This is a genomic window from Desulfosporosinus sp. FKB (assembly GCF_002196705.1).
In the GTDB taxonomy this organism is placed as follows: Bacteria; Bacillota; Desulfitobacteriia; order Desulfitobacteriales; family Desulfitobacteriaceae; genus Desulfosporosinus.
This window is the reverse complement of sequence record NZ_NADJ01000038.1, coordinates 1-57671: the sequence shown is the minus strand read 5'-3', so window position 1 is coordinate 57671 and position 57671 is coordinate 1. Positions and strand designations below refer to the sequence as shown.

The following is a 57671-nucleotide window of genomic DNA, read 5'->3' as shown; positions in this document are numbered from 1 at the left end:
GGATAGGTGTTTCACTCGTTTTATATACCAGGGACACGGGACAGATTGCCAAGGGTATTGCCTTAGAAATTCCCTTAGGACAATTATCATTTGCAGACGCCAAGTTCAAGTTGGAACAACAGAGAACGAAACTATACGAACGTCCTCTTCAGCTCACAGCCGGCGAGAAAACCTTTTCATTGACGATGAAAGAACTTGGTTTCACATATTCCTATGAAGAGCCACTGCAGCAGGCCTATCTCATCGGACGAGAAGGGAATATCTTTAATAAAGCTGCAGCCAAATTAAGAGCAAGTTGGGGTATAGCTTTTACACCAGACTATAAATGGAATAATCAAACTCTGTCGGGCATCCTAACTCAACATCTCTCGAGTTTGAACAGTCCCGCAGAGAATGCGCACTTTATCTTTAATCCTGATAACTCAATGCAGATAGTCGCCGAAAAGGCTGAGAAACAAGTTGATGTCGAGAGCCTAATAACAAGCATAAAAAGGGTTCCTTTCGAAGATATAGCACAAATCCCTATCCCATTTAAAAGCATAAAGCCAGGTATAACCCAAAAGGACCTGGAGAAAGTAAAAAGCTACGGTCTTATTAGTGAATACTCAACCATCTTCGATTTAAATCAAAAAGAACGAACAATTAATCTCAAGCTAGCAGCCAAAGCTATTGATGGTTTGGTTCTGAAACCGGGAGAGACGTTTTCGTTTAACCAAACTGTAGGACCTAGAACTGTTAAAGCTGGGTATCAAGAAGCAATGATTATTGAAGGGAATTCCTTCGTGCCGGGTTTAGGCGGCGGAGTCTGTCAAGTCTCCAGCACGTTATACAATGCCGTTCATTTAGCAGCCTCATCCGTAACTGTAGTTGAGCGTTCGCGTCATAGCCTGCCTGTTACTTATGTTCCTCCAGGGCAGGATGCAACGGTTGCATACCCTGATCTGGATTTCAAGTTCAGAAATGACTCGGGGGATTTCATTCTTATTCGAAGTGATATAAATGGTCATTCTCTATCCTTTAAGCTATATGGAAAAGCCAAGAAGAAACAATAAGCTAAGCTATTATTTCCGAACTGGTTTAGCCCTCTAATGGGGCAAATGGTACGGGCTTTTTCCTTGACTGACGAAAATGAAATTAACTGCTTTATATATGTTCATACGGTAATAAAATTCGGAGAGTTATAACCTTTTGTCAGCTCTTTCTTTCTGCTAAAATCAGAAGGAGAGAGCGAAAAAAATAGTATTTTGCAAAATTGCTTAGGGATTTTGAGCACAGGGCAGTTTGTTTTGCCTGTGCTTTTTGCCTCTTCGTTGAAAAAGCAGTCTCTAAGCAAAGGAATAAGGAGGATATTCTGCAATGGCAGAAATTTTAGTTATCTCGCCGATGGAAGAACTGGCTCGTTTATTTCGAGAAGTAATAGAAGAGGATGACTTTCCGAAGATAGATATTAAAGTGGCTCGAGTCGAAGAAGGCGTTCAACTTGCCCAGGAGGCAGAGAACCAGGGATATCATGTCATCATAAGTCGCGGTGTCACCGCCTGGATGATGCATAAAGCGGCAGTCTCTTTACCGGTCGTTGAGGTCCTAATAGGAGGATTTGATATATTAAAAGCCTATCTGCAGGCCAAGAAACTTGGCAAGCGGATTGGTATCGTTGATATAGAAGAGATTATTCAAAGTGTACACGAGTTCGAGAAACTCGTCGGCGAAGAATTCGTTAAATATACTCTAACTGATCAAGATCAAGATATTTTTCAGGGAATTAGAGTCTTAAAGGAAGCCGACGTTGAGGTTGTCATCGGTAAGATTGCAATGGCCAAAAAAGCAGAGGAGTTCGGCATGAAATCCGTTGTGATCGGCTCAGGGCGAGAGGCTGTGCGTCGGGCTCTGGCCGAGGCAATTCGCGTGCAAGAGGTTAGAAAGCAGGAACAGCGCCGAACAGGACAGCTTAAGGCAATTCTCGATTTTATTTATGATGGTGTCATTGCCCTTGATGACCAAGGCTGTATTAGTGTATTTAATCCTGTTTTAGAAAAACTTACCGGTTGGACAGCTGAAAAAGCAATTGGGCGATTTGTGACAGACGTTATTCCCAAAGCAGGCTGTCGTGAGGTTTTAATGGGCGGGAAAGCTGATTTGGGGCAAATTATTGAAATCGGACGCTCGAAAGTTGTAGCCAATCGTGTCCCCATAATTGTTGATGAGAAGGTCGAGGGAGTCGTGACAACGTTTCAAACGGTTGCCCGATTGCAAAGTCTTGAACATAAAATCAGGCGTACTTTGGCCGAACGCGGGCATGTGGCCAAGCATCGTTTTGAAGATATTCTCGGACAAAGTAATCCCCTAAAAGAGGTTGTAGGGCTGGCTAAGGAATATGCGTTAGTGAATTCAACGGTTTTACTCTTAGGCAAAACGGGATCCGGCAAAGAGATGTTTGCGCAGGCCATTCATAATGCCAGTCCGCGTCATAATGGACCGTTCGTCGCAATTAACTGTGCAGCTTTGCCGGAGAACTTATTAGAAAGTGAGCTCTTTGGCTATGTTGAGGGAGCTTTCACCGGGGCGCGCAAAGGAGGTAAAGCGGGTGTCTTTGAAATGGCCCATGGAGGCACATTGTTCTTAGATGAAGTTGGAGAAATGGCCCCTTCCTTGCAAGCGAGACTTTTACGAGTTCTTGAAGAGGGTGAAGTGATGCGCCTTGGAGACAGCAGTATTTTACCGATCGATGTCCGTTTAATTACGGCAACCCATCGAAACCTGCGAGAAATGGTTGATGAAGGCAGTTTCCGTGAAGACTTATTTTATCGGTTAAATGTTTTGTCGATTATCATTCCGCAGCTTGCAGATCGTGGAAACGATATTCTTCTTATTGCCAAGCATTTTCTCGAACTATTTTGTCATAAAATGAATCGCCCGATCGGCAAATTCTCTTCTGAGGCCGAGAAACTATTATTAGATTATTCGTGGCCTGGAAATATACGAGAACTTCGCAATGCCATGGAACGTTTAGTTATGCAAAGGTGGGAGAAGGAAATTACAGTCGAAAATATTATTCATGCTTTACTCATCGAACGCCAAAGCGCTGAAGCCCATTCGTTTTCCGGGGGGACAAAGCTCGACGACAGAGATATTGGGGAAGAATCCATGCGAAAAGGACTCGAAAATGTCGAACAAAACTTGATTCGAAGAACATTGCAAGAATGCAGAGGCAATAAAACGGAGGCAGCTCGGCGGTTGGGAATTAGCCGAACAACGCTTTGGCGTAAACTGCATGGAGTTAAGGGATAATTGGCTCCATTTGCAGTAAATTAGAAAGATAAGAGCAAGAGTAGTATTGTTTCAAAATGTTTCATAGTTTAATCACGGTTGTTTCAAAAGCGTTTCATGTCTGAAACGCTTTTGTGTTGTTTCGCTTTTTTAACTTGAAGTATTCATAATACACAATTTAGCAGCTTGAAAAATAATAGTCGCAAAGGCTTAAGAATTAAGAGATTACCTAGAAGAGTAAAGGCTATTCTACTAAATTCCGACTAGTTTTTGTACAAACGTTCATATTGGCACAGAATTTGCAATTATTCTTAGACACACTTGAAGGAGGCGAAAGTACTGTGGCTAAAAATCTTCCCATTGTCCCAACGGCTAAACCTGGTAGTATGGCAGAAACCCCCGCAGGAAGTACATGGCGCGAAAAACGCCCTGTGTTAATGAATTGTACTTGTCTGGAAGTTACTTTATATTGCCCGGACGGTGCCTTATCCATCGTAGAAGGCAAAGTGAGTCTTGATTTAAACTTATGCAAAGGCTGTGGAATCTGCGCTAATGAGTGCAAAGATGGCGGGATTCAAATGGTTCCAGAGTATACTGGAGCTCAAGGCGTTTTTCCAGTAAAGGGGGAGGAATAATGAGTACAACATTGCTGACAGGTTCTGAAGCTGCGGCATACGGAGCTAAACTGGCAAAGATAGAAGTTATCGCATACTATCCAATTACTCCGGCTTTCCCGGCTATGGAGCGAGTAAGCAAATTTATTCAGGATGGCGAACTTAAAGCAAACTTTGTTCGTGTCGAATCAGATCATAGTGCCTTGGCAGCGACTCTCGGTGCTTCCCTTGCAGGAGCCAGAGCCTTTACGGTTACAAACTCTCAAGGTCTGTTATACATGACAGAAGTTTGTTATCACACGGCAGGTCTTAGACAGCCTGTTGTTATGGCTTGTGCCAATCGTGCTTTGTCAGCGCCGCATAGTCGTTTTCCCGAGCAAGGTGACGCCGTTTCTCAGGGTGCCAATGGCTGGATACAACTGTTCTGTGAAAATAACCAGGAAGTTCTCGATAATACAATCCAGGCATTTAAAATCGCTGAAACCGTTAAACTTCCTGTGTTGGTTAATTATGAAGGATATGTCCAATCCCACACTCTTGAAGAAGTCGTTATTCCAGACCAAGAGAAAGTTAATGCCTTTTTGCCTTTAGTTCGCTTCAAAACCTTGGACGTAGAAAATCCTCAAGGTGTTAATACAGTCACAAGCCCAGATTTCTATATGGACTACAAGTTCCGTCAAAATGAAGCAATGAATGAGGCAGTAAAAGTCATTGGGGAAGTTGCAGAAACCTATGGTCAAGAATTTGGCCGCAATTGGTCAGGTCTGATTGAAACTTACAAAATGGATGGGGCAGAGCATGCTCTGGTCTGCATGGGTTCCATGGTTAGTGAAGCTCGTCTTGCTGTTGATGAATTAAGAAGCCAAGGAAAAAAAGTGGGGCTAGTTAAAGTACGGGCTTGGAGGCCCTTCCCCGTGGAAGCACTTCGAGCATCCCTTAAAAAGGTTAATAAGGTTACCGTTTTCGATAAAAATATTGTATATGGTATGGGCGGTGCACTGGGAACGGAAGTACGCGGCGCACTTTATGGACAAGCTTCCCTAAATGTAAATAGTTACATCGTCGGTTTAGGTGGTCGTAAGTTTGGTTTGAACGAGATTAAACAAGTCATCGAGCTTTCGGAAAAGACTGTAAAACAAGACGTCATTTCTGAATGGTTTGGCCTATAAGGAGGGAAGAAAAGTGACACTAAGAATAGAAGATCTACCGAAGGAAGAATTATTCGGACAAGGTAATGGGGGATGTAAAGCTTGTGGAGCAGCAATTGCCGGTCGTCAAGCTATGAAAGTTCTTGGAGAAAGAACGATCATTACCATTCCGGCCTCATGTATGGCAACTCTGGGCGGAAATAATCAAAAAACAGCCTGGAAGATCCCTTTTTATCATACGCTTTTTGAAATGGCCCCGGCAGTATCATCGGGAATCCGTGCAGCCTTAGAGATACAAGGCGTGAACGATGTCAATGTGGTATCTTGGGGTGGAGATGCCGGCAGTGCGGACATCGGATTCCAAGCTCTAACGGGAGCGGCTGAACGGAATGAACACATGATTCATGTTTGTTATGATAATGAAATGTATATGAATACAGGCGGACAACAAAGCAGCCAGACACCTCTTTACGCCTTAACGTCCAATGATCACATCGGCAAACCCGTAAAAAAGAAAAACATGCTGGCTATAATGGAAGCCCATGGTCTTGACTATGTTGCAAGTGCCTCTATTGCCTACCCTTTTGATCTGATGGAAAAATTCCAAAATGCTCTTGCCAATCCCGGATTTTCTTATATTCATATTTTGGCCCCTTGCTACAGGGGATGGCAGATCCCCGGAGAAAAGACCATCGAATTTGCCAGGCTTGCTGTGGAATCCGGCCTTTGGGAACTTTTCGAGGTTAAAAAGGGTGTCAGAACTCGAACTCATGAACCTTCTCTTATACCGGTTGCTGATTATCTCTTGCCCCAAGGTCGTTTTAAGAATATCTCTAAAAAGGCAGTTGAAGAGATCCAAACATCAATTACTAAGTACTATGGGAGAGGAGATAAATAAGGTCATGATTGAAATTTGCTTTCATGGGCGATATGGCCAAGCTGTACAAAAACTCGCCCGGAGCATTGGGAACTTTGCTCTCAATAACGAAAAAAAAGTGCAAGTCTTTGATTCCTTCTCAGCTGTGCGGCCGGGTGCTCCCATGTATTCAATTGTCAGAGTTGCCGATGAGATTATTCGTGAACGCTCTGCCAATAATCCTCAGCCCGATGTTGTCATTGTTTTAGACAACAGCTTGGTTAATGTTGTTGACGTTCTTAAGGGTTTAAAGTCAGGGGGAACAGTTATGGCTTTGAACATGGAGCAGGAAGTCTTGGGTGGGAAAGCGGAAAGTATCAATTTTGTTGCTCTCAATCCTTACTTCGCAGACAATGGCAGTGAGATCGAGAAAAATCTTCTGTTAGCTTTGACGAACCAAGGTATTCTCTAAATTCAAATAAAGTAATTTCCAATGTTATCGTCTCAATTAGCACAGCTGTATGAGTTCTGGACCTGCACTGTGCTAGTTGAGAACATTAATGTGAGCATATATGGCATTTGTGAGAGGAGGTTAAATAAGCGTTTTTCACTAACGAACAGTGGGTTAAATTCAGAGTAATATTAGAGAGGAGAATTTAAGTGGGTTTAGCTGTTCTATCCTTAATTGCCATCATAGTTGCCATTGCCATTGGATTTTGGAGAAACATTAATACAGGAATTGTCTCGATTGCTTTTGCTCTGATACTTGGGCAGTATATGGGACACCTAAAAGTTAATGCCATAATCAACTTCTGGCCCACTAACTTGTTTTTTATTCTTTTAGGTGTAACGCTGCTCTTTAGTCTTGCCAAAGTTAATGGGACCTTAGAGCTCATAGCTAAAAAGGCTGTCTATCTTTCTCGTGGCAATAAGCCTCTCATTCCCTTCATTTTTTACTTTTTAGCGTTAATCTTGGCGTCAATCGGCCCTGGAAATATTTCCGTAGCAGCCCTGCTCGCCCCTATCGCCATGACCGTTGCCAGTCAGACAAAAATTAAGCCGATCTTAATGGGCGAACTCCTTATTCTAGGAGCTGTTGGCGGCGGTGTATCACCGATTGCACCGACTGGAATTATTGGCGTAAATCTATCAGATAAACTCAATATCGGATACATGGGTAATTACATTTGGATGAATCAATTGATTACCACGTTTCTATTTGCTTTGGTTGTTTATTTTGTCCTGGGCGGATATAAACGAGGAGATGGCAAGATTACTCTTGAAAAGCCCGCGTCCTTTAATAAGAATCAATGGATTACGATTGTCGGTATTTTGGTTTTAGTGTTCGCTGTTATTTTCATCAATGCCAACATCGGATTGGCAGCCTTCTTTATTGCAGCAGCGCTCCTTCTCCTAGGGGTCGGTGATGAAAAGAAGTCCCTTGCTGGTGTTCCTTGGGGGACATTAATTTTAGTAAGCGGAACGGGTATTCTCATTAGTGTTGCTGATAAATTAGGCGGAGTTAAATTTCTCTCAAGTGTTTTGGCATCGATGATGGGTCCTAAATCGGCTACGGCAATTATGACCTTAACTTCTGGGATAATGTCCTTTTTCTCCTCAGCTTCAGGAGTTGTTATGCCGACGTTGATTCCTACTGTTACGGCACTATCAGCCAAAATGCATGGAGCTGTAACGCAGCAAGCATTAGTTGCAGCCGTTGTAATTGGCGCACACCTGGTAACCCCCAGCCCTATTTCAACCATGGGTGCATTGACTTATGCCGGTGCGACGGAAGATATGGACAAAAAGAAACTCTTTAGAGATTTTTTCATTTGGGCAATCGTTGGCACATTGTTTGCTGCGCTTTTGGCTTTTGTCGGTATTGTGTGTATGAAATAGGATCAAAAGGAAGGTAAGGATTATATCTTTTTAGCTCGATAATTTTCCCAATACTCAAATGCTTTAGGCAAGAAAAAACCTTAAGATATTGGGCAATTCGTTAACTTTTTAGCGATTGCCCAATTAAGTCTCTATAATTCCTCATGTTTAATTTATTGGATTGAGCTGTAAATAGTCGCTGATGAACGACAGTGTCGCTATTTTAGCGACTATAAGTTATATATGCCGTTACTAAAGGGAAAAATGAGTAAAGATCAATCTCGCTGTTTCTCAATCAGGACACAACTGAGTCATTAATTATTGTTCTTGTTTATGAAATTTTTTTAACGGTTATTCCCGAGTGCCTTAAAAAGGCACTTTTTTTATTGCCTCAAAATAAATGACAGAAGATATAAACAATTGGCAACATTCTTGCTAATTGTTTATATCAATCGCAATTATCCAAATCGTTTCTCTCATTACCAAATTGGCCTGCAATTTTAAGGAGGACTGAAGTGTATGAAAGTACTGGTTATTAACTGTGGAAGTTCATCGCTCAAATATCAATTGCTTGACATGAAAGACCAAAGTGTCCTTGCCCAAGGGCTTGTTGAACGGATAGGTTTATGCGGTTCCCAGCTTACTCATAGGCAAGGAAAGCTGGAAAAGGTTGCTTTCCAGGATATGTCCAGTCATGCCGAAGCGATCTCGCTGACCTTGGATATGCTTATGAATTCCGAGTTCGGCGTCGTGAGCAATCTTCAGGAAATCAGCGCGGTTGGGCATAGAGTAGTGCATGGGGGAGAAAAGTTTTCCTCCTCAGTCTTAATTGATGAGGCAGTAATTAAGACAATTAACAAATATATCGAGTTAGCTCCTCTGCATACTCCAAAAATCGTTACCGGAATTGCGACTTGCAGAAAATTGCTGCCTGGGATACCGCAAGTTGCAGTTTTTGATACTGCATTTCATCAGACTATGCCGCCCAAAGCCTTTTTATATGGTTTGCCTTATGAATTGTATGAAAAGTATAAAATTCGTAAATATGGTTTCCATGGAAGCTCTCATAAATACGTCAGCATGAAAGCTGCCGAGATGTTGGGAAAACCACTGGCAGAGACGAAACTCATCACATGTCATTTAGGCAATGGCTCTTCCGTAGCAGCTGTGAAGGGCGGCAAATCTGTTGAAACGTCCATGGGATTTACTCCCTTGGAGGGATTATTAATGGGAACCAGATCCGGCAACCTGGACCCTGCTGTCGTTACTTTCATTATGGAGAAAGAAAATTTAAATCCTGAGGAAGTAAATGATTTCCTCAATCAGAAAAGTGGTGTTTTAGGAATCTCTGGCGTGAGCAGTGATTTCCGAGATATCGAAGATGCTGCCTCGAAGGGCAATACTAGAGCACAGCTGGCCCTTGATATGTTTGCCTACGTTGTAAAGCATTATATTGGGGCCTATGCTACGGTTTTAAATGGGGCGGATGCCATTGTCTTTACAGCAGGTCTTGGAGAAAATTCAGTCTCCATGCGCAAAGAAATTATGCGTGACTTAGATTATCTTGGAGCTGAAATCGATCCCCTTAAAAACAATGTCCGAGGGAAAGAAAGGGAGATATCCAGGGACGGAGCGTCTTGCCGGGTTTTCGTTATCCCCACGAATGAAGAATTAATGATTGCCCAAGAAACAGCCGAAGTTGTATGCCATTGCAGCAGACCTCTTAAAGGGAGGAATGTTTATGCTTCTTAGCAGAAAATACTGCAATATATTGGTTGGCGATATCGTGGTAACTTACAACAATCGTTTGGGAAGGGTAATACGATTAGGACAAGATAATGATGGAGATTATGTTATCGTGAAACTCGATATCCTTAAATGGGAATTTGTCTATGATCCTTGGGATCTGGAGAAGGTATTTCGGTAAAGGAGATAGTTCCTCTTAGGAACCACTGTTTGCGGAGGTTCCTAAGAGACTTTATCTTTTTAGGCTCTCTAAAAGGATTTCGAGTAACTATGTGGAATGATTGGGTAAAAGCCTCAATGGGCAGTCGGGAGGTGATCTCTTGGGTGATACAATGTGGCAGGGTGAATTGACGGAAATTTTTCGTAAGGTCCTTGAATCCGTGCATAATGGTGTAATCGTTATTGACATAGAGGGCAATATTATGTTTCTTAACCCGGCGGCAGAACGAATTTTCAACTGCCAAGCCGAAAAATTCCTGGGTAAACACATTTATACTTTAGTGCCTGATTCTGCTTTGTTCGCTGTAGCCAAAAGCGGTGCAGCCCTTCTTTCGGATAAAGAGGTCCACGGAGATAAGATATTAATCAGTAACCGAACACCGATAGTCTGGCGGCAAAAGATTATCGGGGCAGTGTCAGTGTTTCAGGACATTACTGATCTGGAGAATGTCTGTGAGGAACTGAATAATACGCAAAAACTTAAAGCGACACTTGAAGCTGTCGTTGAAAATCCTCATGAAGGACTCGTTGTCGTTGATGAACATTGCCGTATTGTTATGATGAATCAGTTCTATCTCAATGTTGTGGGACGAAACTTAAAAGACGTAATAGGCAAACATATTTTAGAAATAACTCCGGGTTCCCAGCTGCCTGAAACCGTAAGGACGGGTAATCCGCAGTTTGCGGAGCTCTGGAAAGTCCAGGATCGGGAATTTATTATGATGCGTGTTCCCATAAAGAATAATGGAAAAATTATTGGTGCTATTGGCAAGACACTATTTAAAGATATGGTCATAGCGAGGGTTTTCGCCAAAAAACTAATTAAAGTTGAAAATGACTTAGAATATTACAAGGAAGAGTTAAGAAAAATCCATAGTTCAGAGTATTCCTTCGACGATATTATTGGTGTAAGCGCTTCGTTGACAGGAGCCAAAGATTTAGCGGCTCGGGCGGCACATTCTTCGTCAACAGTATTGCTAACAGGAGAAAGTGGTACCGGAAAGGAAATATTCGCCAATGCAATTCATAATTCCGGGCCGCGTTGCGAGGGCCCTTTTATAAAAATTAACTGTGCTGCAGTTCCTGAACAGCTGCTTGAGAGTGAGCTCTTCGGTTATAGTGAGGGCGCCTTCACAGGGGCTCGAAAGGGTGGAAAGCCTGGTAAATTTGAATTGGCTAATAAAGGCACAATTTTCCTTGATGAAGTCGGCGATATGACTCTCAGTATGCAGGCGAAGTTATTAAGAGTCATACAAGACAGGGAGATTGAGCGTATCGGCGGAACGCAGCCTATCCGAGTCGATGTCCGAATCATTGCTGCCACTAACCGAAACCTGCAGCAATTAGTTAAGGAAGGTAAGTTTAGACTTGATTTGTTTTATCGCATTAATGTTATTTCCTTGGAATTGCCGCCGTTAAGAGAGCGATCTGATGATATTGAGCCTTTAGCTAACCATCTAATTGTTAAATTAAACAAAGACTTAGGGACCCATGTTAAGGGTATTACACGGCAGGCCCTTAAAGTTCTAAAGTCTTATAATTGGCCGGGAAATGTTCGAGAGTTAGGCAATATTTTAGAACGAATTATCAATTTTTGCCCGGATGACTATATTGATTTGGAACATCTTCCTGCCCAATTAAGGTTGGAGACAGGGCTTCGAAGCTATGGGGATGGCCCCTATACCTTAAGACAAGGTTTAATTGAGGCGGAAAAGAACATCATTCTTAATGCACTGCATACTGCTAAGGGCAACAAGATGCAGGCTGCAAGAATTTTGGGTATTCATCGTTCTGTTTTGTATCGCAAGATAGCCCAATATAGCCTTAGCCACTATGACTCAATTTGATAGTATTGGTAAAATTATTTGATTGACAATTCAGCAAAAACTCAGTATATTGATTACGGACTATATGAAAACGGTTTCATATTTTAGACTGACAAGTTTTTAAACGACTTGGCCTTTTGATTTCCAGATTCTTTGCGCTGCAGAAAATAAACGGACATCTGGAAACTTAATTTGTCTATTTTTAATAATAGGCGAAGCAAAGTATGCCCGGAATAGGGCTATTTTGAAGGGCCATGGCAGAAAAATGAAAATGATAAAGAATCCTTTGCTGTAAAAAATAAGACTATTCTGTACTTAAACAGGGGATGATTGAGGACATTGTGGTAGCGGTACCACATGATTTGCAAGAATAAGCGGAGTTGAAAGGTTATATTATGGCTACTATAAGGGATGTTGCAAGATTAGCTGGGGTCTCGATTTCAACGGTCTCCAGAGTTTTAAATAAGAGCGGTTATGTTAACAGCGAGACGGAGAGAGAAGTCAATAAAGCTATTCAAATGTTGAAATATGAGCCGAGTGATGTTGCCAGAGGATTAACGAATAAGAAGACCAGAACGATTGCCCTAATTCTGCCGGATATTGTGAATCCCTTTTTTCCTGAGTTAAGCAGAGCTGTGGAAGATGTGGCGCGGACATCAGGATATACAGTAATCTTCGGCAACTCTGACGGTCAAGCAAATAAAGAGAAGGCTTACATTAATATTCTCAAACAAAAGTATATCAGTGGGATTATTTTCGCTTCCCATAACCTTAACCGTGATGATGTCGAGTATTTGCAGAAGATCGATATACCTTTTGTTGTTTTAGACCGAGCCCCTTCCCAAGAAGGGTGTACTGTCGTCCGTTCCAATAATTTTGAGGGCGCCAAACTCGCTGTTCAACATTTGCTTGACGTGGGCTGCAAGAAAATTGCCCATATTTATGGGCCTCAGGAAATAAATACCGCTAAAGACCGTTTAAGCGGATATGAGGAATCTGTTAAGAATTTCAAATGGTATAGCCCGACGTTAATGGTGCCTGGGAATTTCAAGCTGGACGGGGGTATGAATGCCGCCCACGTGTTGATGGAACGTCATCCCGATGTCGACGGGATTTTTGTGGGCAATGATTTGATGGCGGTGGGGGCGCTAAAAACTCTCCTGCGTCTGGGCATAAAAGTTCCGAATCAGATAGCTATTTGCGGGTTTGATGGAATTCATCTGGCAGAGGCTGTTGAGCCGGAATTAACGACAATAGCTCAGCCTATTTACGAAATGGGAGCCTTGGCTGCTGATTTATTAATTAAGAAAATAGAAGGGGCCGTGGTCGATAACCGCATTTATGAATTAGAGGTTAAGCTAGTGCCGCGGGCTTCGACAACAAAGGAAATTTGAGTTGCTATAGAAGAAACTTGATATCCTTTCACAACATGTCATTAATTATAGTATTTACTATTCGATGTGGTAACGGTACCATATTCTAAAGGCATAAAAAGGTACAAGTGATTATTGTTAAAGCACTGTATTCGATCAAGCGATAATACAGAATAAAATACAGGGGGTCATGGGAATGAAAAAACAAGGCGTGCTTCATGGGGAATTGTCACGATTCATTGCTACATTAGGTCATGGTCAGACCTTAGTTATTGCAGACTATGGATTACCGATCCCGCCCCAGGTCCCATTTGTCGATTTAGCCGTTTGTGAGGGTGTTCCTGCTTTTGAGGATGTGTTCAGAGCTGTGTTAAGCGAATTGAGTATCGAACAAATCACAATCGCTGAAGAACTGCAAGGGGCTCATCCAGATTTATTCACTAAAATTAATGGAGCGACAGATGCTCCACTGGAACTTGTAAGTCACGAAGTTTTTAAAGAGCGTTTGGCATCGGCTGCAGTAATTGTTCGCACTGGTGAGTGGACATCTTATGCTAATGTCATCTTAACGTCTAGTGTTGTGTTTTAGGTGGTGAATTTATGGCACTCTTGGAAATGAAGGGAATCTGCAAAGGCTTCTCAGGTGTCAAGGTTCTTCAAGGTGTAGACCTGCAGGTAAGCGGGGGAGAAGTAGTGGCCTTGCTTGGTGAAAATGGCGCAGGTAAGTCCACACTAATGAAAATCTTAACTGGGGTCTATGTAGCTGATGCAGGACAAATTGCAATCGACGGAGAGACGGTACCAATTAAGGCAATTCACGATGCCCAGAACCTGGGAATCGAGATGATATATCAAGAGCTTAATCTATTTCCTAACTTGTCGGTGGCCGAAAATTTTCTGATTGGACATGAGGACGAATTTCGAACTTTGGGTTTCGTTAATTACCCTCTCCTCTATAAGAAAGTTGCGGAAACAATGGCGACGTTGAATCTTAACCGTGATCCCAAAGAATTGCTGGGCGGCCTAAGCGTTGGCGAACAGCAGTTAGTGGAAATCGGCAAGGCCTTGCAAAAAGACGTTCGTTTTCTCATTATGGATGAACCTACCTCCGCTTTGAGCAGAGCTGAGACAGAACGACTCTTTGAAATTGTCCGCTCTCTCAAGGATAAAGGCGTTGGAATTATTTATATTTCTCATCGCTTGGAGGAATTGTTTACTGTGGCAGATCGGGTGACAGTATTGCGGGATGGTCAGTTTATTGCCACGGTCAAGACCGAGGAGACAACGGAGCGGGAATTGGTTGCTTTAATGGTTGGCCGGGATATTGAGGAACGCTATCCCCATGTTGAAACGACACCAACTGAGATTGTACTGCGGGCAGAGCAATTGAGTACGCAATTTGTCCATGAAGTTAGTTTAGAAGTTAAAGCAGGGGAAATCGTGGGCCTTGGCGGCCTGATGGGCTCAGGACGTACGGAGGTGGCTCGTGCTTTAAGTGGGATCGATGCCTTGAAGTCCGGCCAAATTATCCTTGAAGGCCGGAAACTCTCCTTAAGAACACCTATTGATGCAATTCGTTCTGGGATAGCCCTTGTAACCGAGGACCGTAAAAATGAAGGACTTCATCTTCCCTTTACCATTCGTGAAAATTTGGCTCTCCCAACCCTCGATGGACGCAGCCGTTGGGGTTTAATTGCAAGGCAAGAGGAACGGGAGAATGCAGAGCATTGGGTTAAACAATTGAGAGTTAAGACTCCAACTATTGAGCAGGCTGTACAAAATTTAAGCGGTGGCAATCAACAAAAGGTCGTCATCGGCAAATGGTTGGCATGCAACCCCAAACTGCTGATTATGGATGAGCCGACACGAGGCGTGGACGTCGGAGCTAAACAGGAAATCTATCAGCTGATGAACCAATTGAAGTCAGAAGGAAAGGCTGTTTTACTGATCTCTTCCGACTTGCCTGAATTGTTGGGTATGAGCGATAGGGTCTATGTAATGCACGAAGGAGTTATTATGGGTGAATTACTGAGCGGAGAAATGGAACAAGAAGCATTTATGCGTTTGGCTACGGGAGGTGAGGTATAGTGGAACGGATTATCAAAACAATTAAACGTTATCATTTAGGACCGACGATTGGCCTCTTTATTTTAATTTTCATTCTCTCTTTTGCAACGGCAAAGTTTTTTACCTTTGGAAATCTGCGCAACGTTGCCCTGCAAATTTCAGTGAATGCTTTGATCGCAGTGGGAATGACCTTTGTCATTCTTACAGCCGGAATTGATTTATCGGTGGGATCTACCCTGGCTTTAAGTGCCGCGCTTGCATCACAGCTAATGGTCGGACACGTTAGCCCTTGGTTAGCCGTAATTGCGGCCTTGGCTTTTGGTGGTTTGGCTGGAGCACTTAACGGGTTTTTTGTTGCTTATGCAGGCTTGGCGCCGTTTATCGTGACCTTAGGGACGATGACGCTGTTTCGCGGAATGACAGAAATCTATACCAATGGCATGCCTATTTTCAATTTGCCTCAAGAGTTTGCGAAATTCGGCACTGGAACATTTCTGGAAATTCCTATTCCGGTTTGGGTAATGGCTCTTGTCTTTATCACCGCTTGGGTTGTACTCCATCGAACAATTGCCGGGAGACGCATCTATGCAATTGGAGGAAATGAGCGAGTTTCCTTCTTGGCTGGAGTACCGGTAAAACGTTATCTTTTGAGTGTTTATGTTGTCAGTGGCATTCTAGCTTCTTTAGCAGGAATAATTTTAGCTTCCCGTTTAGGCTCGGCGGAACCAACTGCAGGCGTGGGATATGAGCTGGATGCCATTACGGCTGTCGTACTTGGCGGGACTAGTTTGGCCGGGGGAGAAGGCACGTTAGTAGGGACTCTAATCGGGGCTTTGATTCTGGGAATTATTGATAATGGTTTGAATCTGCTCAATGTCAATTCTTTCTATCAAGATGCCGTGAAAGGATTAATTATTCTGGCGGCAATTATGCTTGATCGCAAGAAATCCTCAGCGAGGTAAGAGGCCCTGAGGCCTCCTTCTTCAATAAATAAAAATAAAAAAAGTAAAGAGGAGAATGGCAATGAAAAAATGGAAAACTATTTTGGGGCTAGGTGTTCTGACGGTGGGTCTTGTTTCTGGATGCGGTACTGCTTCAAACAACAGCTCAGGTGAAAAGACAGCTGCTCAAGCAAAATCCGGCGATTATACTATTGGTTTCGCTGTCTCCACGACCAATAATCCGTTTTTTGTCGCTATGGAAAATGGAGTTAAACAGGAAGCTGACAAAGAAAACGTGAAAGTTATTATCGATAATGGCAATAACGACGCTGCTACTCAATTGAACCAAGTTCAAGACTTAATTCAGCAAAAAGTAAGTGCTATTATTCTTAATCCAACCGATAGTCAAGGCTTGGCCAGTGCGGTTGCAGCTGCCAATAAAGCAAACATTCCTGTTATAACCTTGGATCGGAGTGTAAATTCCGGTAAAGTATCCTGCTTTATTGCCTCTGACAGCGTTCAGGCGGGAAAAATGGCTGCTGACGAGATCATAAAGGCTCTGAATGGTCAGGGCAAAGTCGTGGAGCTCCAAGGGATCATTGGTACTTCAGCTGAACGGGACAGAGAGCAAGGGTTTGACCAAGAAATTGCGACTGCAAAGGGTATTCAAGTTGTTGCTAAACAATCAGCCAATTTTGACCGCAGTAAAGCTTTAAACGTTATGCAAAATATTCTTCAGGCTAATCCAGATGTCAAAGGGGTCTTCGCCCAAAATGATGAGATGGCTCTGGGCGCCTTGAAAGCAATCCAACAAAGCAATAAAACAGGGATTGCGATTGTCGGTATTGATGGTGAACAAGAAGCGGTCAGTGACGTTCAGCAAGGACTTTTCTATGCTGACATTGCTCAACAGCCAACTGAAGAAGGAGTATTAGGAGTTCAGAACGCCATGAAACTGGTGAAGGGCAATTCCGTTTCGGCTACTGTCAGCTCACCTCTGAAACTTGTTGAAAAAGGAACAGCATTTAAAGGTTTTTAAGACAATCAGCCGCTTATATTTCAATAAACAGTTCAAAAGGAATGACGACTCCTTTTGAACTGTTTATGGGTTATATCTTAAGGGAGGTGAAGCAGGATTATGCGTACCATAGCAGTGATCGGCAGCCTTAACATGGATATTGTCAATCGCGTTGAAAAAGCGCCTTTACCGGGCCAGACAATTAAAGCCATCGAAACAAGCTATATTCCGGGCGGGAAGGGCGCAAATCAGGCAGTAGCAGCAGCTCGCGCGGGAGCCAAAGCCGAAATGATCGGGGCAGTAGGCGTGGACGCTTATGGAGAAATTCTATTAGAAAACCTGCGATCCTCGGGTGTCGGAACAGATGGAGTGCTTGTTAAGCAGGACATTTCAACGGGACTGGCTTTCATTACCGTCGATGGAGTAGGGGAAAATAGTATTATTATTTCTCCGGGAGCCAACGGTGTCTTGGATGCGAAGGATATCGACAAAGCAGAAAAGTTTTTGGGCGAGCCTGACCTCATCATTCTTCAGAATGAGATACCCTACCCTACCCTGGCTTATGTTTTAGAATCCTTCGCAGCGAAAGGAAAGTATATAATATACAACCCTGCACCAGCATTAGTGCCGCCAGAGAAGATCTATCACATGGTTAATTTGTTAATCCTTAACGAAACAGAGGCGGCGGTACTAACTGGAGTTAAAACAGAAAGTATTGAGGAAGTACACTCTGCCGGCAAGATTCTAGTGGAAAAAGGGTGCCGGGAAATCATTGTAACCTTAGGTGCCAAAGGATTATTTTATATGAGCAGTGAAGGAAGTACCATGTATCTGCCGGCGTTTAAAGTTAATGTTCAGGATACAACTGCAGCAGGGGATACTTTCGTAGGGGCCTACGCTGCGGCTATTGTTGAGGGCAAGCCTCTTCAGGCAGCTTTGCGTTTTGCCTCAGCGGCTTCTGCTTTGGCTGTTACTAGAAAAGGTGCCCAAACTTCGATCCCGGAACGGGTGGATATTGATATTTTTTTAGCTGAAGATGGTCGCTAAAATTATCGGGAAATGTAAACTAGTAATGCCTTAATTCCTCCAATTATAGGGGCTGTGTGTTTTTACACAGTCCTTTTTTTTACGAAAATACATCGAATCGTGAGACTCCCACTTCAAGTGGGAGTGCCCCCCGTTCTCTGCTTCGGTGGGGGTAGAGTTCATCCTTCAGCGCGATAGTATTTGTTATGGGCTTGGCGCTTTCGTCACCGAAGCCCCGATGTTCAGCTTTAGCTGAACGAGTTAACTTTCATTCTCTCCTTTTTGAACCGAAAACATTAATAAAGGTTATGTGATAAGATCTTCATGCCGCCAATACTTTCTTCTAGCATCAGTGCAACTAAACTGTCGTTTTCAGCTGAGGCTGATAAGAGGTTAATAAAATATAGATATAAATTATTAATCGATAAGATAGGGATATCCTATAGACATAAGGGTCTGGAGAATGTTACGATTTAGTTGAGGATAACACTAATAGGTAATCAATCTCTAAGGATATTGTATCTTAAAAAGGATATGGTGGTTAAAGATAGGGGAAATTGTGAATGTTAGTACTTTATCAAGCTAAAAGGAGGTTATTATATGAGAAAGTGTGACGAGTTAATTCAGAGATTTACGCTAAAAGGTCAAGATAGTGGTGTAAGGGAATTAAGAGGAGAAGAGCTTGAATCATGTCAATTAATATATGATGATTTAATTAAACAACTCATTGCTACTGGAGCGGAAATCCCTCGGGAGATGGAGATACAAGTAATCAACAAAATTGCTACCCTTGATGATGATAATGTAACTCCGCTGGGATTGGTCAATGTAAGTTTGGACTATCTGTCGAAAATACTAACCTTCGCCCAAGGTCAAGGAATCCAATGGCAAGTTGAAATTAAAGAGTGTACTGATACCCATTTTAAGGAATTATCCTATTTTAAGATCAAGGTCGCTTGTGACAAAGAGTTTTTCGTCACTATGGCCAAAGAGGCAGGATTTAGGTATCCCAAGATAAACCGTCATCAAACAGCTTAATTTACTAAACATCAAATCGCCGCCAGATTTTACTTGAAGTTCAGCAGAAGTTGTAAAATCCTTACTGTAGACTTTTAATGGGAAATGGGGGGGGATTTTATGAATAAGATATTAGTACCCACTGATGCCTCAGAATCTGCAAGAAGGGCATTGATAACAGCTTTGGATTTTGCACAAAAATTTAACGCTCAAGTTGAACTTTTATTCGTGATGCACCAGCCAATTGTTTATAATTCATGTCTGGATATGTTCATTATTTCACCCGACCAGATTGAACAAGAAGGAAAGTTTGCCTTAGACACAGCAATGGCAGGCATCAATACCGGCGGGATTACCGTCATACGAAAAATATTGAGTGGTAAACCTGATAGAGTGATACTAAAGGAAATTGAAGATGAGAGAATTGACATGGTAGTCATGGGGAAATGCGGATATGGAGCCATAACAGACTGTCTGTTGGGTAGTGTGAGTCAACGTGTTCTCTATGGCGCAAAATGTTCAGTTTTAATTGTTAAATAAAAATTATTAAATGGTTTATGAATTTTTGGCTCCTATCGCAACGATAGGGGCTATTTGATGGCAGTTATAAACTACAAATTTAGTGCATAAAGTTATCAGAACCCTTCTTATTATATATCTCCCCAAATGCTGCGTGGGGAGCTCTTTTAAAACATTAAGCCCTTAGTTATTACACTAAGAGCTTTTGCTTTGGTGGGGGGAGAGTCCATCCTTCAGCGCGATAGCATTTGTTATGGGCTAGGCGCTTACGGCGAAAGTGTCCCCAGGACACTTTCGTCACCGAAGCCCCGATGTTCAGTTTAGCTGAACGAGTTCACTTATTTTAAAAATTTCACAACAATAGTTTTCTTGTTCTTAGAATTTTAACAAAAATACTTTGCAATAAGCTCTGCCGGGTCAACAACTCGTACAGTTTGCTTTTCGGTATCGACTTTATCCTTGATGCCGTCTTCCAACATCGTAATACAGAAGGGGCAATTGGCACCGATAACTTCCGCATTCTTCTCAAGAGCTTGTTCGACCCTTAAGTTATTAACCCGTTGGTGATTTTCTTCTTCCAGCCACATACGTCCACCGCCGGCTCCGCAGCAGAAGCTCTTATTATGGTTGCGATCCATCTCGACGATCTCTACTCCCGGAACCATGCGGAAGAGAGAACGAGGAGCATCAAACTCTTGTTGGTAGCGGCCTAAATAGCAGGAATCATGGTAAACGATCTTTTGTGGTTCGACTGCGCCGTTTTTGTTCAGTACTAATTTTCCATCCTTAATTAATTGGTTGAGGAATTGAGTATGGTGAATGACCTCATAATTACCGCCAAACTCCGGATACTCATTCTTTAACGTATTTAGGCAGTGGGGGCAAGCTGTGATGATTTTCTTCACGTTATAGTTATTTAGGATTTCTACATTTTCAGCAGCAGCGGTTTGGAACAGGTATTCATTACCGGATCGACGGACAAAGTCGCCGCAGCATTTTTCTTCTGTTCCCAAGATCGCAAAATTAACTCCGGCAGCTTTCAGAATCTTAGCAATAGCAACAGTAACTTTTTGAGCACGGCTGTCGAAAGAACCAGCACATCCAACCCAGAAGAGATAGTCAACATTTTCCTTTTCGCTGATGAGAGGGATATCTAAGTCAGAGGCCCAATTAGCACGTTCAGTATAGCCGACGCCCCAAGGATTACCATTATTTTCGACATTACGGAAAGCGGTTTGTAATTCCTGCGGGAAATTACTATCCATCATAACTAAGGATTGACGCAAATTAATGATCTTATTAACATGTTCATTGGCAACAGGGCATTGGACTTGGCAGGACATGCAAGTAGTACAGGCCCAGATTTCCTCTTCGGTAACAATGTCACCGATCAGTGACTTTTGTAGAATCTCAGCAGCCTGCGGGTCCTTTGCGGCGATCTCAGCTAAAGCTTCGGCATTTTCGTCGCCGGTGGAGGTTAATCCGTTAGCTCTCATAATTGCACCTTTTTCCAGAAGATGTTCTTTTAATTGGCGACTGATTAATTGTTTAGGATTGAGAGGTTTACCGGAAATATTGGCAGGGCAGTTGGCCATACAGCGACCGCATTCACCGCAGGCAAAACAATCTAATAGTTGTTTCCAAGTAAAGCTTTCTATTCTGGCAACGCCCAACTCTGTCAGTTCTTCATCTTCAAGATCAATCTTCTCAATTTGAGCACCAAGGGGCTTCAAGGATGAAAAGTAAACGTTGGGATGGACCGCCAGAAGATGCATGTGTTTGGAGTTTGGAATATAAACAAGAAACCCGAAAACGATCATGATGTGAATCCACCAGAAGGAGGCCTGAATACTTATTACAGTTGAAGAACTTAATCCCTTAAAAAGAGAAGCTACGAAATGGTACATAATAGCCAGTTCGTAGGCACTCTTATTCGTCAAGGCAACTTTTGCTCCGCTTGAAATCCATTCAGTTATAATGACGCCAAGAATTAATAATACGATGACAGCAGCTTCTTTTGTTCGGTATAAATGAGCTGGTTTAATAACCCATCTTCTAATAATACCAATCATTAAGCCAATAACCACGAGTATATTGAGGATATCTTTAATTAGATAAAAATAGGGATTGGTTCCGAGAATGGGGAAAGAATATGCCGGGAATAATCCTTCAAAAATTAAGGGTAATTCGCCTAAGCAAATAAAGACAAATCCCCAAAAGATAATAAAGTGAACGATCCCATAAGGTTCCTTGATTAATTTACTTTGACCAAGTACCATGGAGACAAAATTCATAAAGCGTTTACCAGGTTTGTCAAATCGATCTTCTGGGGACCCTAACGCTAAAATACAAATCTTTTTCTTAAGGGAATAGCTAAAAACCACAATTGATAAGCCAGCTATTAATACAAAAACAATCAGCCAATCTAAACGCATATAAACCCCTCCTTAAATAGATAGTTGGATCTGTGGTCTAAAAATAGTGAAAAAATTCACTAATATTAGCGACTTAAATCCTAACGAGGAAAACGCAAATGGTTTCCTATATGCGACTTATCCGGCATAATTCTCATTAACGTTTCTCTATAGTTGTTAAGCACAATGCTAAGGATTTGACTTTCAATGACAATTCCGAAATCTGTTAAAGATTTTCCTTCTTTGATTTTATTAAGGGTTACCTGTAATTCTTCAACTTGATCTACCAGAACTTCGATCTCTGACATAATATTCATGCCTCCTTTTTAGATTGGAGTTGATGATTTAAGCCTAGCACCGTTTATTTACCTTGTCGATAGGATATCGATATGTTAATCATATTCTCTATTTATGGCTATGGATTATCTTTCATGAACCTGATAATTTATAGTTTCCATAACATTAATTGTAAGATTTTTTCAGCGAAGTAATCAAAGTATTTTAAGCGTTTTAAGAATTCATAAGTTTATAAAGATTTATGAACTATTTTTAGACTAAATGGGAAATAGAAATTAATAAAGTAAATACTCAGTAATAATATAAAAGCATTTAGAATAATTAAAATATAACGAATAGTCAATTTTAATAATCTTCCTTAAATTAAGGTAGCTTCTTTGAATTATTAATAGATACCTTATTGTTTAAGATATTTATTGATCATTAGCGCTAATTAGCAATGTTCTTTCAAAAATCGACTTTATCTATAGGAAAATAAATAAATAAGAATTAAAATAGAAAATTATGTAGAATTAAAGTAATAGATATTGATGGAAATTATTGATCTAATAAACTAATGATAAATAATCTCGGCTAAATGAAGGAATTTAGTGGATTTTAAAGAATAATTATTTTTATTTAAACTTTTATAGTTAAAGTGTTAATTAATCTCTATTAGAAAGAGAGGCTTTGGAATTATTGCCATAGTTTCACTACTTATCCAGTTGACTATAAAAGTTATCACCTGGTTAATAGCGTAGAAAAGGACGTGGACAATTAATGTACTTTGTTTTCATCCAGAATATTATTGAGGTCTTATTTTTCTGTGGTATCGTAATTTTAGTGGATCTGACCGTATATAAAAAGTATAGCTATTATGTCATGGGCATTGTTTTTGGTTTGGTTACAATTTTTGTCATGAAAACTAATGTATGGGTGGGGAACGGTCGTCTCTTTGACTTTCGTCATATAACCATGACAATGGCAGGTTTTATTGGCGGCCCGGTTACAGCGGTAATAGCTGCCTTGATAAGTGCCTTATACAGATACCATTTGGGCGGAAGTGGGTTAATTTGTGGAATCACTGATATTTTATTGTTTGGATTGATTGGCACGGTTTTAGGCAGTCATTTAAGACAGCGGCAAAATGGGAAGAAGCTTCTATTTTGGTTTATCGCCGGCCTAGGTATGTCAGCTATTGTTTTGTTAATTATTGCTTTTGTTCCTCCTGTGACAGATATTAGAGAAGTTCTCGCTCCATATTTGCTTTTTACTCCAGTAGCAACTTGTTTGATTTTTAACTTTTACTATTGGGCCAACAAAAGTTTCAGTAAAGTATCTATACTCAACGCTATTTTAAAAGATAGTCCAATAAATCTAATGGCTTTCGACGGTCAGGGACCAATATTGCAAAGTGAAAATCTAAAAAAGGAGCCTAGACTTTCACAATTTTGCGCTTCTTTATTTCAATTTTATCAAAATCAAACCCTATCCCCACGAAGTCATCATCAGGAATTACTGACGGATGACGGAAGATATGTTGTGGGTGATTTGTTGTTGTTTCATATGCCCAATGGTCAAAGGGCTTATGTAGCAATTGTTAATGACACAACAGACAGAAAAGAAGAACAGAAAACAATCCTAAGAGTGAAGGATCGATTTGCGAAGGCTTTTGAATTAGGACCCAATATGATGGCTATTATTAGGAAATCCGACGATCAATATATTGACGTCAATCGTCGTTTTCTTGAAACCAGAGGCTTACTACGCAAGGACGTGATTGGAAAAACACCGTTTGATTTAGGTGTATCAGAAAGTGGTTTTCGGAAATTTTTGGAGGTTCTGGATTCTCAAGGAATAGTTAAAAATTTTGAAAGACGATTGGAGAGCAGCACTGGGCATACCATCCATGTTATTCTCTCAGCTCAAAACATACAGATAGAGAATCAAGACTGTATTTTGATTGCCTACAACGATGTGACTGAAATCAGACAAATGCAGATTGAAAAAGTAACAGAACTTAAGCTTCGTTTAAAATTAGAGGAGGAACTTTCGAAGAGTAACCAACTTATAGCCGATGTTATTGCTAATATGCCGGACGTATTTTATGTATTAGACAATGACTGGCGTTTTAAGTACGTTAATAGAAGGGCAGAAGAATTATTAGGGAAAAGACGTGAAGAACTTATTGATCAAATATATTGGGAAGTCCTTCCGCAAAAGCGGGGAAGCGATTTGGAAAAAAATTGTTATCAAGCAAAGAAGAATGATATTCCCATCATCTTCGAGAATTTAAGCCTTTGTGAAAAGGATACTTGGTTTCAAGTGCATACTTTCCCTTTTCAGTCGGGGTTAGCCGTCTATTACGTGGATATTACAGAGAGAAAGTTAATGCGCCAAAAATTAATGAAATCGGAACAGGAAATGGCTTCGATTCTGGAAAGCATGACAGATTGTTTTTTTGCGGTTAATGAAAACCTACAATTTACCTATGTAAATTCTGCTGCGGAACTTGCCTTTGCTCAAACTCGTAATGAACTACTAGGTCAATCAATCACAGAAGTATATAAGGGGAATGAGATTGCGACTCAAAGTTTCAAACGAGTGATTCGTGAAAAGAAATCCTTAAACTTTGAAATTTTCTCTGATGGTTTAAGTGTCAAATGGTTAGAGATTAGTGCTTACCCGGCAGAAACTGGATTAACATGCTTTTTTCGAGACATTACACACCGGAAAAACGAGGAAAAGGAATTAGCAAGGCTGGATCGCCTAAACCTTGTCGGCCAAATGGCTGCCGGAATAGGTCATGAACTAAGAAATCCTATGACATCTGTCCGCGGTTATCTTCAATTGTTAGGAGAAAAATCCCAGTGTGAGCAACATAAGCCAATTTTTGAGTTAATGATTTCAGAACTTGATCGCGCCAATTCTATTATCACTGAGTTTTTGTCCCTTGCTAGAACAAAGCAAACCGAATTGAAGTTTCAGAATCTTAATGACATTCTTAGCCTTTTATATCCCCTTTTAGAAGCAGATACCTTTACTCAGAATAAAAAGCTATTATATCTACCGGGAAAAATCCCAGATCTTGAGCTAGATAGAAAAGAAATCTCTCAACTTGTTTTAAATTTAGTTCGGAATGGACTTGAAGCAATGGATGAAGGCAAACTTCTAACTATAAGAACATTTTTAAAACAAGATAAAGTAGTTTTAGCAGTAGAAGACGAAGGATGTGGAATTCCTCCTGAATCACTTCATAATTTAGGGACTCCTTTTTATACAACAAAAGATAATGGAACAGGTTTAGGGCTTGCAACATGTTATAAAATAGCTGAATCCCATAAAGCTCAAATAGAAATCGAATCAAATGCCAATGGGACTAAATTTTATATCTTGTTTCCAATTTCGGAAGGGGCTCATGAGGGTAATAAGCTGATTGTTTAATTGTTCATAATCATATGTGATCGTGAACATACTGATTTTCTATAGACATATACAGTCCACGGTGCTAATCTGTATTTGTGATAAATAATGAAAATTCAAAAAGGAAGGATGATTTAATTGTTAAGGGTTAGGACAAATTCAAACTCTAACATCATTAACAAAATTCAGAGGGAAAGGGGAGCAACATGACTTAGAAAGAGTTTCCTTAGCTTCCCTGATGGGGTTTCTTCAAATTTGGACTTCTATAGCTAATAGTTGATACTAGATAAAACAGTCTAAAGACTGCTAAAAAATGTGACTTCGGTATAACCGCCCGGATTTAGGGTAGGCACTGCAACAGGAATTCTAGAACTAAAAAATGATTTTGAGGCGAAAAGTATTGGTTCAAGACAGAAACTTTGGACTAATAGTGAAAATTTTCACTTTAATGGGTAATGCTTATTTTGAGATGTTTGAAAGGTGGGAGTAGTATGCCTTCACTGACTAAATGGGTTCCGATTATTGAAACGGTTAAAGGATATAAAAAAGGGGATCTCAAGCATGACGTCGTTGGTGCCTTAACCGTTGTAGTTGTTGGTCTTCCTCAGTATATGGCTTATGCTTTAATTGCGGGCGTCAATCCGATTTATGGCCTCTATACCGGGATAATTGCGGCGATTATCGGTTCCGCCTTTGGCTGTTCTAACCAACTGATTACTGGACCGACGAATGCGATTTGTTTACTCACCGCAAGCGCTATGATTCGCTTTATGCATCTTCCTAATGCTTATCAAATGCTTTTCCTAATGACCTTTATGGTTGGTGTTTTACAGGTCCTTTATGGAGTAGTTCGGCTCGGCAAAGTGATTGATTTTGTTTCACACACCGTCTTAGTAGGGTTTACAGCCGGTGCAGGAACGATTATTGCTCTGGGACAATTAAATACATTTCTGGGGATATCGATTAAAAACTCTTCAGCAATGTCAACTCTGGAAAAAGTATATTATATTATCACTCATCTAAATCACACTAACCCTTATGTTTTGGGTATCGGCCTGATGACTATTATAATTGTACTGATTTGCAAAAAGATCAGCAAAAATCTACCTGGTGCTTTAATCGGGATTATTGTACCAATCTTTTTTATCATTATGTTTGATTTAGAAAAGAAGGGTGTTAAACTTACGGGTAATATTCCTTCCGGCTTTCCTCCTTTTACCATGGTTCATTTTAGCCTTTCCTCAGTCAAAGATATGCTGAGCGGAGCGTTTGCCATCTCCATCATTGGTTTAGTTGAAGCAATATCTATTTCTAAATCAATTGCCACGAAAACACGACAAAAAATTGATTCCAATCAAGAATTCATCGGGCAGGGTTTATCGAATATCATAGGGGCATTCTTCCAGTGCCTTCCTGCTTCGGGTTCATTTTCCCGTTCCGCTATCAACTATATTAACGGTGGAGCCAGCAGATTAGCGGGAATTCTTTCCGGTGTGTTTGTAGCCATAGTTCTCATGTTGTTTGCGCCCTATGCGAAATATATTCCAAGTGCAGGTTTGGCGGGGGTCCTGATTTATACAGGGTATGGTTTGATTGACAAAGAAGAAATAAAGAAAGTCGTGAAAGCAGGTTTATTCTCTTCCGATTCCATTGCCATGTGGGTAACTTGTATCTTAGTTATTGTGCTGCCAAACCTGGATTATGCAATTTATACAGGGATTGCTCTATCCATTGCCTTGTATCTGAAGGATACCAACAAAGCACCGCTTAAGCTTTTGATTCCAGCGCAGAGTGATGGATCTCAGGTGATTCTCGAAGAAGTGAAAACTGTTGACGAAAAGGTTGACGTATTGGTAATTCAACTTGAAGGAAATCTTTATTTCGGGGGAGCAACGGATTTGGGAGATAAACTGGAAAATTTGGTTGATAAATCCAAAGTGTTTATTCTAAGAATGAATCATGTGACCACCGTTGACTTAACATCACTGACAGCTTTGAAGGTCTTTGTAAGGAATGTGCGGGAAAATAACGGAACCTTGATTGTTAGTGGTGTTAAACCGGATCTTGCAGCATTGCTTAAAAAGTCAAACTTCGATACCGACATTGGCCCGGAAAATATCTTTATGTCTGAAAATGAAGTCTTTGCTTCCACCTCAAATGCCTTAGTAAGGGCAAGGGCCGCACTAAACTATTAAATTTGGACGATTTGAGAAGCATATTTAAGGTGAGAATGTCACCTTGATGTTCTCACCTTCCCCGAAGTAGATATGACCGAAATTGTAAAAAATCAAGCATGGAATGGGGTTAGGAGAGGGTAACTATGGTCATGGAAATATTGACTAGCGTATTCGCTTGTTCACTTTGTCAGACCAGGTATGATCGGAAGGAAGACGCCGAAAAATGTGAACTCCTTTGTGCAAAATTACTCAAATCTCCGGAACTATCTATTTTAAATCTCACTTCCAGGGCCTATAATATTCTCAAAAATGCCGGAATAGATACTATCGATGATGTTCGAAAAACTTCAGATGATTATTTATTAAATCTCAAAGGGTTTGGCCCCGCCTGCCTCGAAGATTTACATCATAAAATGATGTTATTTGAAGAAGAAAATGCGGTACAAAATAAATTAAGGGAGTAATAAGAAAGTAATAACAAAGTAATAACAAATTGACCTTTAAAGTGAATCTAAGCATAGGCCGAGTTAGTTGCCTGTGTTTTTTTTATGCGTAAGATCCAATGCCAAGCGTATTAATGCTTTTGGCATTGGATTAAGTGACTATAGTGACTATTTTGGGACTCTATTTAGGACTATAATTAAAATGTAGTTTTTCGCAGTTTTCCGATCTGGGTAATGTATGGACGTACTCTTCAAAATTCTGCCTATTTGCTTATGGGAAATGAATTTCTGTTCTTAGTAAGATGAAAAAAACCCACCTAATTGATTTTGTTATGAAAGGGGAAACTATGCAGCAAGATTCTTCAGATTTTAAAGGTAATATTGTAACGGACGAAAGTATTTGTCAAGGATGTAATAAATGTGTTCGGGAATGTCCCGTCGATGCTAATATAGTCTACGTTAAGAATGATAAGGTTAAAGCAAAGATAAACTATGAACGATGTATTGAATGTGGTAAGTGTATCTCGAAATGTGATCACGGTGCACGTTCTTATGTTGATGATACTGAACGCTTTTTTAATGATCTAAAACATGGTAAGAAGATTACTGTATTAGCTGCACCGTCGATCAGAGCTAATTTTCCTGACTTTAAAGGACTATTCGGTTTTTTGATTGAAAATGGTGTCAATATAATCTATGATGTCTCCTTTGGAGCTGATATTACAACATGGGCATATCTAAGAACTATAGAACAGAGGAACTTACATACTGTTATTGCTCAACCTTGTCCTGTAATAGTTAACTACATTGAGAAGTTAAAGCCGGAATTATTGCCTCAACTATCTCCGATTCATAGTCCGATGCTTTGCTCAGCAATTTATGTGAAAAAGTATTTAAAGGATTACTCGGAATTAGCTATGTTATCTCCTTGTATAGCAAAAAAGGGAGAATTTGGCTCCACACAAAATATAATAGGCTACAACGTAACGTTTAAAAAACTAAAAGACTATCTGGAAAATAACAAGATTAACCTCAAAAATTACAATGAGGTCGATTTTTCTGATATAGCATGTTCTTTGGGGTGCCTTTATAGCAGACCTGGGGGGTTAAGAGAAAACGTTGAAGCTCTTGTTCCAAATGCTTGGGTAAGACAAGTAGAAGGACCAGATACTGCCTATGGTTATTTGGAGATATATAGTGATCGTGTTAAGGGAAATAAGCCCATACCACTTCTCGTCGATATTCTAAATTGTCAGCATGGCTGTAATATTGGCACAGCTGCAATCATCAAGGACAACGAACTTGACGATGTAGATTTTAGTTTTAATACTATGAAAACTATGAAAATGAAGGAAGAAGAAAAACAGGGATTCAAAAAATCAATGAAGCGTATCGAGTGGCTAAATAATTATTTTGATAGAACTCTAAAATTGGAAGATTTCGTACGTGTTTATGATACTACCAAACAGGCCAGAGACTTATTAGAACCAACCGGGCCTGAGTATGATCAACTTTTTATGACCATGCATAAAGAAGATGAAGAATCTCGTACCATAAATTGTGTTGCTTGTGGTTATTCGACGTGTCAAGAAATGGCGAAGGCTATCTACAATGGATTAAGTGTTCCGAGTAATTGTGTTAACTATTCTAAAGGCGAATTAATTAATTTGAACCGTAAAAACGCCGAGATATTAACTCAACTTCAGGATTTAAACGCTGAAAGACTGGAATACAGTAAAAAACTTGAAGATGATGTTGTTAATATTAAGGCTTCTTTAAATGAAATAGCAGCTGAAAATGAGCATAGCGTGAACACCATACAAAACATCATGTCTAGGGTATCTAGTAATACTGAAATAGCTTCTACTTTACGACAAGATGTTGAAGAAATTAATGATAAATTAAGCCATTTTGTTAATTCATCAAATTTAATTGAGGATATAGCAAGTCAGACCAATCTCTTGGCTCTTAATGCAGCAATTGAAGCCGCACGTGCAGGAGATCAAGGCAGAGGCTTTGCGGTGGTGGCTCAGGAAGTAAGAAAATTAGCTGAAAGGTCTAACGAAGTCGTGAAGTCAACGATCAATGATGAGAAGCTGATGTTGGATTTGATCGGAAGTATAGCCAATATATCTGTGACATTAGACCAAGAAATGATTGAAATAAGTAATCAAGTCGAGCAGATTTCAGGCTCAATCGAAAACTTAACTGCGAAGAGTCAGGATATTTTAGCATTTGTTGAAGATATTTCGAATCATTAATTTGCAATATGATCATTGAGAGAGCAGCAGACAAAATACTGTTGCTCTTTTCTTTTGCTTAAGTCTTGGTAATCAAGGCAAATTTGAGTGCAAGCACTTACTTGCACGAGGAGCTTTGATTTGGTATAATAAAATTGCAAGTGCTTGCACGCATAATCCCGATAGGTGGTGGTTACCAATTGGAGACTATTGAGACAGGTAATTTAACTGATAATGCTCTGAGTATTAGAATTATTGAAGCAGCTAAACAACTTTTTATGGATCATGGCTTTAAAGGTACGACAACGAAAATGATCGCCAAAGAAGCTAACGTCAATGAAGCGACCCTTTTTAGACACTTTAAAAATAAAGAAGGAATTTTCTTAGCGATAACCAAAGACCTTACTAAACACAGCAATTCAAAACTTGAGAGCATCATAGAAAGCGACATTCCCTTAGAAGAAATGTTATTTCAATTTGGAATGGAATTGTATGGTAGGATTGTCCAAAGCAAAGGTGTTTTGATTGTGGCGATAATTGAGTCTAAGCAGAGATCAGAGCTCGTCAAAAATGTTACAAACACGTTTAGATCCATCGTTGAAATTTTGGAGAGAAAATTAGTTAAGTTACATAATGAAGGTGCACTTGGGAAAAATGACTTTTTTACAGTTTCCTTGATGTATGTAGAATCTTTAATTGGTCTTTTTATTGTCCAGACGAGACTGGAAGGAGACCTTATACCGATGGAAATTGAACGATTATGCAGAAGTGCTTCGAAAGTTTTAGTACACGGATTACAAAGTAATGAACTGTAAGAAACAAATTTTGTACTTAAAGAAAGAATGGAATCAAGGAACGGATAGCCATTATTTATAGATGACTCGAGGGGGATTAGAGTAGTATGAAAAAAAGGGTATCACTAATTCTTTTATTGTTGTTTGCTGTCTTAAGCTTAAGCGGATGCGGGGGAAATGCCGATACCAATAAATCTGATATCAAAACTTATCCCGTAAAAACGTTAAAGGCAGGGGAAGAGAGCTATCCAGTTTCCTTGGAGTACCAGGGGATTACCGGCGAAAGTGAAGTAAGAAAACTATCCTTTAAAAGTTCTGCCAGGATCACCAAAATTTATGTTACGAAAGGACAGCATGTGAAAAAGGGCGATCCCTTGGTTGATCTTGATAAAACGGACTTAAATTATGCAATGCAAGCTGCCCAGTCCCAAATGGATGCTGCAGCCGCCCAATATAATAAAGCTGTTAATGGTGCACAGCAAGAAGATATTAATAAGGCCGAGATTGCGGTAAAAAATGCACAGGATAATTATAATTATTATAAAGATTTGTATGATAAAAATGTTACCTTATATAATAATTCGGCGATTTCCAAACAAACCTTGGATGGTTCAAAACTACAACTCGACAGCAGCGAGGCCGCTCTGAACAGCGCGCAGCAGAGTTTGCAACAGCTTCAGGCTGGAACTAGGGATGAAGACAAAGAGGCACTTTTAGCGCAGCTGAATACAGCAACCGCTGATTATAATTCCAAAATGAATTTAGTACAGGATGCCTCAATGGTTTCGGACATGGACGGTTATGTGGTCGATGTTCTCTGTAAAGAAGGGGAATTGCAGCCTGCCGGAAATCCTGTTGTTCTAATGAGAAGTGATGATCAAGTGATTACCGTCGGATTGTCAGATAAGGATGTCAAGAAAATCAAAGTTGGTACTAAAGCAGAAGTGAACATAGATAATAAGACCGTCAATGGTGAAATCAACAATATTGTTCAAATGGCCGATCAACAATCAGGGACTTTTAGTACAGAAATTAAGCTATTAAATCCTATCGACAATGACCAATTTTATATCGGTGAAAGTGTAAAAGTGTACATAGATGCAGGCGAACAAACATCAATTTTGATTCCCATCAGCAGCATTTTAAATGATGGAGAAGATTATGTTTATGTTGTAGAGAATGGCCGAGCTGTTCGAAAAAATATTACCTTGGGCGAAGCGCAAGAGGATAAAGTTTCAGTGGAAGGTTTAAAAGCTGGAGATCAGCTTGTTATTGAAGGGATGAAAAATATTAAAGCGGGTTATCAGGTTTCCGAGAAGTGAGGTGAACTATAATGAGACTGATTAAAGCAGCCATTGAGAATAAAAAAATTGTCTTATTCCTTGTAGTCTTAGTCATCATCGCGGGATTCTATAGTTATTACATTGATCCAAAACAAGAAAGCCCGGATGTTTCCTCGCCGGCCGCCATGATTACAACCATCTATCCCGGAGCTTCTCCTAGTGATATAGAGACACTCGTGACCAAGAAAATTGAAGATAAAGTCGAGGAAATTGATGGCTATGATTATGCCGAATCATACTCGAAAAATAGTGCGTCTATCGTTATCGTTTATTTAAACAATGATGCCGACAAAGACAAAGCCTGGAGAGACTTACGAGATAAAATTAACGATTTGAAATCGGAGCTTCCTGATGGGTGCCAAGATAGTACAGTAGATACTAATCTTACAGAAACAGCCGGGATGATATTAAGTATCTCAGGTAAAAACTATTCCTATGAGCAACTGGGCAATTATGCCGACGATATTAAAAAAGAATTGAGCAATGTCGATGGTATTTCCAGGTTTGATATCGATGGCAAGCAGGATAAGCAATTAAAGATCGATGTGGATTGGAGCCAAATCAACAAATATGGTATTTCCTTGGTAGATTTGTGTAATGTACTTAAAGCTCAAAATATTAATATTCCTTCTGGATCTTTGAACTTAAAAACAGGCAAGATAAAGGTTGAAACACCAGGTACATTTACCTCACTACAGGATATACAAAATACAATTATAGGGGTTTCAAAGACTACTGGGGAAACTTTAAGAATTAAAGATATTGCCAAGGTCTATATGGATTATGACGATAATTCTGACCTTAAATTCACTGATAACGGTGCTAATGCGGTACTGCTTGCAGGATACTTTCAAGACAATAAAAACATTGTACTCGTAGGAGATAATGTCAGAAAAGAATTAGACACTATAAAAAAACAGCTTCCTAGTGATTTGACCATCGATGAAGTTACTTTTCAACCGAAAGACGTTAGCGATTCTGTTTCTTTCTTTATGGATAATCTTCGAGAAGGTATCATTCTTGTAATTATCACAGTACTTATTGGTATGAGCCTTAGAAATGCTATGGTGGTATCTGCAGTTATCCCGATATCAATTTCAATGTCTTTCTTAGTAATGTATGTCCTGGGGATTAAAGTTATGCAAATGTCTACCACAGCTCTTATTATCGCCTTAGGGATACTGGTTGACGATGCTATAGTAATAGGTGATGTTATTCAAGTAGGTATCGACAAAGGATTATCAGGGAATGAAGCAGCATTTCAGGGAATAAAAAGGTTGTTTGTTCCCGTATTCACTTCCACTCTGATTATCGTTGGTGCCTTTGCCCCACTTCTGACAATTCCCGGAGCTGTTGGAGAATTCCTAAAAGCCTTGCCTCAGGTTGTTATGATATGTGTTACGTGTTCGTATATTTCTGCCTTACTTGTAACTCCTGCGATGTCTTCCCTATTTTTTAGAAAAAGTAAAAATGCTGATAAAGAAAGTATTATCCGTAAAATGTTCCGTAATCTTTTAAGCTATGGCCTTAAACATAAGCTGAGGATTGTTGTCGTAGCCTTAGGGATTTTTGTAGCGGCTCTTGGTCTAATGAAAACCTTAGGAATGCAGTTTTTCCCTTATGTCGATAAGAATATCCTCTATATCGATGTTTCCAATGAGAAGGTTGAAGATATTGACAGTACCGCTAATCTGGTAAAACAAGTTGAGGATGTCCTTAAAGCTCAAAAAGAAGTGACAGGATATACCTCTGCTATAGGCGGAGGTATGCCAAAATTTTATATCACCTTACCTTCAGTTGCAGCTTCCAAAGATACTGCGCAAATAATGGTAAGAATAGACCTCAATAAAACCAAGCAGTTCCAAACAAGGCAAGAGCTGGCTGAACATCTACAAAGTTTGTTGGATAGCAAACTCAGTCAAGGCACAGCGACTGTAAAACAATTAGAGCAGGCTCAACCGATAGGAGCACCCATACGCTTGAGACTCACTGGAGATGATTTAGATAAACTATATTCTGCTTCCGAAAAGATACAGCAAAAAATGCTAAATATACCTGGAACTATGAACGTGAGAGATGATGCCGCGCAGAAATCCTATGAATACGAGATCAATATTGATGATGCCAAAGCCTCGCAGCTTGGTTTGCTAAAATCAGACATTCTTCAGCAAATCAACATCGCCCTGAACGGTTACAGCAGTTCTGTTTACAGGAAAAACGGCAGTGAGTATGATATTTTGGTAAAAACCAATATTTCATCTGTGCAGGATCTTGAAAATCTGCAAATAAAATCCAGTGTTGCAGATAATAAAGTTCTCTTAGCCCAGGTGGCATCCATCAAGCTTACACCGGAGTTAGATCAAATTAAACACTACAAAAAAGAAAAAACGGTGACTGTATACAGTGATGTCAAAACTGGGTACAATTCGGTCAATATAGAAAATGCTTTGAGTGAACAGGTTGCTAAAATGGATTTAAATGGCGTAAATGTTCTCTATGACGGAGAAAAAAATCAAATCCAAAAGAACTTTACCAGTCTTGCAGTAGCTGGAGCCTTAACTATCCTAATAATTTACGTCTTATTGTTTATTCAATTTAAATCCTTTGTCCAGCCTTTAATTATTATGTGTTCGCTGCCATTGTCCCTAATAGGAGTTGTCATCGGACTTATGGTCTTTAGAATGCCTCTATCCTTAACAGCTGTAATGGGAATCATAAGCCTTATTGGGGTAGTCATTAGAAACGCAATCCTGCTTATTGAATATATTAACGGCGGGAGAGAAGAGGGGCTATCAATTGATGAAGCTTGTATTTATGCTGTGAGTCAAAGATTTCGCCCTATTATACTAAGTTCTACGGCAACCATCACCGGGCTTATACCTCTTGCCTTATCTAAAAGTGCTTTATTTGGCCCGATGTCGGTAACGATTATGTTTGGACTCTTGACAGCGACCTTCCTGACCTTTATCGTGATACCAGTTATTTATTCTTTGATAAATACTAAATTAGAGCAAAGGGCTCTTCAAGGACATATGACAAACTTTTAAACCATTTTAAAATGAAACAAGAGCCTTGTTTGAATACAGAATACAATTCACTAATCTGTTGATAAACACTTGACGTTTAGAAGGCATGGGTATACAATCATATCAATTCGTTTTTGTTAACACGATGAAGGGAAAGTTGACTATTACTGTTTTTAGAGAGCTGACGGCTGGTGGAAGTCAGTAACAGGGTAGAAGATTCCGTCCTGGAGTGTCTGGTGAAGAACCGAGACGGGTCCGCCCGATACAGCGGAATCAAGTTGGCTATTTATAGCAAACAGGGTGGCAACGCGGGAATTACTTCTCGTCCCTCTTAGAGGGACGAGAAGTTTTTGGTTTATCGAGTTTTAAGGTCCCCACTTCTATAAGTGGGGGTGGGTCCTTCGTTAACTTCCGGTGGGGTAGAGTCCCCATCTGAAGCCCCGATGTTCAGCTTAAGCTGAACGAGTTCACTTGAGAAGTTTATCTTCGAAAGAATAAGACTCAAATGCTGCTGAACTAATTGCTGAACAAATAGTCAAAAACTTGGGTGGCACCGCGGTAAATACACTGCCCCATGTGTTGGGGTAGTGTTTTTTTGTCTAAAAAAGAATTAGGGGGATTTGAAATGTTAAGAAAAGATTTGTTTATGGTTCCTGGACCAACTACTATTCCGGATCGAGTTCTTCAGGCTATGCACCGCCAAATGATAAATCATCGCAGTGTGGAGTACGAGAAGCTTTTCGGGGGAATAACCAAAGGACTTCAAAGACTATTTGGAACTTCGGGCGACGTTATAACGTATCCGTCGTCGGGAACAGGAGCGTTAGAAGCAGCATTGGTTAATACTCTTTCCCCGGGGGATAAGGTTCTTGCTTTAAGTGCTGGGGTATTTGGCGATTATTTCGCGGAGATTGCCAAAAATTTCGGTTTAGATGTGGAAAAGATGGACTTTCCTTGGGGAAAAGGTCTTTCGCCTGAGTGGTTAGCTGAACGTTTAAGCGCTGATCGGAAGCATGAGATTAAAGCGATTATAGTGACTCATAACGAAACATCAACAGGCGTAACTCATGATATCAAAGCTCTTTCTAAAGCTCGAGGAAATCATCCGGCCTTAATTTATGTAGATGCGGTCAGTTCTCTGGCAGCAATTCCCCTTAAAATGGACGAATGGAATTTGGATGTCGTGGTTACAGGTTCTCAGAAAGGACTCATGCTGCCGCCCGGTTTAAGTTTTCTGGCGATGAACGCACGAGCATGGGAGGCCTATCGTCACTCCAAACTTCCTAAATTTTACTGGGATGCATTAACTGCCAAGAATTTTCTTGTTAAATCCCAGAATCCTTATACACCGGCAATATCTTTGCTCTACGGTTTAGAGGAAGTGCTAAGATGCTTTGAAGAGGAAGGGATGGAAAACATCTTTGCCCGGCATAGAAGAATGAGAGACGCCCTTCGTGATGGGGCAAAGGCCATTAATTTGCGTCTTTTAGCGGAAGACAAAGTGGCTTCTCCAACTGTAACTGCTGTTTGCATGCCTGAGGGAATAGAAGGGAAAAAGCTTCAAAAGGTTATGAACGATGAATATGGTGTTTCCTTGGCAAGCGGATTGGAAAAATTGGCGAATCGAGTGGTTCGAGTTGGACATCTGGGTAATGTATTTGAGACCGATATTCTTACGACCTTATCTACTTTAGAAATGGCTTTGCTCAAAATGGGTGTTGATATTGAGTTAGGTGCAAGTGTTCGAGCAGCACAACATATAATCCTTAAAACCGAAGGAGTTATTACGAATCAAAAGCAGATTCTTCTTGGTTAATTTCTCTAAGTATGTTTTAATGTCCGCCTTTTGTCCTTCTTGAGTGAACTCGTTCAGCTAAAGCTGAACATCGGGGCTTCGGTGGCGAAAGCGTCCTGTGGACACTTTCGCCGAAAGCGCCAAGCCCATAATAAATGCTATCGCGCTGAAGGATGAACTCTCCCCCTATGGGAACAACTCCCACTTGTAGAAGGGGGAGGCTGACGAGTGGATCAAACTAAATGAACTACGGATTGTCAAATTATGTTTTAGGGTGAATATACTATACAAGATTCTTTTACCCTTTTTAAAACATAAAAGGAGCATTCCAATGGTAAAATTACTTGTGTTTGATTTTGACGGCACTCTGGTTGATTCCCAAAGTATATCTATCAAAATTTACAATCAACTCGCAGACAAATATCATGTGAAAAAAATCAAGAGTTTCGATACAATTAAAAAGCTTCCTCTCCATGAACGATTTAAGGCCCTTAATTTGCCAGTTTATAAACTCCCGCTTTTTGCCGCCGATTTTACTAAACAGTATAAACATTCATTGGAAACTATTGCTTTGGTTACGGGCATGAGAGAAATCCTAATTGAGCTGAAGAAAAAGGGATATGAATTAGCGATAGTTTCTTCAAACTCTGAGAGTAACATACGAGATTATTTGGGTGAAAAGCAGCTTAATGTTTTTGAAACTATTATTAATTCCCATAATATCTTAGGTAAGGACAAGGTGATTAAGAAATTATTAATCTCCAAAATGTTAGAAGCATCTGAAGTGCTCTATGTCGGAGATGAAATAAGAGATGTGATTGCCTGTAAAAAGCTGGGCATTAAGATTATCTGGGCAAACTGGGGATATGATTTGCTGGAGATGTTACAAGGTGAACAGCCGGATTATATCGCTTATTCACCAGAGGACATCTTATCAATCATCAACTTGCAGTAACCGAAAATCGCCAGATTATAATAGTCCTTCTCTTAGCAACTTGGCCCCTCATTTAAATACATGATTATTTTTGAAGATTGTTAGAAGCCGCTTACTGTGAGCGGCTTCTAACAATCTTCATATTTATGTTTAATAATTTATATTTGAAACCATAACAAGAGTAGTCAAGAAGAATAAGAAAGTACATATTATACTCACCGAAATTATTGCCTTTTTCCGATCATCGTGTTCTTCTTTGGCATTATAGTTGTTCGATGTCCTTAAATAGATGACAGCAGCAGTTGTTCCTCTTACGGCGGTATTGACGTTACCATTAAATTTTTTGTTGTCATTATGAATTGTATAACACCTTCCGCTCATTATCCTCTCTCCTTTTTTGTGACTATGTATGGCACCTTACAACATCTCATGTCATTGTCTATTGAGTATCTTCCAAATAAAATAATCTTCCTAATAATTAGAGTTCGCTAATAATTCAGAATTACCTGCCTTAAAAAAATATTAATTGTATTTTAAATTATTCGCTTAGTAATATTTGGCTATCCACAAAGTTTATAGAAGTATTTATGGCAGAGCGAGTTCAAAAAGAAATATTGGAAGTATTCTAAACAAGTGAAAAATCTTCTACTATTAAGCATGGCTCTTTATGAGTGAGCTTGTTTTAATAAAAACCCAAGTAATCGTTGACCACCAAAACAAAAACGTCATATAGGAGAAAAACGGATAATACCAGGACTGAAAATCAAATAAGCCCGCATTGTGGACTAAATAACCATATCCAACACTGAATGCTGCAAAACCTATAATATAAGTATATTGAAATACCTTTCTTAAAGGTAAAAAGCGCAGAAAGATCATGACTGTTAAGATCCAGCTGAGAGGGGAAAGTAAATTTTCTCCCAAAACATTAAAAATGCCAGCATTTTTGAACCAGATGATATGCAGTATATTTTGAAATAAACCAACAACAACGACGTCACCAAATCCTCCAAAAAGGAAACCATAAATAAAGTAGTTCTTTAAATCCCTTTGAGGGATCGTTAAAAGTACAACTATAAAAGCTGCAACTATATAACATGGATAGAAAAATGTTGATAGCATAATGCAACCCCCGTATTTTTCAGGATAGTATGTTACTGGTCAACTTTATTTATGCAATGTTCATTGTCTAAGATTATTGCCAAATGTAGACAAATTATTTATTAAACGACGAAATGGCCCTACAAAAATAGACAGTTGACGTGGCAGGCAAATGCCAGGTTTTCACTGTCTATTTAATGAGCCATTTATTGTTCTCTTCCTTTCTTAGAGAATTATTTTTATATAATTATACCTCTAGCATGAGGGCTAGATCAAAGTGAAAGAAGTAGATGTCCGTGAATATGAAAAATGTACCAAAGTGACGATTAAGCAATTATTACCATTCTAATTATCGATATTTAGTATGTTATACTTTATTTAGTATTTAATTGTTGGGGGTTATTTAATATGGCTAAAACGTCGCGCAAGGATAGCGGACCACGACGAAGAAAAAGCAGTAAGCTTCGAGTGTTCCTTTATTCACTTTTGACTATGCTTATTCTAGCTGTTGCTATTGGCGGAATTATTGTCTGGAAGGCAGCCGCACAGCTTCCGCAATGGGATCCTTCCGTTTTGGACAACATGAAGCAGTCTTCAATTATTTATGATAAGGATGGAAATGAGATTGCCCAGTTACATAGTACTGTGAATAGGCTCAGCTTAAGTTCATCCCAAATCCCGGATATCGTGAAAAAGACCTTTGTAGCTGTCGAAGACAAACGTTTTTATCAGGAAATCGGGATTGATCCGATTCGAATTGTCGGTTCACTATACCAGGATTTGATTTCAGGAAGCGCCAAAGAAGGGGCTAGTACAATTACGCAGCAACTAGCCCGCAATGCCTTCATCCAAGATCCAACGGCGAAGACGCTAACGAGAAAAATTCAAGAAGTTCTTATTGCCATACAACTTGAACGCCACTATACCAAGGATGAAATCCTTACATTTTATCTTAATAAAATTCCTCTCGGCGAATCTTCCTATGGTATTGAGGCAGCTGCCAAAACGTATTTTGGCAAAGACGTCAGTCAGCTTGATCCGGCTCAAGTGGCCCTTTTGGCGGGATTGCCCCAAGCATCCAGCGGCTATGATCCCTATTTTCATCCTGATGCTGCTAAGGCCAGACGCAATATAGTCCTTGGCGTTATGCGCAATGCCGGAATAATAGACAATGCACAATACAATCAATCCATTAATGAACCTTTTACCTATGTAGACACGATGATTAAAACATACGGCGGACCGCAAAAGGCCGTTTATGCAACAGCAAATTATAAGTATCCGTCTTTTGTAGATTATGTTGTCAATGAGTTGGAAAACCAATACAATTTGACTCAGGATCAAATCTTTAATGGAGGATTAAAGATTTATACTACAGTTGATCCTAAAATACAAACAGCAGCAGAAGACGCTTTTAATGATCCGGCAAATTTTCCGAAAAGTTATGATAAAACTCTCGTCCAGGGGGCTATGACGATGATCGAACCATCGACAGGTAATATTGTGGCGATGGTTGGCGGACGGGATTATCAATTCGGGAATTTTGATCGTGCTTGGCAGGCCAAGCGGCAGCCGGGATCTACGATTAAACCTTTAGCTGTTTATGGCCCGGCCTTGGAGAAAGGGGGCTTTTATCCCGGGACAGTTTTGGATGATATGCCGGTTACCTTTGATTTAGGTGCTGGTCAGACTTACAGTCCTGTAGATGATGACACTTATACTTCAGGCTGGAAAGGGCAGATTACGATGCGCTATGCATTGCAAGAATCCGTTAATGTTTATGCTGTCAAGCTCTTGAGTTTAATTGGAATAGATACTGGTTGGCAATTTGCCAGAAATAATCTTGGCTTACCTCTGACAGACCAGGACAAGGTATTAAGTTTGGCACTGGGAACATGTCACGTTTCGACATTGGATATGGCCTCCGCTTATGGGGTTTATGCCAACAATGGAGAGCGTGTTACCAGTCATGCTATCGATAAAGTGATTGATTCAACAGGAAAGACTATTATTACTCCGGATATAACTCGACAACGTGTCATGAAAGAAACCACCGCTTATTTAATCAGTGATATGCTGAGCAGCGTCGTAACGAGCGGAACAGGCTATGCGGCAAAAATGGGGGATTGGGCGGTGGCCGGAAAAACAGGCACCACATCTCTGCCGCTAAGTTATGGTAATAAAAATGGTAATCCTGATGCTTGGTTTGCCGGTTATACGCCATATTACGCAGGAGTAGTGTGGATGGGTTATGATTCGGATCCCGATGGACAGCACTATTTGCGTCAAGTTTACGGCGGAAGCTATCCAGCTCAGATTTGGAATAAGGTCATGACCGTCGCTCTCCAAGATAAGACGGTACAGACACAGTTTACCCGTCCCGCTGGAATTGTTAGCGGTAAAATTGATACAAAATCGGGATATTTACCAAGTACTTTAACACCATCGCAGTTCATTCAAACGGAAATAGCCGCACAGGGGAATTTTCCCACTCAGGTTAGTACTATTTGGGTACAAGAATATGTTGACCCCAAGAATACGAGAGTGATAGTCCCGGCCAGTGATCCCAACAAAGTCTCGCGTGTGTTCTTATATCTTCCGGATAGGGATCCTGCCATTACTTGGCCATCTAATGAAGCACCTTACCGTTTGCCGTCTAACGCACCTTTGCCGAAGCAATTGCAGGAAGCGCCTTATTAGAACGGAATCTATTGTTCGCAATCGGTCACTTTTAGGCTCTGTCTTCGGACAGAGCTTATTTGATGAAATACCATAAATAAATTTGAATCATCTTTGAGATCCAGGTAATTCTAAAGAATAGAAACAAAGCTGATTCGTTTCAAGCAAAAGTTTTGCAGATTACGAGGGAGGGATAAAATGATGCTGGTATCATTCGGTTTTTTTGATGTTCCGGAAATGGCTATCCTTTTGGTAATTGCTTTAGTTATTTTTGGCCCTGGAAAACTACCGGATATTGGTAAATCGTTAGGTAAAGGAATTGCAGAATTTAAAAAAGCTTCAGAGGGAAAAACTACAGAAAAGAAAGAAGATGATCAGAACAACCAGAATAATAAACAATAGAATTAATGAACAATTAGATTTTCATGTTTCCTGTCTAATTCGCGGTGACATATAATCTATTGATATTTTATAATCGAGACTGTTTTCCAATCGTAAGACTCCCACTTCAAGTGGAATGATTTCCATACCTTGCTTCAGTGGGGGAAGAGTCTATCCCTTCAGCGCGATAGAATTTGTTATGGGCTAGACGCTTTCGTCACCGAAGCTTCATGTTCAGCTTTAGATGTTCGAGTTCACCTAAACATACTGGAAAGGAGATGCCTCATCATCGAACAAGTATTTCAGATGTTTAAAGAAGTAGCGGAAACAAATAATATTACCTTATCGGCCAAGCGTCTTCATATGAGTCAACCCAGTATCACTTTGCAGATTCAGAATCTGGAAAATGAATATGGAGCACGTTTTTTTGACCGCACAAATAAAGGGGTGACGCTGACAAAAGAAGGTGAAATCTTTTATACACATGTTGTAAGAGTTTTGGACATTCTTTCTCATGCCAGAGAAGAGATACATGCTCTTGCTAAAGATCAGCGCAAATTGCTTTATCTCGGTGCTACCTTAACCATTGGGGAATATATTCTACCTAAAATTTTAGCATTTATGTCCCAACATCATCCTGATGTTGAGTTCAAAGTTAAGATTGCCAATACGGATACTATTTCACAAGATATCTTGGAGAAAAAACTGCATATTGGACTCATTGAAGGTCCTATTGTTCAGTATAAGGACCTAAATGTTGAGAATTTTTGGGAAGATGAATTAGTTGTTGTGATACCGGCTTTCCATCCCTGGGGATTAAGAAATACGATATCCTTGGAAGAACTATTATCTGAGCGTCTTGTGACAAGAGAAGAAGGTTCCGGGACTCGCAAGGTCATGGAAATAGCTCTTAAAGAAAAAGGTCTTGATCCCGATCAATTGAATGTAACTATGGAATTAGGAAGCACACAAGCGATTAAAGAAGTCATTGTAGCGGGGCTGGGAATTGCAGTTATGTCTAAGCTAACCGTCAGCAGCAACGATGATCAAAAGCATTTCAAGGCCTTAAAATTCGAAAATGGCCCTATTTATAGACCGTTCAGTATTTTGACCAATGCCCAAATTACTCAGACTAAAAGAGAGCGTGCTTTAATCGATCTGCTTCATGATCATAATCTACTTGAGGATATTATTAGTAAGGATTATTACGAATTTGAGAAAGATAAGAAAAAAAGTGATATGTTAGCTTCAAAGTAAAGCTTTTAACATAGCTCACAAGAACTCCTCCACCTCTAAGCGAAAGCGTAGGTGGAAGGAGGATTCATAGCTAAAAGTTCGTATTACGATATAAAAACCTCCATTGGCTCCTGGAGGTTTTTATGCGCGTGATGTTCACTAAAGGCTATATCTTATTCTGGCGTTTTCGAGATGATTTTTCATGGCTAAAACGGCTTCGTCATCATGATGCTGGGAGATGTTCTCATAAATAAGACTATGTTCTTTAAAGACGGCATTTAGATTATCTATACTCAACATACCGCTTTGGCTGATATGTTTAATGAGTTTGCGTGAAGTTTGGAGTAAATTACTTAATATTGGATTGTGAGAACATTGGGCAATTGAGAGGTGAAAATCAAGATCTAAATCAAGAAAGTGTTGAAAATCGCGTTCAATATATGCTCTTTTGGATTCTTCGAAAATTAGTTTAAGATTATTCAAATCTTCCAAAGTTGCATTAATAGCAGCTAGACGTGCCGATTCAAGCTCTAGGACATTACGGACTGATATTACATGCTCTAAATTCTTATCTCCCAGGAAGAATGTCCAAGACAGCGGGGTCAAAAAAAATTCTGAGCTATCAGAGGCAATAAAAGTACCTTGTCCAGGGAGAATATTGATAAGCCCAAGTACGCTTAGAACTTTTAAGGCTTCTCGAATGGAAGTTCGCCCAACATTAAATAGGGCAGCAAGATTGCGGTCTGAGGGAAGCTTATCGCCTGGCTTCATTTTGTTTGCTAAGATTTGATCTTCAAGAAAATTACTGAGGGCATTTGCCAGAGTTTCAACTTGGCTCGATTTTTTTTCAATTGGAGTGAGGTTGGTTAATGTTTTTCCATTGACCGATCGCTGGTTGGCAAGAAACACATCAATATTCTTGGCAAAATCATCGGGGGGAAGCTGAAAGAGTTTAGAATCTACAGCGAAAGCTTGAGCAAGCAGCGAGGCATAATATTCGCTGTCCTTACCTGATTTTTTTTCAAGTGTCGACAGTTTGGAAATACTAAGGTGAGGCTGATCGTTTTCGTTCATTAAATAGTAATGAATAAAGTCGCTTTGCGACAGCATGAGTCGTCTTCTTAACAAAAGCATATTTTCGGGAATATGTATTGGGGTAAGATTATCCATTTGTCTTATCAAGCCTTTCTGGTGTCCTATAGCAGCTAGTCATTAACTGACAATAGTAATTATAGCAAACGTTTTATCCAATCGTAAAACTCCTACTTCTACAGAGGGAGTAGTTCCCATACCGAGGTTAACTCGAAATTAAAGATTGCATTATAACAATACATGAGTTAGAATGAAATTGCAAATAAAGTGGTCGACCACAAGACCACCTTCCAAAGACGGAGGACAATTTATGATCAAGAAGGCGGAAGACTTAAGCGTCGAATACAGCCCAAACCTAAAAGGTGGAAAAGGCACTGTAAAAATCATCAATATCCTTGAGAATAAGGATAACCATGGAACAGGCAGGCTCTTTGGAGTAAGTATTATCCCTGTAGGAGGGTCAATCGGCAAACATCAACATGTCGGAGATTTTGAAACATATTACATTCTCAAAGGCAAAGCTCTAGTCAATGATAACGGAGATGAACAAATTCTCGGTCCTGGTGATATGACGCATTGCAACGACGGTGATTATCATTCCATTGAGAATATTGGAGATTGTGATTTAGAGTATATTGCCGTGATTTTGTATACCAAACAAAAAGAACAATAGAGGATATAATGAAAGGATGGATAGTTCATGGGTTACCCAAAGGATATTCTAACGACAAGAGCAGTTGTTAAACACGGTAAGTATGCCGTAATTCCTCCCGACGGACTCGTAAATAATGTTGTCCCAGGAATTGAAGGCTGTCGAATCAGTATTGTTGCTTCACCGAAAATGGGGGCTAGTTTTGTCCAATATGTGATTACTGCTGAAAAGAATGGTGGAACAACCAAGGTATTTGGTAAGCAGGCCAATGTCGAAACATTTATCTATTGTATTGAAGGGGAAGGAAACTATACTGTTGACGGTAAAGACTATAAGACGGTCGATGGTGCCTATATTTATGCCCCAGCAGGTGTAGGTCTGGAATTTAAGAACACCAGCGAAAAGCCGATGAAGGTTCTTCTGTATAAACAAGTCTATATTCCTTGTGAAGGCATGAATCCTTATGTTTATTATGGAAACGTTAATGATATCGATTATAGAATTTATGATGAGATGGAAAACGTTTTCGTTAAAGATCTGCTTCCAGTTGATATCAATTTCGATATGAACATGCATATTCTCTCTTTCGCGCCGGGAGGATGCCATCCTTTTGTAGAGACTCATGTCCAGGAGCATGGGGCCTATATTTTAGAAGGTGAAGGCTGTTATCTCCTAGATGACAACTGGTCGATGATCAAAAAGGATGATTTCATGTGGTTCGGTCCTTATGTCGCTCAAGCAGCCTATGGTGTCGGCAGGACGAACTTTACTTACATCTATTCCAAGGATTGCAACAGAGATGTTGAACTTTAATTGATAATATAGCAACTATTTTTCAATATGCTCCCATAATGTAGAAGGTTATATATCTTTTGCGTAAATGGGGGCATTTTTTGTTATACTTTATAACTCATTGCAGTTGCTTCCCAACAAACTAGTTAAAGAATTGAAGATAACAAAAGATACTCTATGAAACTTTAAAGGGAGTGGTCAAATATAAGGTCTGACTACTCCCCAAAAGAGGTTACATAAAAGTGAACTTGAAGTAAGGTATGGAAAGACCCCCACTTGTAGAAGTGGGAGTCTTACGATTGGATAAATATGTTTAGCTAACTTTAACAGCTAATTCTAATAGGGTATAATACAGTACTTTGACCCCGTTGGCACAATCATCGGGGCTGCTCCATTCTGCCGGGTTGTGACTTATCCCATCTTTGGAACGTACAAAAATCATGCCAATGGGGCAGATGTTAACCATCTGCATAGCGTCATGCCCTGCACCGCTAGGCAGAGAAAAATATGGGAGTCCTGAAGCCTCACATGCTTTTCGAGCCGCAATTTGGAACGCTTCTGCGCAAGGCGCAGGCGGAATTCTTTGCAGAATATCAGTTTTGAGACTAACTCCTCTGTCCTTGCAGATTCTAGCGAATTCGTTAAAAATCTGCATTTCCACCTTATCGCTGACCTCCTGGGAGGTATCCCTTAGATCTAAGGTGAAATCGACGGTTCCGGGAATGATATTGATACCTCCCGGCTGTACATTGAGCCGACCTACGGTAGCCACCGTAGTTCCTGTTGACTTCGCTTCTCGCTCAACCACTTGGACCATTTCTGCAGCAGCAACTAAGGCATCATGACGCAAGGTCATGGGCGTAGCTCCGGCATGGCCTGCTTCACCCTGGACAGTACATTTTAGCCAAAGTTCGTTGACGATGCCGCTGACGATCCCAATCGAGAGGTCCTTCGATTCCAAAACTTTTCCTTGTTCAATGTGGAGTTCAATAAAGGCTTTGATGGACTCTTGGGAGCGGTTAGCCTCGCCGATCTTGTCGGGATTGTATCCTTGTGCCTGCATTGCCTCAGCGACGGAAATGCCATTTTTATCTTTCATTTCAAGATCTTTATGGCTTAGATTGCCGATAACTCCTCGGCTCCCAAACATACTAAAACTAAAACGTGAACCTTCTTCGTCGTTAAAAGCATAGACCTCAATGGGATGCTTCGTCTCAATGTGTTGTTCATTTAGTGTCTGCAAGACTTCGATTGCTCCGAGAAGACCTAGCGCACCGTCATAGATTCCTCCGTCACAAACAGAGTCTATATGGGACCCTGTGAGAACCACTGCCGCGTTAGGGTCACATCCCTCCCGGCGGCCAATCAAATTGCCTACGGCATCTTCTCTTACTTGTAAACCGGCTTCCCGCATGTAAACAGTAACAAGATCTTTTGCCGATCTATCTTCTTGAGTAAAGGCGTGACGAGTTATACCTCCAGATTGATTCCTTCCTATCTTCCCTAATTCCATTAAACGATGAATCAGACGTTCTTTATTAATCACGTTTGTCACTCCTTAGATTGGCGTATATTAAGTCTAGTTTTATTTTTTAATATTTTTAGACTTTTGTCTTTAGTAATTATAGATAATAAAATCATCTTTTGATTAGCACATTGTGATAATGAAAAATGTAAATGTTCATTATATTCTAGATGTAGAACATTATTCGAATTGTATAAATTCAAAGTTGAGGAGGGGACATTACCAATAACAATTAAGATTCAAGACTAAAACTGGGTTTCCTGATGATATGTCGGGTTTTAGGTATTTAATTAGTAAAAGGAGGGGTTGGGCAATGTTTGATCTGGTTATAAAAAACGGCAAGGTTGTTAAAACGGATGGAATTATCGAAGCTAACATAGGTGTTAAGGATGGGAAAATCGCAGCTATCATGGAATCCGGAAATCCCCTTGAAGGAAAAGAAGTAATTGATGCTCAGGGAAACTATATATTCCCCGGGGCAATTGATAGTCATGCTCACTTAAATGATCCAGGCTACTTATGGAGAGAAGACTACGCTCACGGCACTGCTGCAGCAGGGGTGGGGGGAATCACAACAATCATTGATATGCCTCTGCAGAATGAACCGGCAATGACAGATGCTCAAATCTTTGATAAAAAGATTCAAGCGGTTTCTGTGAACGCCTATGTCGACTATTGTTTCTGGGGAGGACTAGTTGACTATAACTTAGATAAATTGAAAGAATTAGATGAAAAAGGTTGTATCGGTTTTAAATCGTTCATCGGGCCGGTATCTCCCGATTATGTTTCGCTCACGATCGGTCAAGCCAAAGAAGCTATGGAAATTTTGCAGGAGTTTGATGCTCGGGCCGCTTTTCATTGCGAAGACTATTCCCTAATCAAATGGGAAGAGAAGAGAGCCCAACGAAAAGAAAAAAATGATTGGCGGGATTTCCTGGATTCCAGACCGGTGATTGCCGAGTTAATAGCCACTCAAAATATTATTAATCTTGCCAAGGAACTGGGAGCAAAAGCTCATATCTGTCATGTCAGCCATCCACGAGTTGCCAAAATCATTCAAGAGGCACAACAGCAAGGAATTGATGTAACGGCTGAAACATGTGGACATTATCTTACGTTTACCGATCAAGACGTCATTAAGAATGGCAGTTTGTTCAAATGTGCGCCTCCCTTAAGGGAAGAGGCGGCCGTGGAGGAAATGTGGGAATACGTCAATAACGGAACTTTATCTTGCGTAGCTTCTGATCATTCACCGTGTGAATTGAGCGAGAAGAGTGAAGAAAAGCATGGAATTTTTGGAGCCTGGGGCGGCATAAGCGGTATTCAAAATGTAATGCAGGTCGTCTTTAGCGAAGGCGTTGTGAAGAGAGGCTATAACCCGACCTTATTGGCCCGCAGTTTAAGTGAAGGCCCAGCAAAGGTTTGCGGGATTTTTGGCAAAAAAGGAGCCATTGAGGTTGGATTTGATGCTGATCTGGTTATCCTTGACCCAGAGAAAGAATGGGAAATTACTCCGGAGTCATTGTACTATGTCAATAAAATTTCTGCCTTTGTCGGTTTAAAAGGAAAGGGTCTTCCTGTCTGCACGGTTGTAAGGGGTCAAGTGGTCGCCAAAGACGGCAAAATAGTCGGTCAAAAAGGTTTTGGCGAATTTGTCAGCAAATTGAAATAGGAGAGGGGGATTATTATGAGCAAGCGTTATGACTTAATTATTCGGCATGGAATGCTTGTTTGTCCAGATGGTGTCAAGAAAGCCGATGTTGCTGTTGACGATGAAAGAATTGTTGAAATTGCAGAGGAGATAAGCGGCGAGGCTAAGGAAATTATTGATGCCACAGGAAACTATGTTTTTCCCGGTACCACCGACGGACATGTTCATTTTAACGATCCAGGCCGAACAGAGTGGGAAACTATCGCCACCGGAAGTAACGCACTGGCTGCCGGTGGAGGGATTGCTTATTTTGATATGCCTCTTAACTGCAATCCCTGTACGTTAGATGCTAAAAACTTTAACAATAAGCTTGCCGTTGCCCAGAGAGATTCTTTAGTCGATTATGGATTTTGGGGCGGACTTACGCCTAAAAATTTAGATAAGCTTGAAGAGCTCGCCGAATGCGGCGTGGTTGGATTTAAGGCCTTCTCATGTTTCAGCGGAATTGCAGAGTTTGAGAGAATGGACGATTACACGGCCTTAGTCGGCATGGAGAAATTGGCTAAGCTAGGATATCCTCTAATGGTCCATTGTGAAAACGCAGAGATTGTGAGTGCCTTGACTGCTCAAGCTCTAGCCAACAATAAAACGACTGTGCGTGACTATTTTGCAGCTCATTCCCCCATAACAGAAATTGAAAATGTCTCACGGATGATTTCCTACGCTGAGGAAACGGGCTGCAAATTGATTATTGCCCACGTAAGTACAGCAAGGGCAGTGGAGTTAGTAACAGAGGCCAGGAACAGGGGAGTTGATGTTTCCTGTGAAACTATCGGTCATTATTTAATTCTTACCGATGACGATGTTGAACGGATGGGAACTGTCGCTAAATGTTCGCCTCCAATCCGCGATGCTCAAAACCAAACAAAAATGTGGGGTAAATTGTTAAATGGTGAATTTGCCTTTATCTCCTCAGACCATTCACCGTGTGATCCCAAGCTGAAGGACGGAGAGTTTTTGAAGGTTTGGGGAGGGATCTCGGCCTGTCAAACGACGTTGTCGTCACTGCTTACACACGGTTATCATGAGCGAAAAGTACCCCTTGCCGATATTGCCAAATTGACTGCACAAAATGTAAATGAGGTCTTTAAAATTCCTGGGAAAGGAAAGATTGCCTTAGGATTTGACGGGGACTTTGCGCTGGTTGACTTAAATCAGGAGTTTACACTCCAGGCAGAAGATCTCTTCTATAAACATAAGGCCAGCCCTTATGTAGGCAGCACCTTCCGCGGAAAAATTACTCAAACCATTCTCAGAGGTAAGACCATATTTAAAGACGGAAAAGTAGTTTCCCAACCAATCGGCAAACATTTAAGACCACTTGTTTAATTCAGGGATCGCTTAGAATAGGGCTAACGCTTAAGAAGAGGAGTAGGTAAAAATGTCTACAAATTCAGGAAACCTCGAAACAAACGTAACCCAGGTTTCTCAGTCGGCAGATAATGATGAAGCTTTGAATCCGAGATCTCCAAACGAACGGACAGTTGGTCCAATCCCCTATATGTTTATGTGGATCGGAGATGGCGTTAACTTAGGTAATATGACACTGGGAGCGAGTTTAGTTGTAGCTGGAGTTGCCACGTTGAATATCGTTCAGACCTTTGCAGCTGCCATTATCGCTATCGCCATTATCTCTACAGTATTTGCTTTAAATGACAGACTCGGTTATCGAACCGGAATTCCTTATGTCGTACAACTTAGAATGTCTTTTGGCCTAAAAGGAGCTACTGTAACCTCACTATTGCGCGGCATTCCTGCCGTTGTCTGGTATGGTGTCCAGAGCTGGATCGGCGGTACAGCCCTAAACGAAATTGCCAAGGCCATTACCGGCGGAGCCTTTAATAATGTTGTTATTTGTTTTGTTGTTCTTCAATTGGTGCAAATTGTAATCTCGATGTACGGATTCCATGCTATTAAGTGGGTTGAAACGCTGACTTCTATCGTGATTATGGTTGCCCTGGTTTATGTGTTTGGCATTCTCGTAACAAAGTATAATGGTGTTGTCAGTCAAAAATGGGTTCATGCTACCGGTTCATGGGGGTTGCCATTCTTTTCCTTCATCATGGTTTTTCTGGGGAATTATGCAGGTATCTTTTTAAGTGCTGCCGATTATTCGAGAGAGCTAAAATCGGGTATTCGTGATGGAAAACGTGGCTTCCTCTATTTCTCACCGATTGTGCTGGCCTATGGTTTTGTTATTACGATTGGCGCTATGCTGGCATCGGCAACCGGGATCTCCAATCCTGTCAAAGCTTTTGCCATCGTCGTTGATAATTCCTATATTACAGTATTTGTATCGGCCTTCATCGTTCTTGGTGCTGTTGCCACAAACATGGTTGCCAATATTGTCACCCCAACTTATGTCATTCAGCTGTTCACGAAATTGAAATATAAAGTAGCCGTATTTATTACTGGACTCTTAGGGCTGTGTGCTTTTCCCTGGGTTCTTGTTCAGGACTCCTCAGCCAAAGGTCTGGATATGTTCATTCTTATCTATTCAGCGTTCTTGGGACCAATTGTTGCCATTTTGCTTATTGAATATTATATCCTAAGAAAACAACGTGTAGAAGTTAGTGAATTGTACAATCAATCGGGGGTCTTTGCCGGCTATAATCCGGCAGCAATACTTGCCATGCTGATTGGAGCAGGTGCCGCCTTTTTGAAAGTCGATCTCGCCTGGATAATTGGTCTGGTAGTAGCAGGAATTGCTTACTATCTCCTGATGAAATTCGCCTTTAAAGAGTCAAGATTTAAAAGTGGTACAATATTTGAGAACAATTAGATGGGAAAATTAAAGAATTAAGTTAGGGGAAGTCGGCTGAAAAGGCGGCTTCCTTTAATTTCATATGTAAATGCATTTTTTCAGATCGCTATTCTTTAACGACGCAATCAATTGCTTTTATCCAGTTTTTAAGACCCCCACTTCTATAAGTGGGGGTGGGTCCTTCGTAGACTTCAGGTGGGGTAGAGTCCTCCTTCGCCGCTAAGTATTCCTATTGGGAAAGGCTGCTCGGCAATAACGTCCACTGGACATTATTGTATCTGAAGCCCCGATGTTCAGCTTTAGCTGAACGAGTTCACTTTTCTTATTCGGCATTATAGGTTTATGTGCAGGAAAAGGGGAGAAATAAACGAAGTATTGACGATACTATATGAAAGGCTATTAACAGGAGGAGTAACGTGGAATTAACCGTTGAGAAATTGCTCAAACTCGAACCGCTGCGAACGTCACAAGTAATGGCAGGTGCCCAGGGGCTTAAGAATGTGGTTAAAGGGGTTACCATTATGGAAGCACCGGATATCGTCGATTGGCTGGCCGGTGGTGAACTGCTCCTGACAAGTTTATATTCTACCCTGGGAGGAAAGGTAAACTATCGTGAGTTCATCCGAAATCTTGCAGCCAAAGGCGTCTGCGCGCTGGCGGTCAAAATTCGGCGCTTTGTTGATAGAATCCCGCCGGATATCCTGGAGATCGCCGATGAGATCGGTTTGCCTATTATACAATTAGAAGGTAATGTTCGCTATGTGGATATCATGTATCCCGTCATGGAGATACTCTTTAACAAGCAAGTTATTGAACTTAAATATTATAAAGAAATACAGGAACGGTTTACTGCTTTAGCGCTTCAATGCCAAGGCCTTGATAAGATCACAAAGACTTTAGCGGAATTGGTTGGAAATCCGGTGAGCGTTTTTGATAACCAAAGGAAATGTTTGTCTGCCACTGATGAGATATTTTGCAATTTTGAGGATATGACGACGTTTTATGAGGGGGACTTACTGAGCAAGAACTTCAATTCCTATCGCATCAAAATAAATGGAGCAGGGGAAGAGCCTGTTTACCAAGTTGTGGTGCCGATCCAAGCCTTAGGTCAGATTAAAGCTTATTTAATAGTAACTGAGATTAACAAACCAATGCATGAGATGGAATTAATTTGTTTGGACCAAGCTACTACAGTTGTAACCCTGGAGATGGTCAGGCGATTTGCTGTTCGAGAAGTTGAACAGAAATTCAGCAATGATTTTGTTGAGAAACTCATTAGCGGAGAGATTGAAGTCAGCAGTATGCGTGAAAGGGCAAATCTCTTGGCTTGGGAAATTAATCGTCCCTTTGTTGTAGTGCTGTTCAGCCTCAAATATCTGGATGAGTATTTAGCTGATACGAAGATCAAACAAGATAAAATAGCTTTTCAAGGAATTAAAGCGGAGATTCAGTCTTTGATCATGAACGTGATGAGAACGCGAATGAAAGACTTTATTCTCGGACATAAAGGTGACTCAATCATTGTTTTGTGGCCTGTCAGAGGATCAATCAAAACGATTGAGGAGATTAAGAAGGCTGGGCGGGAAATACAGGATCATGCGAAGAAACGCTGGAAAAAGATTATGATTGGGATTGGTATTGGGAACGTTGCCGCTGAGATCGAAGAGATTCCAAGAAGTTATAAGGAGGCCCAGGACGCTCTCATTTATGGAGAAATGCTTCAAGGGGAAGACGTCATTTCCTGGTTCCAGGATCTGGGTGTCTATCGAATGCTTTGTAAGTTTGGCCAAGGTAATGATCTAGCTGATTTTGTACCTAAATCACTCAGAATACTTTTGGACTATGATCAGCAGAATCAAACGGAACTATTAAAGAGTTTAGAAATCTTTTTAGAGTTTAATGGTAACGCAAGTAAAGCAGCAAAAGCGCTCTTTATTCATTACAAAACCTTACTTTATCGTTTAGAACGGATTAAAGAGGTCACCGGACTCGATTTAGAGGATTATAAAAATCGCTTAGAATTAGAACTTGGGTTAAAGATTATTCAAATTTTAAACCAGCGGGAATAATTGAGAAACGAAAATAAGAGACGTTTGCATTTTTGCGCAATCGTCTCTCATTTTGACAGCCGCAGCTGTTCTAAACCAGGTGACAGGCAACCAAGTGTCCGTTGCCGCAATCTTTCAATTCAGGAGCTGTTTGGGCACATTGTTGCTGAGCTTTTGGACAACGGGTACGGAAATAACAGCCGCTCGGCGGGTCAATGGGGCTTGGAACCCCTCCCTCTAAGACTATGCGAGAGCGTTTTAACTCTACATCCGGATCAGGAATCGGTATAGCCGATAATAAAGCTTGCGTATAAGGATGCATCGGATGATCATAAAGGTCCTGGCTCGTTGTTAGCTCTACAATTCGTCCCAGGTACATCACAGCGATACGATGGGAGATATGTTTGACCATGGAGAGGTCATGAGCAATAAATAGATAAGTCAATCCGAGTTTTTCCTGTAATTCTTCCAGCATGTTTACGATTTGGGCCTGAATAGAGACATCGAGTGCTGAGATAGGTTCATCACAGATGATCAGCTTGGGGTTTACCGCCAAAGCTCGGGCAATCCCAATCCGTTGTCTTTGCCCACCGGAAAATTCATGAGGGAAGCGGTTGGCATGCTCGGAATTCAACCCAACTGTTTCCAATAATTCATAGATTCGATTGGTGCGTTTTTGACCACTGGCCAGGTGATGAATGTCGAGAGCTTCGCCGATAATATCCCCGACAGTCATTCGCGGATTAAGTGAGGCATAGGGATCCTGAAAAATCATCTGCATATCCCGGCGAACAGTCATCATTTCTTTTTTGTTTAAGTCATAGATATTGCGGCCCATAAATTTTGCTTCACCGGATGTAGCTTCATAGAGGCGGATAATGGTACGCCCGGCTGTTGATTTGCCGCATCCGCTTTCGCCAACTAAGCCTAATGTTTCTCTCTGATGAAGCTTAAAGGATATGCCGTTTACGGCATGAACTTTTTTGTTATCACGGGATAAAAAGCCATCTTTAATTGGAAAGTGCTTGACTAGATTATTGACTTCCAGAATAACTTCGCTGCTCATGATCTAGCCTCCTTCTCATCAATCCCGTTAAAGACCACCTTGGGAGCGTCAGGATGAAGAAGCCAGCACGCTGCTTGATGTTTTTCATTAAGATTAGTATAAGCCGGAGGCTGAGTTGCACAGATTTTCATAGCATGTGGACAGCGTGCCGCAAAGCCGCATCCTTTAGGAGGATTAAGAAGATCGGGAGGACTCCCGACGATAGGCACCAGTTTGCTGCGCTTGGAGGCATCTAATCTGGGAACGCTTTTTAACAATCCCCAAGTATAAGGGTGCCGAGGATCCTTAAAGATATCCTGGGTTGTGCCCATTTCTACGATTTTGCCGCCATACATGACGATAATTCGCGAACAGAGACCGGCTACAACTCCTAAATCGTGGGTAATTAAGATGATGGAAGTATTAACTTTATCCTTTAAGTCCTTCATTAACTCCAATATCTGAGCCTGAATTGTGACGTCCAAGGCAGTTGTTGGTTCATCTGCAATCAAAAGTTTGGGATTGCAGAGCAATGCCATGGCAATCATAACTCTTTGTCTCATTCCACCGGAAAATTCATGAGGATATTGTTTTAAACGTCGTTCAGCATTAGAAATTCCCACCATGGTCAAATATTTAGCAGCACGTCCTAAAGCTTCATTTTTGCCGATCCCTTCGTGGTGCTGTAAGACTTCTGTCATCTGCCGCCCTATGGTGAGCACAGGATTTAGGCTTGTCATCGGGTCTTGGAAGATCATACCGATCTCTTTGCCGCGGATTTTCTGCATATCTTTTTCCGGCAGGTGGACTAAATCCCTGCCCGCTAAACGGATTTGACCGTTTTTGATTTTGCCGGGGGGATTGGGAATCAAACGCATAATTGACTGAACTGTTACCGACTTACCGCAGCCGGATTCTCCGACAATCCCTACAGCTTCCCCTGCATCAACATGAAAACTAACCCCCGAAACTGACTGCACTTCTCCAGCATAGGTATAGAAGGAGGTGCTGAGGTTTTCCACTTCCAGTAAAGCCACAATATCTCCTCCTTACTTGCGCATTTTAGGATCAAAGGCATCACGCAGCCCGTCACCAATAAAGTTGAACGCTAACATTAAGATGGCAATTAAAGCTGCCGGGAAAATTAGAGCAAATGCATAGCCGGGAATATTCCCTCGTCCTTCGGCAGCCATATATCCAAGGCTAACCAAAGGAGGCTGCACTCCTAAACCGATAAAGCTCAGGAAGGCTTCCATAAAGATAGCGGCAGGTATCTGTAAAGCAGATACTACAATAATTTGTCCCACCGTATTTGGCAGCAAATGCTTAAAGAGAATACGGCGGGTGCTTGCCCCAAGAGTGCGGGCGGCTAAAACAAATTCCTGTTCCCGCAGTGTCAGGATCTGGCCGCGAACGATTCTGGCCATGGTAACCCAGTATTCGATACCGAGAACAATAAAAATATTACGCAGACCTGAACCTAGAAAGACCATTAACAAAATTACATATAACATGTCAGGCACACTGAAAATGATATCAATAAACCTTTGCATCAGATTATCAATACGACCGCCCGCATAGCCGGAGATACCGCCATAGATGATCCCGATAGTCAGGTTAATCAGTACCGAACCAAAGCCAATGGCCAGGGAAATCTGGGTTCCATACATAGCTCGGGTTAAAATATCTCTGCCCAGTTCATCAGTGCCGAAGGGATGTACCCAACTGGGAGAGTTTAAGGTATGGCTCAAGTCATTAGAGTAATAGTTAAAGTGAGAGAAGAAGGGTCCTACAAAACCAAACAAACAGATAAGAATAAGAACAATCAGCCCGCCCATGGCTAAGGGATTCTTTTTGAAACGACGGCGAGCATCCTGCCAGAGGGTGGTGCTTGGTCGGTTAATTACATCGGTTTTTTGAGTTTGTTGCAGCGGTGTAAATGAATCTAATGGCAAACTCATGCTCAGACCCCCTTTTGATCGGTTAACTTGATGCGCGGATCGACCAGAGTATAAGCAATATCCACCAGAAGGTTAAACGTGACCATTAATGTGGCAACCAGAATCGTTGTCCCCATGATCACGGGATAATCACGATTGGTAATACTGGTAACAAAATATTGTCCAATTCCGGGAATATTAAACTGAAGTTTCGCACCTAATAAATCAGCTCTAATTCCGGCTTAATTGGGTCAAACAGATATAAAAATTCCGCATGAACACAGGGTTTTGGTATAATTTGATTGCGTACAAATCTACCAAAATT

45 protein-coding genes, 1 pseudogene and 1 other annotated feature (1 of these 47 running past the window's edge) are annotated in these 57671 nt (G+C 40.7%); of the genes and pseudogenes, 36 read left to right on the top strand and 10 right to left on the bottom strand.

Features of this window, described 5'->3' with window-relative positions; all coding sequences use genetic code 11:
- The 18 genes from B5Y67_RS16790 to B5Y67_RS16705 form a co-directional block, all read left to right on the top strand.
- Nucleotides 1-1052 carry the 3' portion of a VanW family protein gene (locus B5Y67_RS16790; RefSeq protein ID WP_088227582.1) on the top strand. It extends 103 nt beyond the left edge of the window, so the window shows 1052 of its 1155 coding nt (coding positions 104-1155); the start codon falls outside the window, past its left edge; the stop codon is at nucleotides 1050-1052.
- Nucleotides 1053-1356: 304 nt separating this feature from the next.
- Entirely contained in the window at nucleotides 1357-3288 is a 1932-nt protein-coding gene (locus tag B5Y67_RS16785) for a sigma 54-interacting transcriptional regulator (RefSeq protein ID WP_088227581.1), read from the top strand.
- Between the two features lie 320 nt (nucleotides 3289-3608).
- A complete protein-coding gene (locus B5Y67_RS16780) occupies nucleotides 3609-3902 on the top strand; it encodes a 2-oxoacid:ferredoxin oxidoreductase subunit alpha (RefSeq protein WP_242976018.1) in 294 nt (97 codons plus the stop codon).
- Complete coding sequence (locus B5Y67_RS16775; RefSeq protein ID WP_088227580.1) at nucleotides 3902-5050, top strand: transketolase C-terminal domain-containing protein; 1149 nt, start codon at nucleotides 3902-3904, stop codon at nucleotides 5048-5050. The genes B5Y67_RS16780 and B5Y67_RS16775 overlap by 1 nt, the downstream gene beginning before the upstream one ends.
- Before the next feature lie 13 nt (nucleotides 5051-5063).
- Nucleotides 5064-5927, top strand: coding sequence for a thiamine pyrophosphate-dependent enzyme (locus B5Y67_RS16770; RefSeq protein WP_242976017.1), 864 nt, complete (start codon nucleotides 5064-5066; stop codon nucleotides 5925-5927).
- 4 nt (nucleotides 5928-5931) lie between these two features.
- Nucleotides 5932-6357 (top strand): 2-oxoacid:acceptor oxidoreductase family protein, encoded by a 426-nt coding sequence (locus B5Y67_RS16765; RefSeq protein ID WP_088227579.1) that lies wholly within the window; start codon nucleotides 5932-5934, stop codon nucleotides 6355-6357.
- A gap of 188 nt (nucleotides 6358-6545) precedes the next feature.
- The gene (locus B5Y67_RS16760) at nucleotides 6546-7784 is read left to right on the top strand and encodes an SLC13 family permease (protein ID WP_088227578.1); all 1239 of its coding nucleotides are present in this window, start codon (nucleotides 6546-6548) and stop codon (nucleotides 7782-7784) included.
- A 498-nt stretch (nucleotides 7785-8282) separates the two neighbouring features.
- Nucleotides 8283-9515, top strand: a complete 1233-nt coding sequence (locus B5Y67_RS16755) for an acetate kinase (RefSeq protein WP_088227577.1) — start codon at nucleotides 8283-8285, stop codon at nucleotides 9513-9515.
- Nucleotides 9505-9690 (top strand): hypothetical protein, encoded by a 186-nt coding sequence (locus tag B5Y67_RS16750; RefSeq protein WP_088227576.1) that lies wholly within the window; start codon nucleotides 9505-9507, stop codon nucleotides 9688-9690. Before B5Y67_RS16755 ends, B5Y67_RS16750 begins: the two co-directional genes overlap by 11 nt.
- Before the next feature lie 139 nt (nucleotides 9691-9829).
- The gene (locus B5Y67_RS16745; RefSeq protein WP_088227575.1) at nucleotides 9830-11575 is read left to right on the top strand and encodes a sigma-54-dependent Fis family transcriptional regulator; all 1746 of its coding nucleotides are present in this window, start codon (nucleotides 9830-9832) and stop codon (nucleotides 11573-11575) included.
- A gap of 374 nt (nucleotides 11576-11949) precedes the next feature.
- On the top strand, nucleotides 11950-12948 hold the full coding sequence (locus B5Y67_RS16740; protein WP_088227574.1) for a LacI family DNA-binding transcriptional regulator: 999 nt from the start codon (nucleotides 11950-11952) through the stop codon (nucleotides 12946-12948).
- Nucleotides 12949-13123: 175 nt separating this feature from the next.
- Nucleotides 13124-13516: a D-ribose pyranase gene (rbsD, locus tag B5Y67_RS16735; protein WP_088227573.1), complete on the top strand. Its 393-nt coding sequence runs from the start codon at nucleotides 13124-13126 to the stop codon at nucleotides 13514-13516.
- A gap of 11 nt (nucleotides 13517-13527) precedes the next feature.
- Nucleotides 13528-15015 (top strand): sugar ABC transporter ATP-binding protein, encoded by a 1488-nt coding sequence (locus B5Y67_RS16730; protein WP_088227572.1) that lies wholly within the window; start codon nucleotides 13528-13530, stop codon nucleotides 15013-15015.
- Nucleotides 15015-15956, top strand: coding sequence for a ribose ABC transporter permease (gene rbsC / locus B5Y67_RS16725; protein WP_088227571.1), 942 nt, complete (start codon nucleotides 15015-15017; stop codon nucleotides 15954-15956). The genes B5Y67_RS16730 and rbsC overlap by 1 nt, the downstream gene beginning before the upstream one ends.
- Nucleotides 15957-16017: 61 nt before the next feature.
- Complete coding sequence (locus B5Y67_RS16720) at nucleotides 16018-16974, top strand: substrate-binding domain-containing protein (protein WP_088227570.1); 957 nt, start codon at nucleotides 16018-16020, stop codon at nucleotides 16972-16974.
- Between the two features lie 99 nt (nucleotides 16975-17073).
- A complete protein-coding gene (gene rbsK / locus B5Y67_RS16715; protein WP_088227569.1) occupies nucleotides 17074-18000 on the top strand; it encodes a ribokinase in 927 nt (308 codons plus the stop codon).
- Nucleotides 18001-18579: 579 nt separating this feature from the next.
- Complete coding sequence (locus B5Y67_RS16710; RefSeq protein WP_088227568.1) at nucleotides 18580-19017, top strand: hypothetical protein; 438 nt, start codon at nucleotides 18580-18582, stop codon at nucleotides 19015-19017.
- A gap of 99 nt (nucleotides 19018-19116) precedes the next feature.
- A complete protein-coding gene (locus B5Y67_RS16705) occupies nucleotides 19117-19536 on the top strand; it encodes a universal stress protein (RefSeq protein WP_088227567.1) in 420 nt (139 codons plus the stop codon).
- A 362-nt stretch (nucleotides 19537-19898) separates the two neighbouring features.
- Here B5Y67_RS16705 and B5Y67_RS16700 read toward each other — a convergent pair whose 3' ends face one another.
- On the bottom strand, nucleotides 19899-21950 hold the full coding sequence (locus B5Y67_RS16700) for a (Fe-S)-binding protein (protein ID WP_088227566.1): 2052 nt from the start codon (nucleotides 21948-21950) through the stop codon (nucleotides 19899-19901).
- An 80-nt stretch (nucleotides 21951-22030) separates the two neighbouring features.
- Nucleotides 22031-22237: a sporulation protein Spo0E gene (locus B5Y67_RS16695; RefSeq protein ID WP_088227565.1), complete on the bottom strand. Its 207-nt coding sequence runs from the start codon at nucleotides 22235-22237 to the stop codon at nucleotides 22031-22033.
- A gap of 748 nt (nucleotides 22238-22985) precedes the next feature.
- Between B5Y67_RS16695 and B5Y67_RS16690 the strand changes: the two genes are divergently transcribed.
- The 9 genes from B5Y67_RS16690 to B5Y67_RS16650 all read left to right on the top strand — a co-directional run bounded on the left by B5Y67_RS16690 (nucleotide 22986) and on the right by B5Y67_RS16650 (nucleotide 38401).
- Entirely contained in the window at nucleotides 22986-25649 is a 2664-nt protein-coding gene (locus B5Y67_RS16690) for a PAS domain S-box protein (RefSeq protein ID WP_088227564.1), read from the top strand.
- Nucleotides 25650-26119: 470 nt separating this feature from the next.
- Entirely contained in the window at nucleotides 26120-27823 is a 1704-nt protein-coding gene (locus tag B5Y67_RS16685; RefSeq protein WP_242976016.1) for a SulP family inorganic anion transporter, read from the top strand.
- 125 nt (nucleotides 27824-27948) lie between these two features.
- Complete coding sequence (locus B5Y67_RS16680) at nucleotides 27949-28269, top strand: DNA-directed RNA polymerase subunit alpha C-terminal domain-containing protein (protein ID WP_088227562.1); 321 nt, start codon at nucleotides 27949-27951, stop codon at nucleotides 28267-28269.
- Nucleotides 28270-28595: 326 nt separating this feature from the next.
- Nucleotides 28596-30509 carry a methyl-accepting chemotaxis protein gene (locus tag B5Y67_RS16675; RefSeq protein ID WP_088227561.1) on the top strand — a complete coding sequence of 638 codons (1914 nt, stop codon included), beginning with the start codon at nucleotides 28596-28598 and terminating at the stop codon, nucleotides 30507-30509.
- 179 nt (nucleotides 30510-30688) lie between these two features.
- Nucleotides 30689-31303, top strand: coding sequence for a TetR/AcrR family transcriptional regulator (locus B5Y67_RS16670; protein ID WP_088227560.1), 615 nt, complete (start codon nucleotides 30689-30691; stop codon nucleotides 31301-31303).
- A gap of 86 nt (nucleotides 31304-31389) precedes the next feature.
- Nucleotides 31390-32604, top strand: a complete 1215-nt coding sequence (locus tag B5Y67_RS16665) for an efflux RND transporter periplasmic adaptor subunit (protein WP_088227559.1) — start codon at nucleotides 31390-31392, stop codon at nucleotides 32602-32604.
- An 11-nt stretch (nucleotides 32605-32615) separates the two neighbouring features.
- Entirely contained in the window at nucleotides 32616-35672 is a 3057-nt protein-coding gene (locus B5Y67_RS16660; protein ID WP_088227558.1) for an efflux RND transporter permease subunit, read from the top strand.
- A 115-nt stretch (nucleotides 35673-35787) separates the two neighbouring features.
- Nucleotides 35788-35984: a binding site (T-box leader), on the top strand.
- Between the two features lie 292 nt (nucleotides 35985-36276).
- Complete coding sequence (locus B5Y67_RS16655; RefSeq protein ID WP_088227557.1) at nucleotides 36277-37467, top strand: alanine--glyoxylate aminotransferase family protein; 1191 nt, start codon at nucleotides 36277-36279, stop codon at nucleotides 37465-37467.
- 310 nt (nucleotides 37468-37777) lie between these two features.
- Nucleotides 37778-38401, top strand: a complete 624-nt coding sequence (locus B5Y67_RS16650) for an HAD-IA family hydrolase (RefSeq protein WP_088227556.1) — start codon at nucleotides 37778-37780, stop codon at nucleotides 38399-38401.
- A 129-nt stretch (nucleotides 38402-38530) separates the two neighbouring features.
- Here B5Y67_RS16650 and B5Y67_RS16645 read toward each other — a convergent pair whose 3' ends face one another.
- The gene (locus B5Y67_RS16645) at nucleotides 38531-38761 is read right to left on the bottom strand and encodes a hypothetical protein (RefSeq protein ID WP_088227555.1); all 231 of its coding nucleotides are present in this window, start codon (nucleotides 38759-38761) and stop codon (nucleotides 38531-38533) included.
- Nucleotides 38762-39031: 270 nt separating this feature from the next.
- Entirely contained in the window at nucleotides 39032-39502 is a 471-nt protein-coding gene (locus tag B5Y67_RS16640; RefSeq protein ID WP_088227554.1) for a hypothetical protein, read from the bottom strand.
- Between the two features lie 387 nt (nucleotides 39503-39889).
- Between B5Y67_RS16640 and B5Y67_RS16635 the strand changes: the two genes are divergently transcribed.
- From B5Y67_RS16635 to B5Y67_RS16625, 3 genes are all read left to right on the top strand, one after another.
- Complete coding sequence (locus B5Y67_RS16635; protein ID WP_088227553.1) at nucleotides 39890-42181, top strand: PBP1A family penicillin-binding protein; 2292 nt, start codon at nucleotides 39890-39892, stop codon at nucleotides 42179-42181.
- Nucleotides 42182-42361: 180 nt separating this feature from the next.
- On the top strand, nucleotides 42362-42562 hold the full coding sequence (gene tatA / locus B5Y67_RS16630) for a twin-arginine translocase TatA/TatE family subunit (protein ID WP_088227917.1): 201 nt from the start codon (nucleotides 42362-42364) through the stop codon (nucleotides 42560-42562).
- Nucleotides 42563-42829: 267 nt separating this feature from the next.
- A complete protein-coding gene (locus B5Y67_RS16625) occupies nucleotides 42830-43798 on the top strand; it encodes a LysR family transcriptional regulator (RefSeq protein ID WP_170932747.1) in 969 nt (322 codons plus the stop codon).
- A 138-nt stretch (nucleotides 43799-43936) separates the two neighbouring features.
- On the opposite strand, the gene B5Y67_RS16620 is transcribed toward B5Y67_RS16625, so the two are convergent.
- The gene (locus B5Y67_RS16620; RefSeq protein ID WP_170932725.1) at nucleotides 43937-44887 is read right to left on the bottom strand and encodes a FadR/GntR family transcriptional regulator; all 951 of its coding nucleotides are present in this window, start codon (nucleotides 44885-44887) and stop codon (nucleotides 43937-43939) included.
- Between the two features lie 292 nt (nucleotides 44888-45179).
- On the opposite strand from B5Y67_RS16620, the gene B5Y67_RS16615 reads away from it, so the two are divergent.
- Nucleotides 45180-45542: a cupin domain-containing protein gene (locus tag B5Y67_RS16615; protein WP_088227551.1), complete on the top strand. Its 363-nt coding sequence runs from the start codon at nucleotides 45180-45182 to the stop codon at nucleotides 45540-45542.
- 27 nt (nucleotides 45543-45569) lie between these two features.
- Nucleotides 45570-46334 (top strand): (S)-ureidoglycine aminohydrolase, encoded by a 765-nt coding sequence (gene allE / locus B5Y67_RS16610; protein ID WP_088227550.1) that lies wholly within the window; start codon nucleotides 45570-45572, stop codon nucleotides 46332-46334.
- A 292-nt stretch (nucleotides 46335-46626) separates the two neighbouring features.
- On the opposite strand, the gene B5Y67_RS16605 is transcribed toward allE, so the two are convergent.
- Nucleotides 46627-47859: a Zn-dependent hydrolase gene (locus B5Y67_RS16605; protein ID WP_088227549.1), complete on the bottom strand. Its 1233-nt coding sequence runs from the start codon at nucleotides 47857-47859 to the stop codon at nucleotides 46627-46629.
- 292 nt (nucleotides 47860-48151) lie between these two features.
- Here B5Y67_RS16605 and allB (B5Y67_RS16600) point away from each other — a divergent pair, with 292 nt between their 5' ends.
- The 4 genes from allB (B5Y67_RS16600) to B5Y67_RS16585 all read left to right on the top strand — a co-directional run bounded on the left by allB (B5Y67_RS16600) (nucleotide 48152) and on the right by B5Y67_RS16585 (nucleotide 54382).
- Nucleotides 48152-49510, top strand: coding sequence for an allantoinase AllB (gene allB / locus B5Y67_RS16600; protein WP_088227548.1), 1359 nt, complete (start codon nucleotides 48152-48154; stop codon nucleotides 49508-49510).
- 15 nt (nucleotides 49511-49525) lie between these two features.
- Entirely contained in the window at nucleotides 49526-50878 is a 1353-nt protein-coding gene (allB, locus tag B5Y67_RS16595; RefSeq protein ID WP_088227547.1) for an allantoinase AllB, read from the top strand.
- A 52-nt stretch (nucleotides 50879-50930) separates the two neighbouring features.
- Nucleotides 50931-52331, top strand: coding sequence for an NCS1 family transporter (locus B5Y67_RS16590; protein WP_088227546.1), 1401 nt, complete (start codon nucleotides 50931-50933; stop codon nucleotides 52329-52331).
- A gap of 398 nt (nucleotides 52332-52729) precedes the next feature.
- Complete coding sequence (locus tag B5Y67_RS16585; protein ID WP_088227545.1) at nucleotides 52730-54382, top strand: PucR family transcriptional regulator; 1653 nt, start codon at nucleotides 52730-52732, stop codon at nucleotides 54380-54382.
- A 70-nt stretch (nucleotides 54383-54452) separates the two neighbouring features.
- Here B5Y67_RS16585 and B5Y67_RS16580 read toward each other — a convergent pair whose 3' ends face one another.
- The 4 genes and pseudogenes from B5Y67_RS16580 to B5Y67_RS16565 form a co-directional block, all read right to left on the bottom strand.
- Entirely contained in the window at nucleotides 54453-55427 is a 975-nt protein-coding gene (locus B5Y67_RS16580) for a dipeptide ABC transporter ATP-binding protein (RefSeq protein WP_088227544.1), read from the bottom strand.
- The gene (locus B5Y67_RS16575) at nucleotides 55424-56446 is read right to left on the bottom strand and encodes an ABC transporter ATP-binding protein (RefSeq protein ID WP_207652431.1); all 1023 of its coding nucleotides are present in this window, start codon (nucleotides 56444-56446) and stop codon (nucleotides 55424-55426) included. Before B5Y67_RS16575 ends, B5Y67_RS16580 begins: the two co-directional genes overlap by 4 nt.
- Nucleotides 56447-56455: 9 nt before the next feature.
- Nucleotides 56456-57367: an ABC transporter permease gene (locus tag B5Y67_RS16570; protein WP_088227542.1), complete on the bottom strand. Its 912-nt coding sequence runs from the start codon at nucleotides 57365-57367 to the stop codon at nucleotides 56456-56458.
- 2 nt (nucleotides 57368-57369) lie between these two features.
- Nucleotides 57370-57549 (bottom strand): annotated as a pseudogene (locus tag B5Y67_RS16565) (ABC transporter permease subunit); the annotation flags it as partial.
- Between the last annotated feature and the right edge of the window lie 122 nt (nucleotides 57550-57671).

Coding starts and splice junctions, on each gene's coding strand:
- B5Y67_RS16785 (WP_088227581.1), top strand. CDS start 1,357: ATGGCAGAAATTTTAGTTATCTCGCCGATGGAAGAACTGGCTCGTTTA.
- B5Y67_RS16775 (WP_088227580.1), top strand. CDS start 3,902: ATGAGTACAACATTGCTGACAGGTTCTGAAGCTGCGGCATACGGAGCT.
- B5Y67_RS16765 (WP_088227579.1), top strand. CDS start 5,932: ATGATTGAAATTTGCTTTCATGGGCGATATGGCCAAGCTGTACAAAAA.
- B5Y67_RS16755 (WP_088227577.1), top strand. CDS start 8,283: ATGAAAGTACTGGTTATTAACTGTGGAAGTTCATCGCTCAAATATCAA.
- B5Y67_RS16750 (WP_088227576.1), top strand. CDS start 9,505: ATGCTTCTTAGCAGAAAATACTGCAATATATTGGTTGGCGATATCGTG.
- B5Y67_RS16740 (WP_088227574.1), top strand. CDS start 11,950: ATGGCTACTATAAGGGATGTTGCAAGATTAGCTGGGGTCTCGATTTCA.
- rbsD (WP_088227573.1), top strand. CDS start 13,124: ATGAAAAAACAAGGCGTGCTTCATGGGGAATTGTCACGATTCATTGCT.
- B5Y67_RS16730 (WP_088227572.1), top strand. CDS start 13,528: ATGGCACTCTTGGAAATGAAGGGAATCTGCAAAGGCTTCTCAGGTGTC.
- B5Y67_RS16720 (WP_088227570.1), top strand. CDS start 16,018: ATGAAAAAATGGAAAACTATTTTGGGGCTAGGTGTTCTGACGGTGGGT.
- rbsK (WP_088227569.1), top strand. CDS start 17,074: ATGCGTACCATAGCAGTGATCGGCAGCCTTAACATGGATATTGTCAAT.
- B5Y67_RS16710 (WP_088227568.1), top strand. CDS start 18,580: ATGAGAAAGTGTGACGAGTTAATTCAGAGATTTACGCTAAAAGGTCAA.
- B5Y67_RS16705 (WP_088227567.1), top strand. CDS start 19,117: ATGAATAAGATATTAGTACCCACTGATGCCTCAGAATCTGCAAGAAGG.
- B5Y67_RS16700 (WP_088227566.1), bottom strand. CDS start 21,950: ATGCGTTTAGATTGGCTGATTGTTTTTGTATTAATAGCTGGCTTATCA.
- B5Y67_RS16695 (WP_088227565.1), bottom strand. CDS start 22,237: ATGTCAGAGATCGAAGTTCTGGTAGATCAAGTTGAAGAATTACAGGTA.
- B5Y67_RS16690 (WP_088227564.1), top strand. CDS start 22,986: ATGTACTTTGTTTTCATCCAGAATATTATTGAGGTCTTATTTTTCTGT.
- B5Y67_RS16685 (WP_242976016.1), top strand. CDS start 26,120: ATGCCTTCACTGACTAAATGGGTTCCGATTATTGAAACGGTTAAAGGA.
- B5Y67_RS16680 (WP_088227562.1), top strand. CDS start 27,949: ATGGTCATGGAAATATTGACTAGCGTATTCGCTTGTTCACTTTGTCAG.
- B5Y67_RS16675 (WP_088227561.1), top strand. CDS start 28,596: ATGCAGCAAGATTCTTCAGATTTTAAAGGTAATATTGTAACGGACGAA.
- B5Y67_RS16665 (WP_088227559.1), top strand. CDS start 31,390: ATGAAAAAAAGGGTATCACTAATTCTTTTATTGTTGTTTGCTGTCTTA.
- B5Y67_RS16660 (WP_088227558.1), top strand. CDS start 32,616: ATGAGACTGATTAAAGCAGCCATTGAGAATAAAAAAATTGTCTTATTC.
- B5Y67_RS16655 (WP_088227557.1), top strand. CDS start 36,277: ATGTTAAGAAAAGATTTGTTTATGGTTCCTGGACCAACTACTATTCCG.
- B5Y67_RS16650 (WP_088227556.1), top strand. CDS start 37,778: ATGGTAAAATTACTTGTGTTTGATTTTGACGGCACTCTGGTTGATTCC.
- B5Y67_RS16645 (WP_088227555.1), bottom strand. CDS start 38,761: ATGAGCGGAAGGTGTTATACAATTCATAATGACAACAAAAAATTTAAT.
- B5Y67_RS16640 (WP_088227554.1), bottom strand. CDS start 39,502: ATGCTATCAACATTTTTCTATCCATGTTATATAGTTGCAGCTTTTATA.
- B5Y67_RS16635 (WP_088227553.1), top strand. CDS start 39,890: ATGGCTAAAACGTCGCGCAAGGATAGCGGACCACGACGAAGAAAAAGC.
- tatA (WP_088227917.1), top strand. CDS start 42,362: ATGCTGGTATCATTCGGTTTTTTTGATGTTCCGGAAATGGCTATCCTT.
- B5Y67_RS16620 (WP_170932725.1), bottom strand. CDS start 44,887: ATGCTGTCGCAAAGCGACTTTATTCATTACTATTTAATGAACGAAAAC.
- B5Y67_RS16615 (WP_088227551.1), top strand. CDS start 45,180: ATGATCAAGAAGGCGGAAGACTTAAGCGTCGAATACAGCCCAAACCTA.
- allE (WP_088227550.1), top strand. CDS start 45,570: ATGGGTTACCCAAAGGATATTCTAACGACAAGAGCAGTTGTTAAACAC.
- allB (WP_088227548.1), top strand. CDS start 48,152: ATGTTTGATCTGGTTATAAAAAACGGCAAGGTTGTTAAAACGGATGGA.
- allB (WP_088227547.1), top strand. CDS start 49,526: ATGAGCAAGCGTTATGACTTAATTATTCGGCATGGAATGCTTGTTTGT.
- B5Y67_RS16590 (WP_088227546.1), top strand. CDS start 50,931: ATGTCTACAAATTCAGGAAACCTCGAAACAAACGTAACCCAGGTTTCT.
- B5Y67_RS16580 (WP_088227544.1), bottom strand. CDS start 55,427: ATGAGCAGCGAAGTTATTCTGGAAGTCAATAATCTAGTCAAGCACTTT.
- B5Y67_RS16570 (WP_088227542.1), bottom strand. CDS start 57,367: ATGAGTTTGCCATTAGATTCATTTACACCGCTGCAACAAACTCAAAAA.